Genomic DNA, 57,671 nt, shown 5'->3' on the forward strand with positions numbered 1-57,671 from the left:
GCCTTCGCGCCGCCACAGGAGGCCGCGCCCGTACCGGGATTCGCCCCACCGGCGGCCCCCGCCCCCGCCCCGGCCCCGGCCCCCCCCCCCGCCCCCGCGCACACCCCAGCCCCAGCCCCAGCACCCGCACCCCCGGGCCCCCCCCCCCCCGCCCCCCCCCCCCCCCCCCCCCCCCCCCCCCCCCCCCCCCCCCCCGCCGCGGCGCGGCCCCCCCCCCCCCCCCCCCCCCGTCCGCTGGGTGCGGTGTGTCCGCGCCGGCCTCAGATGGTGCCGAAGCCCACCTTGCGGGCGGTCGGCTCACCGATCTCCACATAGGCCAGGCGGTCGGCCGGAACCAGGACCTTTCGGCCGTGCTCGTCCACCAGGTTCAGCAGCTGTACCTTGCCGCCGAGCGCATCGGCCACCGCGCGCTCGATCTCTTCGGCAGGCTGCCCGCTCTCCAGAGTGATCTCGCGGGGTGCGTGCTGCACGCCGATCTTGACCTCCACGGCTACGTCCCTCCGACGGTTCGGGATTCCCCCTGGCTGTGCTCAGGGAGGGGCGCGGTACGCCGCGCCGTACGCAGCACACATTAGCCCGGTGCGGGGACTGTGAAGCCGCCGTCCGTGCACGCCGGCAGCGAACACGGCTCACTTCTGCGCGGCGGCCCCGTGCATCGGGAAACCGGCGATGCCGCGCCAGGAGAGCGACGACACCAGCTTCGCCGCGGCGTCCCGCGGCAGCTTCTGGCCGGAGCCCAGCCAGTAGCGCGCGGTGATCTGCGCCATGCCGCACAGGCCGACGGCGAGCAGCATCGACTCCTCGGGCGGCAGGTCGGTGTCCTCGGCGATGACCTCGCACACCGCCTTCGCGCAGTCCAGGCTCACCTTGTCGACCCGGTCGCGGACGGCCGGCTCATTGGTGAGGTCGGACTCGAAGACGAGGCGGAAGGCACCGCCCTCGTCGCCGACGTAGGCGAAGTACGCGTCCATGGTGGCCGCGACGCGCTGCTTGTTGTCGTTGGTCGAGGCGATGGCCGCCCGTACCGCGTGCAGCAGCGACTCGCAGTGCTGGTCCAGCAGTGCCAGATAGAGGTCCAGCTTGCCGGGGAAGTGCTGGTAGAGCACCGGCTTGCTGACGCCGGCCCGCTCGGCGATGTCGTCCATCGCCGCCGAGTGGTAGCCCTGTGCGACAAAGACCTCCTGAGCCGCGCCCAGGAGCTGGTTGCGTCGGGCTCGGCGCGGCAGGCGCGTGCCTCGCGGGCGCGCCTCGGTCTGCTCGATGGCTGTCACGCCGCCTCCCATAGGTGGTTGAGTGCGCGGCGACGCAGTGTGCACCGCGCCCGCCATCGTACTTTTGGGTAACCCGGACGCGCGCGGTGCGGGCCGAGAATTTCACGGACCGGACAGTAGGCACGGTCGGTCGAACGGCCGACAAAAGGGACAGGTCACGGACGGTCGTCCTCGTCCTCCCCGGGGTGCACCACCCGGGACTGCTCCAGGGCATCCGCCGGATCGACCTCCAAGTCCGTTTGCGGCAGCGTGTCTTCGGCCGGTGGGACCACGTCGAGGTGCTGGTCGGCGGTGTCGGCGTCGGGGGCCTCGATGGAGAACTCGGACAGATCGTTCCCGGGCTCGAAGTTCTCGGGATCACTGGGATCGGCAGTCATGCCGGCCCCCTTTCCAGGGCGACCGCCCTCTACACGGGCCAGGGGCCCCTCTTCGTGACCGGCCGGGGTCCACGGCCCGGGCGGCGCGCCCCGAGGTGCCGCCGCCGGCCCGCCGGTGTCCGGCATGAGTCCTCCTCGCCTGCGGTGTCGGTGCGGGCGGCCGTCCGGATCCGGCCCGGGCCGGGTGAGGGAACGGCGGTCCGCGATGCCATGCCTTCGTGTGACTGCGAACACACGGGCCGCCGCGTGATCGTCTCGTAACATTGCCGCATGTCGTCGACCGAGCTGCCGGGTACCCGGACCGCCGCGGGGGTAACCCCGGACGACGGCGCGCGAGCCGGCTCCGGGGAGGAGCTGAGATCGGTCACCCTTCCGGGGCTGCAGCTCACCGTCCGCTCCCGCCCACCGGTCCGCCCCGGGCTGCCGCCCGCGCTCTGTGTCCACGGGCTGGGCGGCTCGTCGGTGAACTGGTCCGCGCTGATGGCCGCGACCGAGGCGGACGTCGACGTGGAGGCCCTGGACCTGCCCGGATTCGGCCACTCGCCGCCGCCCGACAACGGTGACTTCTCGATCTCCGGCCACGCCCGGGCCGTCATCCGCCACCTGGAGGCCGCCGGACGCGGCCCCGTCCACCTGATCGGCAACTCCCTCGGCGGCGCCGTGGTGACGCGGGTCGCCGCGGTCCGCCCGGACCTGGTGCGCACCCTCACGCTGGTCTCGCCCGCGCTGCCCGAGCTGCGCCCGCAGCTCTCCGCGCTGCCCACGGCGCTGCTCGCGGTCCCCGGCGTGACCTCGCTGTTCGCCCGGATGACCCGCGACTGGACCCCCGAGCGGCGGACCCGCGAGGTGCTCGCCCTCTGCTACGGGGACCCGGGGCTGGTCGATCCCGCCGGCTTCGCCGCCGCCGTGGCCGAATACGAGCGCCGGCTGGGGCTCCCCTACTTCTGGGACGTGATGACGCGCTCGGCCCGCGGGGTCGTCGACGCGTACACCGTGGGGGGCCAGCATTCCCTCTGGCGGCAGGCCGAACGGGTGCTCGCGCCCACGCTGCTGGTGTACGGCGGCCGGGACCGGCTGGTGTCCTTTCGCATGGCGCGGCGGGCCTCCCTCGCCTTCCGCGACTCCCGGTTGCTGACCCTGCCGGACGCCGGGCACGTCGCGATGATGGAATATCCGGAGGCGGTGGCGCGGGGTTTCCGCGAGCTGCTGAGCGAGAACGCCGCCGAATCGGGCAGGAGCTGAGTCGACGCGTGGGACGTCATAGCCGTCGCGGCCGTACCGAAACGGCCGGTACCACGGGGACAGGTGCGCAGGAGTCCGGCCCGGCCGACGGGCAGGCGGCCGGCCCCGGTCCGGGACGCCGCCGCCGTGTCGCCGAACCGGGCGGCGGGCCGCACACCGCCCCGGTGCGGGGGCACTCCGGCGCCGCCGAGGACACCGGCGGCTTCCCCCGGCCGCAGCCCCTGTCCGGCACCCCGCCGCAGGGCGTTCCGCGGATGCCGCCCACCCGTGGGGGCCACCCCGAGCACCGGGAGCGCGGCGGAGCCTGGGGCACACCGCCCGCCGCCGGAACCCCGCCGCGGGGCACCCCCGTGGCCGGTGCCCGGCGCCCCGGAGCGGACGCACCGTCCGGGCCGAACGCCCGCGGCGGACCGGCCGGGGCGTGGCAGCGCGTGCCGGGCGGCACGACGTCCGGTCCGGCGGCGGGCCGGGCCCAGGGGCCGTCCGGCGGGACCGGCCCGGAGGCGCGGGCCGCGGGTGCCGCGACGGTTCCGCAGGGCCGGGGCACGGCGACCGTCGGCTCCGGAGCCGGGGCGAGCGGCCTCGTCCCGAAGCCGCGCCAGGAGTACCTCGACGCCTTCGAGGAGGACGTCTTCACCGCGGGAGCGCCGTCGGCGGTCACCACGGCCTCCGAGGAGCCGTTCGAGGAGCGGGCGGCGGGCCAGGGCGGGGACGACGAGCCCCCGGCCGAGGTCCGGCGGACCGGGGAGCGCGGCGGGGACGGCCGGGGCGGCAAGGGCCGCACCCTCGCCGGGATCACCGCCGCGGCGGTGACCACCGTGCTCGCCGTGGTGGTGGCCGGACAGGTCGCCGACGGCGGCCGGAACAGCGCCACCCCGCAGGCCGCCAACGACCTGGCGCGCAAGAACGCCGACGAGGCGTCCCGTTCGAAGGACCGCCCCACGCCGGCCCGCAAGCCGGCGGCCGCCGCCTCGTACCAGGACCGGATGGCGGTCCGCTACCCGCTGGACCCCCGGCTCGCCGGATCCGGGGACTTCGCCGCCGTACCGGGGGGTGACACCGCGCCCGGCAAGGGCCAGGTCGTCAAGTACCGGGTGGACGTGGAGAAGGATCTCCCGCTCGACCGGGAGCTCTTCGCGCGGGCCGTGCACCGGACCCTGAACGACGAGCGGAGCTGGGGCCACGGCGACTCCCGCACCTTCGAGCGGGTCTCCGGCAAGGACGCCGACTGGGTGATCACCCTGGCGAGCCCGGGGACCACCGCGACGTGGTGCGCCAAGGCGGGTCTGGACACCACGGTCGACAACGTCTCCTGCGACGCCGCGTCCACCGAACGCATCATGATCAACGCGTACCGGTGGGCCCAGGGTGCCAAGACCTACGGCGACAAGATGTTCTCCTACCGCGAGATGCTGATCAATCACGAGGTGGGCCACCGGCTGGGACGGAACCACGAGTCGTGCGAGAAGCAGGGCGCGCTCGCTCCGGTGATGATGCAGCAGACGAAGTTCCTGGCCACGGACGGCGTGGTCTGCAAGCCGAACGCCTGGCCCTTTCCCGAGGGGTGAGTCCCGAGGGGTGAGTCCCGGGGGCTGACTCGCGGGTCGGTTTCCGGAGGCTGATCTCCGGGGGCCGGTCTCCGGGGGGCCGGCCTCTTGTGGGTGGCCGGGCCCGCGGTGGGGCCGGCCGGGTCATGGCGTGGGCCGGGGCGAGGCCGTGTCCACCACCCCTCGGCCGCGTGGGCAACCGACCGTGCGCGGCGCTTCTCCGGCTCGTCGCTCTTCCCTGCGCATCCGCGCGCTCCCGTGCGCCCGAGGGCGCCTCCGGCAACCGTGTCCGGACTCCCGTTGCCCCCGAGGCGTACGGAACCCCCGCGGCCCCGGAGGCGTGCTCACCGGCGCCGGACGGGCACGGACTTAGCGCGTCCCAACGCCGCCGTGCCGGGAAAGTCACGAGCGTTCACCCCTTCCGGTGGCGCGATGGACAACCGTCCATCGCGCCACCGGCATGCCCGCATACGGTCTTTCCGCTGCCGGTCGGCGGCGACGACAGGGAGAACCGGGGGTGCACACATGCGCGTTGGGCTGCTTACGGAGGGTGGGTACCCGTATGCGACCGGTAAGGCGAGGCTGTGGTGCGACCGGCTCGTACGCGGGCTCGCGCAGCACGAGTTCGAGATCTACGCCCTCAGCCGCAGCGAGCGTCAGGAGTCGGCCGGCTGGGTCGAACTGCCGCCGCAGGTCGACCGGGTGCGGACCGCACCGCTGTGGGGGACGGACGCGGAGTGGCGGCCCGGCGGCGCCTCGGCGCGGGCGGCCGGGCGGGTGTACGGGCGGCGCGAGAGACGGCGGTTCGCCGGACACATGGGCGAACTGGCGGCCGCGGTCTGCGGTGCGGAGGACGGGGCGCAGGGACAGGCGGACCGTTTCGCCGCAGGGCTGTACGGGCTCGCCGAACTCGCCCGGGAGCGCGGCGGGCTGCCGGTGGCGCTCCGCTCCGAGGCCGCCGTCCGGGCCCTGGAGGCCGCCTGCCGGGCCCCCGGTGCGCTGCGCGGCGCCCAGGGGGTGAAGCTGTCCGACCTCCTCACCGTGTCGGAGGTCCTGGAGCGCGCGCTGCGCCCGCTGTCCCTCGACTGGTACGGCGAGGGGGAGCAGGGGCTCGGCGGTGTCGATCTGTGCCACGCCACGTCCGGCGGTGCCGCCGCTCTTCCCGGGCTGCTGGCCAAACGCTTCTTCGGGGTGCCGCTGCTGGTCACCGAGTACGGCGTCCGGCTCCGCGAGTACTACCTCGGCTCCGCGACCGCGCCCCTCACCCTGCCGGTGCGGGCCCTGATCGCCTCCTTCCAGCGGCAGCTGACCGCCGAGGTGTACGGCGGGGCGTCCCTCGTCACCCCCGGCAACACCCACGCCCGGCGCTGGCAGGAGCGGTGCGGAGCCCCCCGGGAGAAGGTGCGGACCGTCCATCCCGGCATGGACGCGGGGCGGTTCGCGGCGGTCGGCGAGGAGACGGGCGGCCCGTCGGCCGGCCTGGCGACCGGCTTCCCGGCGGCCGGTGAGGGCGAGGACGAACCGACGCTCGTCTGGGTGGGGCGGATCGAGCCCGCGAAGGACCTCATCGCGCTGCTGCACGCCTTCGCGCGGATCCGGACGGCGGTCCCGCGGGCGCGGCTGCGGATCGTGGGCGCGCCCGGACGCGGCGCGGAGGCGGAGACGTACGCCGCGCACTGCCGGGTGCTCGCCGCCCAGCTCTTCCCCGACGAGGCCCGGGACGCGCGGAGCGTCGGCGACTGCCCCGTCTCCTTCGAGGAGCCCGGCAGTCCGGAGGTGCCCGAGGTCACGGACGCCTATGCGTCGGCCACCGTGGTGCTGCTGTCGAGTGTCGTCGAGGGCTTCCCCGTCAGCCTGGTCGAGGCGATGTTCTGCGGGCGGGCGACGGTCTCCACCGATGTCGGTGCCGTCTGCGAAGTCATCGGCGGCACCGGCCTGGTGGTGCCGCCGCGCAATCCGCGCGCGCTGGCGGACGCGTGCGTGGCACTGCTGCGCGACCCGGAGCGCCGGGCCCGGCTCGGGGCCGCTGCGCGGGCGCGGGCACTCGAACTCTTCACCGCCGAGCAGAACATCGCGGCATTTCGTGGCATCTACCTGGAGCTGATGTCGCACAGCCCCGTCCGGCGGGAGGAGGCCGGCGGGCCCGGTGCCCCGCAGCCCTTCACCCGGCCCGCGGAGGCCCATGTCCCGGGGCGCTGGGCGGCCACCGGCCGCACACCCCTGCCGCGCTGGGCGGCCCCGGGGACCCTTCCCACCGGTGAACGGGACGCCGCCGCCCGGCCCGAGGACGCCGAAGCCGGAGCGCTCTGCGGTGCCACGCACGGGGCGGGCACGCAGGGCGGCCGGCACGCCGTGGACACCTCCTACGACGGTGCCCCCGCGGATCCGGGCCGGCACGGAAAGGCCGAGTCATGACCGCGCCCGGGACGACGGAGTTCCCGACCGGCCCCGGAACGCCGTACGCCGCGACGCCCGAGGCGGGCGAGGGCGGGACGCCGGAGCCGGTCCCGACGGAGGGGCCGGAACAGGGGGTACGGCGGGAGCCGGTGCCCGGGCCGCGCGCGGGTGGATCGGCCGCGGCCGACGGCGGGGCGGCGGTGACCGGTGGGGCGACCGGAAGCGACGGAGCAAGCGGAAGCGACGGAGCAAGCGGAACCGGCGGGGTGACCGTTGCCGGCGGGGCAAGCGGAATCGGCGGGGTAACCGATGCCGGCGGGGCAACCGGAACGGGTGGAGCAACCGGAACCGGTGGGGAGTCCCGGATCGGCAGCGTGACCGGAGTCGACGGGGCAACCGGTGCTGATGGGGCACCTCGTGACGAAGTCACCCTCGGCTCGTCCCGCGCCCTCCCCGCCCGGGGGGCGGCGCGGCCCGCGGCCCGCCGGGGGCCCGCCGACCCGGTGAAGGCGCTGCTGCACCGGCACCGGGAGCTGTGCGCGCGGGCCGTCGATCCGCTGGAGATCGCCGCCGGTCTGGAGGCCCACGGGGTCACGGACCGGACCGCTGCCCGCTTCCGGCACCGGGACGTGTTCTCGCTCGCCGAGGAGCTGTACGCCCGCGTGCCGCGCACCGCCGCCGACACTTCGGTGGCCGGGGCGCCGGCGGCGGGTACACCGGACCCGGACACCGCCGGGGAGGGCGGGCTCCCCGGCGCGATGCGGGCGCTGTTCCTGCTGCCGGGCGCCGTGTGCGCCGTCGCGGTCGCCGGGGTGCGCCTGCTCGAACCGGTCGGGCCGGTGTCCCGGCTGGGCGCCGGGCTCCTCGGCGCGGTGGCGGTGGCGATCGCGCTGCGGGTGTGTCTGCGCCGCGGTCCGCTGAGCCGCCGCGGCCGGTCCGGGAGCGGCGGCGCGCTGTGGACCTGCTGGCTCGGCGGCCATCTGCTGCTGGGCGAGGCGGTGCTGGGCCGGCTGGCCGGCGACGGCACCGGAGGTCTGTGGCCCGGTACCGCGGCAGCGGCCGCCGCCGTCGCCCTGACCTTCGCCGTCCTCCCCGCGGCCGAGTGCGCGCACGGGTTCGCGGTCCGCGCCCGGCGGAAGCTGGCGGCCAGTCGTGGGCTGGACGACTTCCGGGCCGGCGTCCGCCCGCTGCTGCCCGTCACCGTCGGCCTCTTCCTGGGCGCGCTGCTGGCCCTGCTCCTCCTGGCCCGGGCCGTCCTGGGTGCGGCGGGGCCGGCCGGCGGCCTCGCACCGGCAGCCGCCCTGGGCGTGCTCGTCTTCGTCGCCCGGCTGACGACCGTCCACGGCCGTCCGTCCGCCGGGGCCGCCGGTCTCGCTGCCGCCTGCGCCGTGGAGATCGTGGCGCTCGGCTCCGTGGCGGCGGCCCGGATCCCCGGCTGCGCCGCCCTGTCGGCCCCGGTGGAGGCCGCGGTCCGGGCGTACGGCCCCGGGGTCGTACCGCTCACCGCCTGCTCCCTCGCGGCGGCGGCACTGCTGGTCCACGCCGCCGCCACTCTGACCCGGGCCTCGGCGCACTCCGGCACGCCGGGGGTGCCGCGGTGACCCCCCGCCGCACCACCCCTGGTCCCGGCCCGCGCACCACCGGCCGCCCCACGGCGCTGCACTGCCGCCGCGGGGGCCGTTGTGCCCGCGGCCGGGCCCGCGCGGCAGCGGTACGCCGCCCGGCCCGCGCCGTCCACGGCCCGTGGCCGACGGCCGCCGCCTTCGCGCCGTACGGGCGCACCCCTCGGAGCCCTGTACCGGCACACCCCACAGCTCCGGCCCTTCCCCCTAGGAGAACGAGAATGAGAGCACAGCTCCCCCCGGCGGAGCCCCGATGCCGCCGCCGCACGGCCACCGGCCTCCGCACGCGCCCCGCCGGGGAGCCGTCCCGTCCACAGCGGGAGGCAGCACGATGAGAGTGCTGCTGCTCGGTGCGAACGGGTATCTCGGCAGGCACGTCGCCGACCGGCTCCTCGCCGACCCGGCCGTCCAGCTCACCGCGCTCGGCCGCGGCGACGACGCCGACGTCCGCTTCGACCTCGCCTCGGGGAGCCCCGGAGCGCTGACCCGCTTCCTCAACGCGGTGCACCCCGGCGTGGTGATCAACTGCGCGGGTGCCGTGCGGGGCGGCGCCCGGGAGCTGACCCGGCACAACACGGTCGCCGTCGCCACCGTCTGCGAGTCGCTGCGCCGCAGCAGCTGCGGCGCGCGGCTGGTGCAGATCGGCTGCGCGTCCGAGTACGGGCCGTCGCAGTCCGGCTCGTCCACCGCCGAGGACGCCGTACCGCGCCCCGGCGGCCCGTACGGGGTGAGCAAGCTCGCCGCGACCGAGCTGGTGCTCGGCTCCGACCTGGACGCCGTGGTGCTGCGGGTCTTCTCGCCCGCCGGGCCCGGCACCCCGGCCGGGTCGCCGCTGGGCCGCCTCGCGGAGGCGATGCGCCGCGCGATGCAGGCCGGGGACAGCGAGCTGAAACTCAGCGGGCTGGGTGTGCAGCGCGACTTCGTGGACGTCCGGGACGTCGCGCGGGCCGTGCACGCCGCCTCCCTCTCGGCGGCCCAGGGTGTGGTGAACATCGGCACCGGCCGCGCGGTCCGCCTCCGGGACGCCGCCGCCCTGCTGGGCCGGGTCGCGGGCTACGGCGGTGCGGTGCACGAGCTGGAACCGGGCCATCCGCGCGGCGGCCTGGCCGGGCCCGGCGGGGACCACCTCGGTCTCCAGCCCGCCTTCCCCTATCCGGACGGCTGCGGTTCCTGGCAGCAGGCCGACGTGCGCACCGCCCGGGACCGGCTCGGCTGGCGCCCCCGCATCAACCTGGAGGAGTCCCTCGCCGACATCTGGATGGAGGCGGCATGTCGCATCTGACCTCCACCGGCCGCCGCAGACCGGGCGCGCCGGGCGGGACCGGGCTGGGGTTCGGCGTCCCCGGCTACGCCCATCCGCTGGTGGCGCCGGTCGAATGGGCCGAACTCACCCGGCCCGGGATCCCGCTGCACTGGGCGGTGCTCGACATCGACCGCGGGCCCGGCGTGCTGCCCGATCCGCACTGCCTGGAGGCGGCGGGCCGGCTGACCAACGCCGGTGTGCGGGTCCTCGGCCACCTCGATCTGCGGTACGGCACCCGCCCCTTCGGGGAGCTGGTCTCCGAGGCGCACCGGTTCGTCGACTGGTACAAGGTGGCCGGCTTCTCCCTCCAGCGCTGTCCCTCCGGTGCGGCGGAGCTGCCGGAGACCCGGCGGCTGGTCACCGCGCTCCGGGCGGTCCTGGACGGTGCCCATGTGGTGTCCTGCCACGGCGGCCACCCGCACCGGGGCTACGCCCACTGCGCCGACCAACTGGTGACGTTCTCCGGCCCCTGGTCCGAATACCGCTGGTCACAGGTGGCGGAATGGACGGCGGAGCACCCTCCGGAGCGGTTCTGCCACCTGGTGCACGGTGTGCCGCGGACCCATCTGGAGGAGGCCATGCGCATCGCCCGCTGGCAGGGCGCCGGCACCATCTATTTCACGGACCACACCGACCGGGGGGACGGTGTCGCACCCTGGGAGGCGCTGCCCGGCTACTGGGACGACATCGTCTCGCGTATCGGACCTGGTGTCTCGGAATGAGGCGGAGCGTGGCAGTGTTACGGGAAGACCAACCCGTACTCCTACTGATCCGGAGTCCCCGTGTCGCTGCCACCCCTGGTCGAGCCGGCTGCCGAGCTCACCGTCGACGAGGTCCGCAGGTACTCCCGCCACCTGATCATCCCCGATGTCGGAATGGAAGGTCAGAAGCGGCTCAAGAACGCCAAGGTGCTGTGCGTCGGTGCAGGCGGCCTCGGCTCGCCGGCGCTGATGTACCTCGCCGCGGCCGGCGTGGGCACGCTCGGCATCGTGGAGTTCGACGAGGTGGACGAGTCGAACCTGCAGCGCCAGATCATCCACAGCCAGTCGGACATCGGCCGCCCCAAGTCCGAGTCGGCGCGTGACTCGGTGCTGGGCATCAACCCTTATGTGAACGTCGTGATCCATGAGGGACGCCTCGAGGCGGACAACGTCATGGAGATCTTCTCCCAGTACGACCTGATCGTCGACGGCACCGACAACTTCGCCACCCGGTACCTGGTCAACGACGCCTGCGTGCTGCTGAACAAGCCGTACGTCTGGGGTTCGATCTACCGCTTCGACGGTCAGGCCTCGGTCTTCTGGTCCGAGCACGGCCCCTGCTACCGCTGCCTCTACCCGGAGCCCCCGCCGCCGGGCATGGTGCCGTCCTGCGCCGAGGGCGGCGTGCTGGGCGTGCTGTGCGCGTCGATCGGTTCCATCCAGGTCAACGAGGCCATCAAGCTGCTCGCGGGCATCGGTGACCCGCTGGTGGGCCGCTTGATGATCTACGACGCCCTGGAGATGACCTACCGGCAGGTCAAGGTCCGCAAGGACCCGGAGTGCGCGGTCTGCGGGAAGAACCCGACGGTCACCGAGCTGATCGACTACGAGGCGTTCTGCGGCGTCGTCTCCGACGAGGCCCAGGAGGCCGCGGCCGGTTCGACCATCACTCCGGCGCAGCTCAAGGAGTGGATCGACAGCGGCGAGAGCATCGACATCATCGATGTCCGGGAGCCGAACGAGTACGAGATCGTCTCGATCCCGGGTGCCCGGCTGATCCCGAAGAACGAGTTCCTGATGGGCACCGCCCTGCAGGGCCTGCCGCAGGACAAGAAGATCGTCTTGCACTGCAAGACGGGCGTCCGCTCCGCGGAAGTTCTCGCGGTCCTGAAGAACGCGGGCTTCGCGGACGCCGTCCATGTGGGCGGAGGCGTGATCGGCTGGGTCCACCAGATCGAGCCGACGAAGCCGGTCTACTAGACGAGGCCGGTCCCCACTGGACGACCGGTCCACTCGACGACCGGTCCACCGGACGAGGCTGCCGCACCCGGCTCCGTCGGCCTCGCTGCCGGGGCCGAGCGGCCGGGGTGCGAACGCGGCGACGGGCCGCCCACCGATGGTGGGCGGCCCGTCGTGGCTCCGGGGCGGCAGGTCCGGCGAGCAGCCCGTCACCCCGGGGAGCCTGTCACGTCGGGGAGTCCGTCACGTCGGGCACACGGTGCCGTCCCGGGGGACCTTTCCGTCGAGCAGGTAGGCGTTGATCACCTTCGTCACGCAGCTCCCGTTGCCGTAGGCGCCGTGTCCCTGGCCCTTGTTGGTGACCTCGATGCCGACGCCCTTGCCGAGTCCCTCGGCCATCCGCTTCGCCCCCGCGTAGGGCGTGGCCGGGTCGCCGGTGTTGCCGACGACGAGGATCGGGCCGGCGCCCGGAGCGGAGACGTCCACGCCGTCCGCCTTCCCGGTCACGGGCCAGCCGGTGCATTGCAGCAGTCCCCAGGCGAGGTTGTCGCCGAAGACCGGGGACGCCGCGCGGAACTCCGGCAGCTTCGCCCGGACTTCGTCGGGGGTGTAGCGGCTCTTGTCGTCGGCGCAGACGATCGCGGTGTTCGCGGACTGGATGTTGTTGTAGTGGCCCTGCTGGTCACGGCCCGTCAGTGAGTCGGAGAGGGCGAGGAGCAGGTTCCCGGTCCTGAGGTTCTGCGCCTCCTCCAGACCCTGCTTCAGATACGGCCACAGGTCCTGGGAGTAGAGGGCCTGCACGATGCCGTTGAGGGCGTGGGTCTGGTTCAGCCGGCGGCCGTCCTCCGTGGGCAGCGAGGTGGAGTCGAGCTGCTGCAGCAGATCCTTGATCCGCTGCTCGCCCTGTTCCGGGTCGGTGCCGGTCGGGCAGGACGCCTTCTGCGCACAGTCCTTCAGGAAGCTGTCCAGCGCGAGCTGGAAGCCCTTGGTCTGGGCGAGGGCGCCCTGTTCGGGGTTCTCGGCCGGGTCGACCACGGCGTCCAGGACCATCCGTCCGACCTTCCGGGGGAACAGATGGGCGTAGGCGGCGCCGAGTTCGGTGCCGTAGGAGATGCCGAAGTAGTTCAGCTTGTCGTCGCCCAAAACCTCGCGCAGCAGGTCCAGGTCGCGGGCGGCGCTCTCGGTGCCCACGTGCGGCAGTACCGTGCCGGAGTTCCGCACGCAGGCGGCGACGGACTTCTTGGTGTCGGCGAGCCCGGCCCGTACCTCGGTGGCGTTGTCCGGGGTGCTGTCGGTGGCGTACAGGGCGTCCAGGCCCTTGTCGTCGAGGCAGCGCACCGCTTCGCTCTCGCCGACTCCCCGCGGGTCGAAGCTGACCAGGTCGTAGCGGGAGTGGAGGGTGGTGTAGTCCTCCTTGGCGGCGGACGGCAGCGTGGCCACGCCCGAGGCGCCGGGGCCGCCGAAGTTGAAGACGAGGGAGCCGAGCCGCCGGTCCTGGTCCTTCGCCTTGACGCGGATCAGGGCGACATCGATGCGTTTGCCGTCCGGGTTGGACCAGTCGAGTGGCACCTGGAGGGTGCTGCACTCCCACGCGGCGCCGTCCGGGAGGGGTTCGGGTGCTCCCGCGCCGGCGCCCTGGAGCGTGGAGGGGGCGGGGCAGCTCTCCCACGCGAGCTGCTGCTCGGTGAGCGGGCCGGACCGGGCGCTCGCGTCCCCGCTGCCGCACGCCGCGGTGGCCGTGGCGGCCAGGGCGCCCGCGGCGGCCAGTGCGCCTGCCCGCAGGATCCGGGTGCGCCGGGACCGCCGCCCCGAGGACCGCTGCCCCGACGGGGGCCGCGGGGGCGGGGCACCGGTGGCGCCGTCCGTCACCGGGGCGGGGCGGCCGGGCCCGCCCTCCCGTCCCGGGCGCGGACGTTCCGACGGCGCCCGCACGGAGAGCGCCCGCAGGGACCGCGCCCGTATGGATCGTGCTGCCCGGGACACCGCCCGTATGTGCACATAGGCCATTCAAGAACTCTAGGTCACCGGTCCGGCCGTCGGCCCGGTGACCGAGCCCGGCCCGCGGCTCCGCGGGCCGCCGCACCGGCACCGCCTCAGATGGCTTCCTTGCGGGTCAGGTGCGTGAACGAGAGCCAGCCCGGCAGGACCGGCAGCCAGAACGTCATCAGCCGGAACAGCAGCACCGCGGGGGTGGCGATCTCCTTCGGCACCCCGGCGGCGATCAGCCCCAGCGTCAGCGTGGCCTCGACCGCGCCGACACCGCCCGGCGTCGGCGCCGCCGACCCGAGCGCGTTGCCCGCGAGGAAGACCACGGCGAGGCTCGCGTAGCTCAGCTCGCCGCCGAACGCGCGGATGGAGGCGTCCAGGCACATCACGAAGGCCAGCGTCAGCAGCAGCATGCCGCCGATGCCGGTGACCAGCTTCTGCGGCCGCTGCATGATGTCCAGCATCCGCGGCACCACACCGGCGAACAGGGACCGGACCCGGGTCGAGATGAACTTCCGCAGCGCCGGGACCGCCGTCACGATCAGCGCCAGCACGGCCGCCGTCAGCAGCCCGGCGATCACCGTGCGGGACGGGGAGAGCGACGGGGTGCGTTCCGTCCCGGTGAGATAGCCGAAGATCATCAGCAGCATGATGTGCACCCCGAGCCCGACCAGCTGGGACGCGCCGACACTGGCCACCGCCAGCCCCGGCCGGACGCCCGCGCGCTGCAGGAAGCGGGTGTTGAGCGCGACCCCGCCGACCGCGGCCGGGGCGACGAGCTTCACGAACGAGCCGGCGACCTGGGCCAGTACGGTGCGGACGAACGACACCTTCTCCGGCACGAACCCCAGCAGGTTCAGGGCGGCGGCGACATAGCTGAGCGCCGAGAAGAGCAGCGCGGCCGCCACCCAGCCCCAGTTCGCCTCGGCGATGACGTCCTTGAAGCTCACATGGGTGAGCTGGGACAGCAGGAAGTACGCGGCGAAGGCGCCCGCGATGATGCTGACCAGGGTGCGCGGCCGGATCCGTTCCAGCCGGGCCGGCTCGACCGTGGCCTGCGGCCGGATCAGCAGGATCTGCTGCCGGATCTGGGCCAGCAGATCCTCCTCGCGGGCCTCCTCGATGGCCTCGTCGATCGCCTTCTTCTCGGCGTTCTTCTCGGCCCGCAGGGACTTGCGGTCACCGGCGGCGGCCTCGCCCTCCGCCTCCCGGGCCTCGCGGGACGCCTCCAGCACGGCCTCCCGCTCCCGCTGCGCCCGCTCCTTGGCCTGGTGCCGCAGCGTGGCCCGGGTGCCGCGGCTGAGCGCGATGGGCTGGAGCAGCGGCAGGCTGTCGGCCACCGCGTCGGGCCCGAGGACCTCCACCGCGGCGGCCACCGACCGCTCCGCGCCGACCCGCAGGCCGAGGGTGGTGAGCAGCTGGGCGATGTCCATCCGGAGCACCAGGTCACCGGCGGCGATCTCGCCGCCGCGCAGATCGGTGAGGACGACCGCCCCGTCGTGGTCCACCATGACCGCGTCGCCGACGAGCCGGCGGTGCGCGATGCGCCGCGACTGGAGCGCCTGCACCTGCTGCCAGGTGCCGCGCAGCATCGCGTCGGTCAGTTCCTCGTCGGGGAGGGCGTCCAGGGTGCGGCCGCCGACGTGCTCGTAGACGAGCATCACGGCGTCCGGGCCGAGCTCGGAGGTGGCGATCAGCTTGGGGGCGTTGGCGCCGGCGGCGATCGCCGCGTAGGCCAGCAGCGCCTCCTGCTCCAGGGCCTGCCGGAGCGACTGGAGGCTGCGGCGCTGGGTGATGCCGCGCAGCGCCAGCCGCCGCCAGACCCGGTAGAAGAAGCCCTGGGCCTGCTGTTCCCGGTCGACCACGGTCACGTCGAGCGGCGGGCCGTCCTCCAGGGTGACGAGGTAGCGGCGGCCGCGCTCCTGGCGCTCGGCGTCCGCGTCGGCGTCCTCCTCCGCGCGCAGCGCGCTGACCGGCCGGAAGCCGACCCGGCGCAGCCCGGCGAGGAGGTTCTGGCCGGTAGGCCGCACGTTCGGCGAACCGACCGTGTAGAGCGTCCCGTACGCCACCGTCCAGCCGATGAGCACGGTGAGGATGATCGAGAAGGGCGTGGCGAAGCCGCCGATGAGGACGGCGAACACCTGGAGGGTGAGCACGCCCCAGAGCAGGACGCGCCAGCGCGGCCGGTGCGCCATCCCGACCGCCGTCATATAGGCGATGACGGGGGCGAGATAGCCGTGCACCGGGTCGGTGATCTCACCGTTCGGCGCCTGCTGGGTGAGGGCGTCCTGGATGGAGGCCGGGGCCGCCCGGGCGACCCACAGATCGGTGGCGAGCGCCACGCCGTGGGCCAGGACGGCCGCGAGCACGCCGTCCGCGATCCGCAGTCCGTCGCGTTTGATGAGCCGTTCCAGGGCGAACGCCACGGGGACGATCAGCACGGCGACGCTGGACGCGAAGCCGGTGAAGCTGATGAGCAGCGCGGGAGCCTGGCCGGCGCCCTTTCCGACGTCCTTCTCCAGGCCCTCGGTGGTGCCGTGGGCGAAGGCGGCGATGGCCAGCACGACGGCGACGGCGAGGACGCCGAGCAGCAGCCGGACCAGGTCGGCCGGGCGGTGCACCCGGGCCGGGAGCAGCGGTTCGTCGCCGGAGACCCGGTCGACGTGCGCGCTGTCCCCGTCGCAGCCGTCGGGGCCGGGCGGCGGGGGACCGGCACCGTCGCCGTCCCCGGACGGGGGCGCGCCGCCCGTGCCGGACGGGGGCGGGGTGCCGCCGGCGTCCGACGAGCCGTCGGCCGCCGGGCCGTTCCCGGGCGCCGGGTCGCTTCCGGGCGTTCCGTTCGGTTCCGGGGCGGCGTCGTCCGCGTCGTTCCGTGAGCCGGAGCCGCCGCGTGAGCCGGAGTGGCCCTGCGAACCGGCGTCCTGCTGCGGTGCCTCGTCGTGCGGAAGGCCGCCGTGCGGAAGACCGTCGTGCGGTGCCCGGTCGTCGTGCGGCGCCGGCTCTGCGTCCGGTGCCGGCTCGTCGTGCGATGTCATGGCGTCGTGCGGTGGGGGGTCGGTGGGGGACGGCGTCACCCGGGCGGGCGACCGGTCGTCGTGCGGCCGGGCGGCGTCCGCGGGGGGCGCGGCCGTGTCCGGGCGCGACGGCGCGTCAGAGGTGCGGGCCTCTCCCTGTGGAGGCTCGGCACTCTGCTGCCCGGTCGTCTCTTTTTGATCTCGTATCACCAGTCACCGCCCGGAAGATGGTGGCATGGCCCGACCCCTGAGGAGGTCATCAGGGTGCGTTGCGGGGCCGTGGGGACCGTGCGGCAGGCCCGTGTCCTGCGACGGCAACGGTCCGTGAGCGGCCCGTGCCGATGTCGGCGCGGTGCGGCAGGATGGGCCGGATGAGTCGGGAGAACGTGTCGGCCGGGCTGCCGGAGTACGCGGAGCGGGTCCTGGAGGTCGCCGAGCTGATTCCGCCGGGCAGGGTCATGACGTACGGCGATGTCGCCGAGTGGCTCGGTGCGGGAGGCCCCCGGCAGGTCGGCCGGGTCATGGCGCTCTACGGCGGCGCGGTGCCCTGGTGGCGGGTCGTCCGCGCGGACGGCGCCCTGCTGCCCGGACACGAGCAGCGGGCGCTCGGCCACTACCGGGACGAGGGCACTCCGCTCCGGGCCGCCGGGTCCTCGGCGGCCGGCCGGCTGCCGAGGATCGACATGGCGCGGGCCCGCTGGGACGGCGGCGCCGGTGACGGCGCGGACGAAGGAGCTCATATCTGACAGCTTCCGCCATCGGACGTCCGATGAGGTGACCGAGGACCCCTTCGGAGTATCCCGCGGAGTGTCCCGGCCGCACCGGGGACCCGTGCCGCGCCGCCCGCGCGAGGGCGTAGCCTCGTCAGCTCGCAGCACACCCACCCCCGGGACCGGCGTGACGGCCCCGCGGCCCGTCGCACGGTTCCCGGGCGGGCCTGCCCAGCACCGCAACCAGCACACCCACCAGGACCGGCGATCCACGTGAGCTCCTCCTTCGCGTCCCCCGCGCCGCACGGGCAGGTACGGCCGTCGGTCCACGGCGCGTACCGACTGGTGCGTACCCCGCCGGCGCCGGTCGACCCTCCTGTTCTGGACGCACGTCAGCGGGCGGTGGTTGAGCACCCCGGGGGACCGCTGCTCGTCCTCGCCGGACCGGGCACCGGGAAGACGACGACCCTCGTCGAGGCGGTGGCCCGGCGAGTGGCCGGAGGCACCGCCCCGGAGCGGATCCTGGTGCTCACCTTCAGCCGCAAGGCGGCGGTCGAGCTGCGGGACCGGATGGCCGCCCGGCTCGGCGGGGCGGGCCCGCAGGCGACGACGTTCCACTCGTACTGCTACGCCCTGGTCCGCGCCCACCAGGACGTGGAGCTCTTCGTCGATCCGCTGCGGCTGCTGACCGGCCCCGAACAGGACGTCGTGGTGCGCGACCTGCTCGCCGGACAGATCGAGCTGGCGCGGGAGGGGCGCGGCGGCGGGCGCTGGCCCGACGAGCTGCGGGCCTGTCTGACGACCCGCGGGTTCGCCGACGAGGTGCGGGCGGTGCTGGCCCGCAGCCGGGAGCTGGGGCTCGGCCCCGGCGCGCTGGACGCCTTCGCGGCCCGGCAGGGACGGCCGGACTGGCGGGCGGCCGCCTCGTTCCTGGCGGAGTACCTGGACGTCATGGACATGCAGGGCGTGCTGGACTACGCGGAGCTGGTCCACCGGGCGGTCCTGCTGGCGCGGCGGCCGGAGGTGGCGGCGGACCTGGCGGCGCGGTACGACGCGGTCTTCGTGGACGAGTACCAGGACACCGACGCGGCGCAGGTGCGGCTCCTCCACGCGCTGGCCGGGAACGCGGTACCGGGCGGAGGGCCGCGTTCCGGCACCCGGCCGCCGGGTGCGGCGCGGACCGGCGGCGCGCCGCACCCGGGCCGCACGCTGGTGGCCTTCGGCGACCCCGACCAGTCGATCTACGCGTTCCGCGGCTCCGACATCAACGGGATCCTGGACTTCCCGCAGACCTTCCGGCAGACCGACGGCGCCCCGGCCCGGGTCGCCGTGCTCGGCACCTCGCGCCGCTCCGGCGCCGGGCTGCTCGCCGCGACCCGGCTGCTCACCCGCCGGATGCCGCTCACCCGGCTGCCGGCCGACGCGGTGCGGGCCCACCGGGATCTCGCGGCGGTGCGCGACGGCGGCCGGGTCGAGGTGTTCACCTATCCGACGCCCGGCGCGGAGCTGGACAACGTCGCCGACCTGCTGCGCCGCGCCCACCTGGAGGACGGTGTGCCGTGGCGCGACATGGCGGTCCTGGTCCGCGCCGGGGGGCGCTCGATACCGGCCGTACGCCGTGCGCTCACCTCCGCGGGAGTCCCGCTGGAGATCGACGGCAACGACCTGCCGCTGCGCCATGAGCCGGCCGTGGGGCCGCTGCTCACGGCGCTGAAGACGGCGGCCACGGCCGCGCTGCGGGGCGGTGCCGAGCCGGTGTGGGAGGCCGACGGGGCGGCGGACGGGACGGGCGAGTCCGGGGACGCCGGGGGACCGGTCTCCAGGGGGGTGGACGACCGGGGGCCGGATGACGGGGGCGCGGACGATGCGCCCGCGCCCGAGGATGCGCCCGTGCCCCAGGACGGGCCCGCGCCCGAAGATGCGCCCGCGCCCGAGGATGCCGCCCGCGCCCCGGAGGACGCCGCCCCGGACGTCGAGACCGCCATCGGTCTGCTCACCTCGCCCCTGGGCGGCCTGGACAGCACCGACCTCCGGCGGCTCGGCCGGGCGCTGCGCGAGGAGGAGCGGGTGGCCGGACGGACGGTGCCCCGCCCGTCCGATGTGCTCATCGCCGAGGCACTCGCCGAGCCCGAGCGGCTCACCGCGCACGACCCGGCGTACGCCCGTGCGGCCCAGCGCCTCGGCGGTCTGCTGCGCGACGCCCGCGAGCTGCTGGCGGGCGGCGGGACCGCCGAGGAGGCGCTGTGGGTGCTGTGGAACGGCACCTCCTGGCCGCAGCGGCTGGAGCGGGCGGCGCGCCGCGGCGGCGCGGCCGGGCGCAACGCGGACCGCGACCTCGACGCCGTCTGCGCCCTGTTCGAGACCGCGGCGCGCGCCGAGGAGCGCTCGGGCGGGCGGGGCGCTCTCAACTTCATCGAGGAGCTGGACGCCCAGGACATCGCCGCGGACACCCTCTCCCGCCGCACGGTGCGGCCCGACGCCGTACGGCTGATGACCGCGCACCGCTCCAAGGGGCTGCAGTGGCGGCTCGTCGTGGTCGCGGGCGTCCAGGAGGGGCTCTGGCCCGATCTGCGCCGCCGCGGCTCGCTCCTGGAGGCGGACCGCATCGGCCGCGACGGCCTCGCCGAACCGCTCACCCCCGGCGCGCTGCTCGCCGAGGAGCGCCGGCTGTTCTACGTCGCCGCCACCCGCGCGAAGGAACGGCTGGTGGTCACCGCCGTCAAGGCCCCCGCCGACGACGGCGACCAGCCGTCCCGGTTCCTCACCGAACTCGGCGTCGCCCCGGTCGACATCGCGCACCGGCCCCGGCGTCCGCTCGCCGTCGCCGCGCTCGTCGCGGAGCTGCGGGCCACCACCGTCGACCCCGCCGCCTCCCCGGCCCTGCGCGACGCCGCCGCCCGCCGGCTGGCGCGGCTGGCCGCGCTCCGGGACGACGACGGCACGGCGGACGGAACCGGCCAGCCCCTGGTCCCGGCGGCCGACCCGGACCGCTGGTGGGGCCTGTACGAGCCGACGCACAGCGCGGTACCGCTGCGCGACCCGGACCGCCCCGTGGCCCTCTCCGGCAGCGCTCTCGACCAGCTGGCCAACACCTGCTCGCTCCAGTGGTTCCTGGGCCGCGAGGTGAAGGCCGACACGCCCGCGACCGCGGCCCAGGGCTTCGGCAACGTGGTGCACGTCCTCGCCGACGAGGTCGCCTCCGGCCGCACGCCGGCCGATCTCGCCGTGCTCATGGAGCGGCTGGACTCCGTCTGGGACGCGCTCGCCTTCGACGCGCCCTGGAAGTCGCGGCAGGAGAAGGAGCACGCGCGCGCCGCCCTGGAGCGCTTCCTGCGCTGGCACGTCATGGACCGGGCCGGCCGCTCCGCCGTCGCGACGGAGCACGACTTCGACGTCACGCTGGAGGCCGGCTCCTGCTCGGTCCGCATCCGCGGCAGCATGGACCGGGTCGAGACGGACGACGCGGGGCGCGCCTACGTCGTCGACTTCAAGACCGGCAAGGCCAAGCCGACCGGCCCCGAGGTCGCCCGGCACCCGCAGCTCGCGGTCTACCAGCTCGCCGTGGGCGAGGGCGCGGTGGACGGCGCGTTCGGGGGGCGGACGCCCGAGCAGGGGGGCGCGGAGCTGGTTCATCTGCGCCTCGGTGCTCCGAAGAAGGAGGGCGGCGACGCCCTGCCCGCCGTCCAGGCACAGGAGCCGGTGGCGGGCGACTGGGCCGGGGAGCTCCTCGCCACCGCGGCGGGCCGGGTCCTCGACGAACGCTTCGCCCCCAGCACCGGCCGGCACTGCCAGCACTGCGCGTTCCGCAACGCCTGCACCGCCCAGCCCGAGGGGCGGCACGTCGTGGAGTGACCGGGGGCGGGCGGCGCGGCCGGTCGCCTCCGCTCGCCTCCGCTCGCCTCCGCTCGCCTCCGCTCGCCTCCGGGCGCCGGACCGGTCCGGCGGGCGCGGCTGCGGCTGCGGGGGCCCGGTCGCCGGGCGCAGGCACGCGACACCGCGTGGCCCGGCCCCCGCCCCGCGCCCGATGTCGGTGGCGGCCGTTAGCCTCACTCGGATGGCAGCGCGTATCACCGACCCCGAGGAGCTCAAGGAGCTCCTGGGCATCCCGTTCACCCCGGAGCAGACGGCGTGCATCACCGCGCCGCCCGCCCCGCAGGTGATCGTCGCCGGGGCGGGCTCCGGGAAGACGACGGTGATGGCCGCCCGCGTCGTCTGGCTCGTCGGCACCGGCCAGGTCGCACCCGACCGGGTGCTGGGCCTCACCTTCACCAACAAGGCCGCGGGAGAGCTCGCCGAGCGGGTCCGCAAGGCGCTGCTGGCCGCGGGGGTCACGGATCCGGACGGGCTCCCGCCGGCGCCGTCCCCTCCGGCGGGCGGCCCGGGAACCCTCGGCGTCCCCCCGGAGCACGCCGTTCCGGCCGGGACCGTGCGGAGTGGGAGCGCGTCGGCGGAGGACGCGCCGGGTGGGCACGTTCCGGCCGAGGACGTACCGGGCGAGCCGCGCATCTCGACCTACCACGCCTTCGCCGGGCAGCTCCTCACCGACCACGGCCTGCGCATCGGGCTGGAGCCCAGCGCCCGCCTCCTCGCCGACGCCACCCGCTTCCAGCTCGCCGCCCAGGTGCTGCGCTCCGCCCCCGGGCCCTATCCGGCGCTCACCAAGTCGCTGCCCGCCCTCGTCGAGGACCTGCTCGCCCTCGACGCCGAGATCTCCGAACACCTCGTCCCCGCCGAGCGGCTGCAGGCGTACGACACGGCGCTGCTGCGCACCCTCGACGGCGCGAAGCTCGGCAACGCCGATCTGCGCAAGGCCCCCGAGGCCGCCCGCGCCCGCCTGGAGCTGCTGGACCTCGTCCGCGCCTACCGGGCGGAGAAGCAGCGCCGGGACCTCCTCGACTTCGGCGACCAGATCGCCCTGTCCGCCACGCTCGCGCGCAGCCACCCCGAGGTGGGCCGGATGCTGCGCGAGCAGTTCTCGGTCGTCCTGCTCGACGAGTACCAGGACACCTCCGTCGCCCAGCGGCTGCTGCTCGCAGGCCTCTTCGGCGACGGCACGGGGCACGCCGTGACCGCCGTCGGCGACCCCTGCCAGGCCATCTACGGCTGGCGCGGTGCCTCCGTCGCCAACCTCGACGACTTCCCCGCGCACTTCCCGCGGTCCGACGGCCGCCCCGCGCAGCGCTTCGCGCTCAGCGAGAACCGGCGCAGCGGCGGCCGCCTCCTGGACCTCGCCAACCGGCTCGCGGGCCCGCTGCGTTCGCTCCACGAGGGAGTGGAGGCGCTGCGCCCGGCCCCCGGCGCCGAACGGGACGGCGTCGTACGGTGCGCCCTGCTGCCCACCCACGCCGAGGAGCTGGCGTGGCTCGCCGACTCCGTCGCCCACCTGGTGCGCACGGGCACCCCGCCGGGGGAGATCGCGGTGCTGTGCCGCACCGCCGGGGACTTCCCGCAGATCCAGGGCGCGCTGGTGGAGCGGGACGTCCCGGTGGAGGTGGTCGGACTGTCCGGCCTGCTGCACCTGCCGGAGGTCGCGGACCTCGTCGCGGTGTGCGAGGTGCTCCAGGACCCGACGGCCAACGCCCCCCTGGTCCGGCTGCTGACCGGGCCGCGCTGGCGCATCGGCCCCCGTGACCTCGCCCTGCTGGGCCGCCGCGCCCGGACGCTCGTCCGCACCGCCGCGGACGGCACCGACCCGGACCCGGACGCGCGGCTCGCGGAGGCGGTCGCCGGGGTGGACACGGCCGAGCTCGTCTCGCTCTCCGACGCACTCGACACCTTTCTCCTGGCGGACGGGCCGGACGACGGGCTGCCGTTCTCCGCGCAGGCCCGCATCCGGTTCGCCCGGCTCGCCGCGGAACTGCGTGACCTGCGGCGATGCCTGGCGGACCCGCTCATGGACGTACTGCACCGGGTGCTGGCCACCACCGGTCTGGACGTCGAACTGTCCGCGTCCCCGCACGCCCTGGCCGCCCGGCGCCGGGAGACGCTCGGCAACTTCCTCGACATCGCCGCCTCGTTCGCCGCCCTGGACGGCGAGGCGACGCTGCTCGCCTTCCTCGGCTTCCTTCGCACGGCCGTCCGGCACGAGAAGGGCCTGGACAACGCCCTGCCCGGCGGCGACGACACGGTCAAGGTGCTGACCGCCCACAAGTCCAAGGGGCTGGAGTGGGACGTGGTCGTGGTTCCGGGGCTGGTGGGGCGGCAGTTCCCCAGCGAGCAGGCGCGCGAGTCCTGGACGGCCAACGCCAAGGTGCTGCCGCACGCGCTGCGCGGTGACGCCGACACCCTGCCGGAGATGGGGGAGTGGACCGGAAAGGGCATGGCCGGCTTCAAGACGGCGATGAAGGAGCACCAGGCCACGGAGGAACTCCGGCTGGGCTATGTGACGTTCACCCGGCCCCGCTCCCTGCTGCTCGGATCCGGCCACTGGTGGGGGCCGACGCAGCGGAGGCCACGGGGCCCGTCCGCCTTCCTGGAGGCGTTGCGGGAGCACTGCGAGGCGGGCCACGGCGAGGTCGAGGCCTGGGCCGACGCACCCGAGGAAGGGGCGGAGAACCCGGCCCTGGAGGAGGCGGTGGCGGACCGCGCCTGGCCGCTGCCGCTGGACCCCGAAGCGCTGGCGCTGCGCCGCAGGGCCGCCGAGGCCGTCCGCACCCACCTGGACCGGATCCTGGCCCGCTCGGGGGGCGTGCCCGCGGCGCGCGAGCCCGGAGGGCCGGGGGCGGAGCGGGGCGTCGGCGCGGGTGGGGCCGGGGCTGCGGTCGGTGCGGGCATGGGTGCGGGTGCCGGATCGGGTACGGGTGCCGGTTTCGGAGGCGGTGCCGGCGCCGGGGTCGGGGTCGGGGTCGTGCACGATCCGGAATGGCCCCCGCCGCCCGACGACGATCCGGAGGGCTGGGTGCTCCCGGAGGACGGCCCGTACGACGACCCGTACGACCCCTTCGAGGCCGACCCGCTCGAGGCCGACCCCTTCGGCACCGATCCCTTCGGCCTCGATCCCTTGGGCACCGATGCCTTCGACGCCGGTCCGCTCGGCGCGGGACCCGTCGACGGGGACCCCTTCGCGTTCGACGAGGCGGCCCCCGACACCGGGGCCCCCGACACCGGGGCCCCCGACACCGGGGCCCCCGACACAGGGACCCCCGGGACCGCGGCGGCCGCCGCGCCCACGCGCCACGGCACCGTGCCGCACCAGGTGCGCCGGACCGGGGCCGATCCGGAGCCGGCCCGGGACGGTGGCTCCGGCCCTGAGCACGGCCCCCGCCCCGACGACGGCCCCGGCTTCGAGGACGGCCCCGGCCCCGAGGACCAACATGGCCTCAGCCCCGAGGAGGCGCGGGCCGTCGCCTCCTGGGACCGCGACCTGGAGGCCCTCACCGGCGAGCTGCGGCGCGCCCGCGCAGCCGTGCGGGACGTGCCGGTGCCCCCGGCGCTCAGCACGTCCCAGCTGCTCCGGCTCGCCGCCGACCCGGACGGCTTCGCCCAGGAGCTCGCCCGTCCCATGCCCCGCCCCCCGCAGCCCGCCGCGCGCCGCGGCACGCGCTTCCACGCCTGGGTGGAGTCCCGCTTCGAGGAGCTCCCGCTGCCGATGCTCGGCCCGGACGAGCTCCCCGGCGGCCTCGACGGCCCCGACGACCGTACGGATCCGGACATCAGGGACGAGCACGATCTGACCGCACTCAAGGAGGCCTTCGAGCGGACGCCGTACGCGCACCGCACCCCGTACCGGGTCGAGGAGCCGTTCCAGCTGACGCTCGCCGGGCGGCTGATCCGGGGCCGGATCGACGCCGTGTACCGGGAGCGCGGGCCGGACGGCGACCGCTACGAGATCGTCGACTGGAAGACCGGCCGCGGCCGGACCGCCGACCCGCTCCAGCTGGCCGTCTACCGCCTGGCCTGGGCCGAACGGCACGGCCTGCCGCTGTCCGCGGTGACCGCGTCGTTCCTGCACGTCCGCAGCGGCGAGGTGGTCCGGCCGCCCGGGCTGCCGGACCGCGCCGCGCTGGAGCGCCTGCTCCTGAGCGGGGCGGCGCAGCCCGTGCCCGGGGGCCCGGAATGAGCCGCCGGACCCCGCCGGAACCGTGAGGAGGGCGGTTCACCGGGCCGGATAGGCTCGCAGCCATGACCTTCCCGGACAGCGCCGTCCGCGCGTACATAGAAGAGCACCGCACCGCCTTCCTCGACGACCTCGTGGAGTGGCTGCGCATACCCTCCGTGTCGGCCGACCCGGCCCGCGCGGCGGACGTGCGGCGCAGCGCCGAGTGGCTGGCCGCGAAGCTCCGCGGGACCGGCTTCCCGGTCGCCGAGGTCTGGACGCCGCCGGCCGGTGCGGACGGTCCCGGAGCCCCCGCGGTCTTCGCCGAGTGGCCGTCGGGCGACCCGGACGCCCCGACCGTCCTCGTCTACGGCCACCACGACGTCCAGCCCGCCGCGCGCGAGGACGGCTGGCACACCGAACCGTTCGAGCCCGTCATCCGCGACGGCCGGCTGCACGCCCGGGGGGCCGCGGACGACAAGGGCCAGGTCTTCTTCCACACCCTGGGCGTCCGCGCGCACCTCGCCGCCACCGGCCGCACCGCCCCGGCCGTCAACCTCAAGCTGCTGATCGAGGGCGAGGAGGAGTCCGGGTCGCCGAACTTCCCCGCCCTGATCCGTGAGCACGCCGAACGGCTCGGCTGCGACGCCGTGATCGTCTCCGACACCGGCATGTGGTCCGCGGACACCCCCACCGTGTGCACCGGGATGCGCGGGCTCGCGGACTGCCAGATCGACCTGTACGGGCCCGCCCAGGACATCCACTCGGGCTCCTTCGGCGGCGCGGTCCCGAACCCGGCCACCGAGGCCGCCCGGCTCGCCGCCGCCCTGCACGACGCGGACCGCCGCGTCGCGATCCCCGGCTTCTACGACGGGGTGATCGAGCTGACCGACCGGGAGCGGGAGCTCTTCGCCGAGCTGCCCTTCGACGAGGACCAGTGGCTGCGCACCGCCCACTCCGGCGCGACGCTCGGCGAGGCGGGCCACACCACCCTGGAGCGGATCTGGGCCCGCCCGACGGCCGAGGTCAACGGCATCGGCGGCGGCTACCAGGGCCCCGGCGGCAAGACGATCGTGCCGTCCCACGCGCAGCTGAAGCTGTCCTTCCGGCTGGTGGCCGGCATGGACACGGAGAAGGTCCAGCAGACCGTACGGGAGTGGGTCGCGGCCCGGCTCCCGACCGGTATCCGGCACGAGATCACCTTCTGGGGCGCCACCCGGCCCTGCCTCACCCCGCTGGACCACCCGGCGCTCCAGTCCGTCGTCCGGGCCATGGGCCGCGCCTTCGAACAGAAGATCCGGTTCACCCGTGAGGGCGGTTCCGGACCGGCCGCCGACCTCCAGGACGTGCTCGGGGCGCCGGTGCTCTTCCTGGGCATCTCGGTGCCGTCGGACGGCTGGCACGCCCCCAACGAGAAGGTCGAACTGGACCTCCTGATGAAGGGCGTCGAAACCGCCGCGTACCTCTGGACCGATCTGGCGGAGAATGGGCGCTCGCAGGCTGCGCCCGGCACCTCGCGCCGGTGACGCGCAGTCCCGTCGAACCACATGTCCCGTATGGGGAGTTGGAAGCAGCTGTGACCACCTGGACCGACCGCACCACAGTTCCGCAGATCAGCCTCACCGGCGCGAGCGGCATCGACCGCGCGGCGCACCACCGTCTGGACGAGGCGTGGCTGGCCGCGGCGTGGAGCCATCCCACGACGCGGGTCTTCGTGGTCTCCGGTGGGCAGGCCCTGGTCGACGACACCCCCGACGGCCGCACCGAACTCGTCATGACGCCCGCGTTCGAGGCGCCGCCGACCGAGACGCACCGCTACTTCCTGGGCACGGACGCGGACGGGGTCCGCTACTTCGCGCTGCAGAAGGACGCGCTCCCGGGGCGGATGGACCAGTCGGCGCGCCCGGCCGGGCTGCGCGAGGCGGGGGCCCTGCTGTCGGAGCGGGACGGCGCGCTGATGGCGCACGCCGTCGCGCTGGAGAACTGGCAGCGGCTGCACCGCTTCTGTTCGCGCTGCGGCGAGCGCACGGTGGTCGCGGCGGCGGGCCACGTCCGGCGCTGCCCGGCGTGCTGCGCGGAGCACTACCCCCGCACCGACCCCGCAGTGATCATGCTGGTCACGGACGCCGAGGACCGGGCGCTGCTCGGCCGCCAGATGCACTGGCCGGAGGGCCGCTTCTCGACGCTGGCGGGGTTCGTGGAGCCGGGGGAGTCGATCGAGCACGCGGTGGCGCGGGAGGTCTTCGAGGAGGCGGGTGTCACGGTCGGTGAGGTGGAGTACGTCGCCAGCCAGCCGTGGCCCTTCCCGTCCAGCCTGATGCTCGGCTTCATGGCGCGTGCCACCTCCCCGCGCATCCAGGTCGACGGCGAGGAGATCCACGAGGCGCGGTGGTTCTCCCGCGACGAGCTGACCGCGGCGTTCGAGTCGGGCGAGGTGCTGCCCCCGTCCGGCATCTCGATCGCTGCCCGGCTGGTGGAGCTCTGGTACGGAAAGCCGCTGCCCGCGGGCTGCCCGCGCTGAGCGGGGCCGCCCACGGGCAGCGAGCTGCGGTGGCCTTCGGCCGGGTGGCCGGGTGGCCGGGTGGCCGGGTGGCCGGGTGAGCCGGACGGCCCCGGGTGGTGCCGGCCGGGGCGCTACGGCCCCGGAGGGTGGCTCCGGGGCTTGGCCTGTGGCCGGGCCCCGCATCCGGAGGGGTTCCGGGACGGTCGTACGCGGCCGCATGTCCCGGCCTCGGGATACCCCGGGCCGTCGCCTTCGGGGGCGCGGCCCGCTCCCGGTCAGGCGCCGATCTTCTCCTTGACCTGGGCCAGGGACGGGTTCGGGAGAGCGGAACCATCGGGGAAGAGCACGGTCGGCACGAGCTGGTTGCCGTTGTTGACCTTCTCCACGAAGGAGGCCGACTCGGGGTCCAGCTCGATGTTGATCTCGGTGTACGCAATGCCTTCGCGGTCCATCTGGCTCTTCAGCCGACGGCAGTAGCCGCACCACGTCGTGCTGTACATCGTCACAGTGCCCTGCATCGGTCCTCGCGCTCCTTGTGGTCGGATGTGACGGTCGGTAGTGGAACGCTCAATCATTGCGGGGCATTCCCCTCCGGGGTATCCGCGCGACGCTACACGACGGCGCCGCGAAGGGGCACGAACGCGGCAGAGGCCTGCGGCGGGGCGGCTCCGGGAACACCGGCGGAGCAGCACCGCCCGGGCGGACCGTGAGCAACGGCACATGCGGCGCGGGCCGGGCTGCTGGATGGACCTGGGTGGCCGGGCGCTCTGACAGCGCCCCCGCGCACCGACACGGCCCCCGCACACAGCCACAGCCCCCCGCGCCCGGACAGTGCCCTCACGCGCCTACACAGCACAGCTCCTGCGCCCGGACAGGCCCCTCACGCGCCTACACAGCACAGCCCCTGCGCCCGGACAGGGCCCTCACGCACCGACAACATCGCCACCACGCACCGACAACATCGCCACCGCAGCCCGCCATCGCCACCGGTTCTCCCATCGCCACCGCCAGGCCCGTCCGACGCCGGGAGTGTCCCCGCCCGGGTGGGAGGCCCCTGTCCTCGCTCACCGCAGCATCCCCCGCCCCTCCCCACCCCCGCGTCCCCGCATCCACACCCCTCGGCTGCGGTACGACCGGGCGGCTGCGGCTGTGGACAACCCTCCCGGCCGTTCCGGGCGACCTGGCAGCATGGCGGGGTGACAGCAAGCAACGGTCCTCTCGCCTCCGCCACGCCCGGCACGGGAAGCCCCACCCCCCTCTTCCCGGCGGTTCCCGACTCGGCCGACGCGGTGCTCGACGGACTCGACCCCGAGCAGCGCGAGGTCGCCACCGCCCTGCACGGACCGGTCTGCGTGCTGGCCGGCGCGGGCACCGGCAAGACCCGGGCGATCACCCATCGCATCGCCTACGGCGTCCGCTCCGGAGTGCTCCAGCCGTCCAGTGTGCTCGCCGTCACCTTCACCAACCGGGCGGCCGGGGAGATGCGCGGCCGGCTCCGCCAGCTCGGGGCGGCCGGGGTTCAGGCCCGCACGTTCCACTCGGCCGCACTGCGTCAGCTCCAGTACTTCTGGCCGCGTGCGGTCGGCGGGGACCTGCCCCGGCTGCTGGAGCGCAAGGTCCAGCTGGTCGCGGAGGCGGCCGCCCGCTGCCGGATCCGCCTCGACCGCAACGAGCTGCGGGACGTCACCGGCGAGGTCGAGTGGGCGAAGGTCACCCAGACGGTGCCCGAGGACTACCCCGCCGCCGTCACCAAGTCCGGCCGGGAGGCCCCGCGCGATCCCGCCGAGATCGCCGGGATCTACGGCACGTACGAGCAGCTGAAGCGGGACCGCGGTGTCATCGACTTCGAGGACGTGCTGCTGCTGACCGTCGGCGTGCTGCAGGACCGGCACGACATCGCGGACACCGTGCGCAGCCAGTACCAGCACTTCGTCGTCGACGAGTACCAGGACGTCAGCCCGCTCCAGCAGCGGCTGCTCGACCTGTGGCTCGGCGACCGGGACAGCCTCTGCGTGGTCGGCGACGCCGGCCAGACCATCTACTCGTTCACCGGCGCCACCCCCGACCATCTGCTCAACTTCCGCACCCGGCACCCGCACGCCACCGTCGTCAGGCTCGTCCGCGATTACCGCTCCACCCCCCAGGTCGTGCACCTCGCCAACAACCTGATGGGCCGCGCCAAGGGGCGCGCTGCCGAACACCGCCTGGAGCTGGTCTCGCAGCGCGGACCGGGCCCCGAGCCGGTCCACACCGAGTACACCGACGAACCGGCCGAGGCGGAAGGCATCGCACGCCGCATCCGGGAGCTGATGACGCCGCACGAGCAGGGAGGCGGCGGCGTCCCGGCGAGCGAGATCGCGGTGCTCTACCGCATCAACGCCCAGTCGGAGGTCTACGAGCAGGCCCTCGCCGATCACGGCATCCCCTATCAGCTGCGGGGCGCCGAGCGGTTCTTCGAGCGCCCGGAGGTCCGTGAGGCGGGCGTCGCCCTGCGGGGGGCCGCGCGGGCGGGTGGCAACGACCCCCTCCTGGAGGACGCGGCCGATCTGCCCTCCCAGGTGCGCGCCGTGCTGGGCACCAAGGGCTGGACACCCCAGCCACCGGCCGGCTCCGGCGCGGTACGGGACCGCTGGGAGTCCCTGGCGGCGCTGGTCCGGCTGGCCGAGCAGTTCTCCGCCGCCCGTGCCGCCGCCGGCGCCGGGCCCCCGACCCTCGCCGACCTCGTCACGGAGCTCGACGAACGGGCCGCTGCCCAGCACGCCCCGACGGTCGAGGGCGTCACCCTCGCCTCGCTGCACGCGGCGAAGGGCCTGGAGTGGGATGCCGTGTTCCTGGCCGGTCTCACCGAGGGCATCGTGCCGATCACCTACGCGAAGACCGACGAGCAGATCGAGGAGGAACGCCGTCTCCTCTATGTAGGGGTCACCCGGGCGCGGATCCACCTCGGCCTCTCCTGGTCGCTCTCGCGGTCGCCGGGCGGGCGCGCGAACCGTCGGCCCAGCCGCTTCGTCCAGGAGCTCCGGGGCCCCGTCGCACGGGGCGCGGCGTCCCGCGGCGGCAGCGCCGGCGGCGTGGTGCGGGGCGGCACCGGCGCGTCGAGGCGGGTGAAACGCGGACCGGTCCGCTGCCGGGTGTGCGGGCGCACGCTCACCGACGCGGGTGAGATGAAGCTGATGCGCTGCGAGGGCTGCCCCTCCGAACTCGACGAGGGGCTGTACGAGCGGCTGCGCGAGTGGCGCTCGGAGCGGGCGGTGGAGCTCGGGCAGCCCGCCTACTGCGTCTTCACCGACAAGACGCTGTTGGCCATCGCCGAAGCAGTGCCGGACGAGGCGTCGGAACTCGTCATCATCGCCGGAGTGGGCCGGCGCAAGCTCGACCGGTTCGGTGCGGATGTCCTGGCCCTGTGCGCGGGGGACGATCCGGCGCACTCCCCTGTCGCGGACGCCGGAACCGACGTCGGCGACGCGCCGGACGACCGTCTCCGGCACAGCTCCGAGGACGTCGCGGACGACTGATACGAACTCGTCGAAAAAATAGTTTGCGCGGGCCACAGGAATCCCCATAGCCTTCCGAACACGGAGGCAAGGGCTTCTCCAAGCCCTTGCAGCCGTGTTGTCCTGAGCCCCGACGGACTGGTCCCGACCAGTCCCCGAGACGCCGAGAGGAGGCGATTCCAAATGATCAGCATCACCAGCATGGCCGGTCGTAAGGTCGTCGCCTCCTGCCTGTCGAGCGTCTCCGCGCTTCGGTCCGTCTCGCCCCTCGCTGGTATCCCCCAGGGCTACCAGGAGCTGAGCATCTCCGGCCTGTCCGGTGGCGCCGAAGCGCGTCTCGATGAGCGTCGTATTGCTGTGCGCAATGAGCGACCGACCCAGGCACCGGCGGCAGTAGAGGCACAGGCATCGGCCTATGCCTTTGCGGCCAAGGGTGCCGACCTCCAGCAGACGTGGGCCGACGGCGGTTTCGCCGGCGGCACGACCTCTGCGGCCGAGCACCACAAGATGCGGGCCTTCCGTGGCCTCGAACCCTGGAGAGATCCAGCCTGATCGCAAGATCAGGTCGGCACCTTCCAGGGCCGCGGAACCCGAACCGGGATCCGCGGCCCTTTCCGTTGCCGGAGAACACAACGTCTCCGCGTCGGATGCGGAAGTCACCCGGTACCGACCGAACACCCCGGCCCACCAGGCCGGGCCGACAGACGAGGAAGACACCGCCCGTGCCCAGCCCCGCGCACGCCCCGTCCGTACCGCACGACCCTGTGATCCCGCCGCCCGGCCCTTCGGAGGTCCCCTTGACTCAGCTGACCCAGCTCACCGCGCTCGACGACGAGATCGAGCGCCTCGGTGAGCTCATTCCCTGCCGCTCGTACGACCCGGAGGTCTTCTTCGCCGAGTCCCCGGCCGACGTCGAATACGCCAAGTCGCTCTGCCAGACCTGTCCGCTGCGTGAGGCCTGCCTCGCGGGCGCCAAGGACCGGCGTGAGCCGTGGGGCGTCTGGGGCGGTGAGCTCTTCGTCCAGGGCGTGGTCGTACCGAGGAAGCGGCCGCGTGGTCGCCCGCGGAAGAACCCGGTCGCAGCATGACCACCCTCGGAACGATCGACCGTCCCCGTAAGCACGAACCCACGAAGCAGGTCCCGACGATGAAGCCGTCCGCCCACGAGCCGTCCGTCACCGAAAGCCCAGCCCGTACCACCGCCGGGGTGAAGACCTCGCGCCAGAACAGGACCCGAGACATGCAACTCATCCCAGAAGCCCTGGCCCGTGCCCATATGCAAGACCGGCTGCACGAGGCCGAGTCCGAACGCCCGGCCCTGCGCCTGGTCGCCGCCCGTCGCATGCAGCGCCGGGCCGAGCGCGCCTCGCTGCGGGCCCGGCGTGCCCTGGCCATGGCCGTCATGAACTGATCACGGCGGCGTCATGCCACTGAGCGGGGCCGGTTCGCCGAACCGGCCCCGCGGTGCGTTGCGCCCGCCGTGCGCTATTCCTGCCGCGCCGTGTGCGTGCCGTGTGCCTGCCGTGCGGTGGGCGTCGGGTCGGTCCGGCGGTGCGTTGCGCCTGCCCCGGACCTTCCACGGAGATATCGTCGAAAGGTGAACCAGCAGACTCATCACGCTGCGCAGCAGGGTGCCGAGAAGCAGACCATGGTGTGTTCCCGGTGCGGCACCGAGGCGGCCGGGCCTCAGCCCCCGGTGACGTGGACCTGCTCCGTGGAGAACGGCAGCCGGCACTACTTCTGCGACGACTGCGCCCGGGACAACCTCCGCGCCATCGAAGGACGCCTCGACTCGTCCTGGTGGTGACCGCGGCGTGCCGGGCCGTTGGCCCGGCCGGGCGCCCGCCGTACGGGTGAGAAGCCGCCGCGGACGGTGGCGATGACAGCAGCAGCCCGAGACCGGCTGGAGCCGTCCCGGCATCCCCCAGGCTGCCTGCCCTTCGGGTGCCATCCCGCCGAGCTTGCCGCTCACCAGTCGTCCGCCGCATCGGCCCGGTTGACCTACCCGGTCCGTTCGCTCGGATCAGGCGGTCAGATGGCCGGCCCGTCGGCTTGGGTCGTGCTGCCGCTGTTCCCTTTTGCCCGGCCCTTCTCGGGCCCGCCTTCGGAGGTTCCGTTCCCCTCGGGTTCGCCCTCTGCGGCGCCGACGCGGTCCGCTGCCTCGGTCGTGCCCTCCTCCGCCTGGCTCTCCGGCTGCGCATCCTGCGAGTCGGCCTGCTCCAGCCCGTCTCCGTCCAGCCCGTCTGCGTCCAGTCCGTCGCTCTCCAGCCCTGGCTCCTCCGCCGTCTCTTCCCCGGCATCGAATCCGGGCACCCAGGCGATCAGCTCATCCCGCAGCCGTACGGCAGCACCCAGCTGACAGAGCACGCCGATGGTGCTCAGGGTCACTCGGTGGATCAGCAGGTAGGCCGGCGGCAGATTGATCTGGCGGCCCAACTGGTAGGCGGGTGACCTGGGGTCGGCGATCCGTGCGGCCTGCGTCCGCATCCAGCTGCGGGTGAAGGTGAATTCCTCCACCCGGGCGGGCTCGATGATCGGCAGCAGATAGTCCAGTACGGCGTCCGGCTGCAGGTCGATCGTGGGTTTGACGAAGCCCTCGTCGCAGAGCATGGCGTAGACCGACTCGGCGTCGCCCTCCAGGGTCATCCGCAGCGCGGTACCGATGGTCGGTGGCAAGCCGTCCGGCAGCCGGTCGACAGTGCCGAAGTCCATCACGCCCAGCCGCCACTTCTCGGGCGGACCGTCGGGGGCGTCGCCGACCAGCAGGCGGAAGTTGCCCGGGTGCGGATCCGCGTGCAGCAGACCCGTGCGCGCCGTTCCGGAGAAGAGGAAACGAGCCAGCAACTGGCCGGCGCGGTCCCGCTCCGCCTGGCCGCCGCCGGCTATGACCTCGGAGAGCGGTACCCCGTCCATCCACTCGGTGATGAGTACCTCGTCCCCCTGGAACACCACATCGGGTACGACCACATCCGGGTCGTCGGCGAATTCGGCCGCGTGTGCCCGCTGGGCCTCTGCCTCCAGCGCGTAGTCCAGCTCCTCCGACACCCGGTCACGCAGCTCGGTGATGAGCGGCTTGATGTCCATGCCCGGAATCAGCGGCCCCAGCATCCGGGCGAACCGCCCCAACTGGTTGAGATCCGACAGCAGGGCCTCGCCCGCGCCCGGGTACTGCACCTTGACGGCGACCTCCCGTCCGTCGTGCCATACGGCGCGGTGCACCTGCCCGATGGACGCTGCGGCTGCCGGCTTGTCCTCGAACTCCTCGAAGAGCTCACGCCAGTCCTCGCCGAGCCGCTCCTGGAGAACCGAGTGGACCGTCCGGACCGGCATCGGGGGCGCCGCTTCCTGGAGCTTGGTCAGCGCTGCCCGGTAGGGGCCGGCCACTTCCTCCGGCAACGCGGACTCGAAGACCGAGAGCGCCTGCCCGAACTTCATGGCGCCGCCCTTGAGCTCGCCCAGGACCTTGAACAGCTGCTCGGCAGTGCGCTGTTGCAGCTCCCGTCCGACGATCTCCGCCGAACGTCCACCGATCCGCTTGCCCAGCCCCCAGGTGGCACGTCCGGCGAAACCCAGGGGCAGTGCGGCCAACTTGGCGGTACGGGTGACCGCCTTGCGGGGAAGATCAGACATGCGCCCCTCCAACTCCACTGCACTCTCCCGGAGAGTTACCCCCGGGGCCACGCCGCGCACCGCGGTACGTGGTCATTGTCCCGTGCGGTGCGGGCTCCGCGGAGGCGCCTTCACCTGATCCGGCTGCCGCGGCCGGCACCGGGGCAGCCGGGCGGGCGCCGCAGCCGCAGCTCGGATGCGGGTCCACCGGCCGTGGCTCCCAGGCCAGATCGGGCAGGGCGAACTCCAGCCGCGCCCCCGCGCACACCGGGAGTCTCCCGTCGAGAAACGTCAGGGCATGGGAGGCGGCCAGGCCGGCGACCAGCGTGGCGAGTCCGGTGTCGCAGGCCACCGCGGCCGCGCCGGTGCGCCCCGACCGCCACTGGGCGAGCATGCGGGGCCATACGGGCTCCTGTTCGGCCCGGCCCAGAGCCAGGCACTGGGCACACGGCGAGTCACCCGGCAGCACCAGCGGACCGACGACACCGGTTCCCTCGATCACGCCCGAATACAGATGGGGCGTGCCCGACGCCATCAGCTCCTCGGCGGAGGCCGGGTCGGGTGCGTAGGCGGCGAGCCCGTCGCGTGGGGCGAGGACGACGAGTGCGGCCCCCGCATCCGTTCCTCCCGCGGAGGCCGAGCCGGACCGTCGTGGCCGGGGACCGGGCGCACAGGCCCGTACGACCCGTCGTGCGGCGATGCTGCGCCGCTCACCGATGGCTTCGGCGGGCATTCCGGACGGCCCCACGTCCCACGGCTCGACACAGCCGCCGTCCGTGACCTCGACCTCGCCCACTCCGGAGGCGGACAGCGCCGCGGCGATCGCGGTCCCCACCCGGCCCGCTCCCCGGACGTGCACGCGTATGGCCGCTCGCGCCCGCATACGGCGTACCGCTGCGCCCGGCTCAGGGTGCACCACCGACAGCGACGCCAGATCCGGACGTAAGCGGTCCCGGACCGAGGCCCGGTCGAGGCGGGCAGCCGGGCCGGAGGAGGGAGCGCCTTCCGAACCGGCCCGTCGCCTCACGGCGCCGGCCCTGCGGGCGGATGCGGTCCGATGAGCGGCTCCGGCCCAGGCATCTCCGGGAGTTGAGCCCGTCGGCCCCGGGGGCGGACCAGAGCCGGCCCGTCCGGGCCAGGGTGCCGAGCCGACGGGGCCGCTTCCGGTGGCTGAGTGGGCCGACTGCCCTGGAGGCGGGGCCATCGGGGCACACCACCGATCCGTCGCACCGGAGGCACCCGTTCGGCTCGCGGAGCCGGCACCGCCCGCACGTTCCGCACGGTCCGCGCATGCCGTGGAGCGTGCTGTCTCCGGATGGTCCGCAGTGGCCACGGAGTCCGTGGAGCCGCCCCGATCCGTCGCCTCCCCGCGGCCCGTGGAACCCACTGCGTGTGTGAGGTCCGCAGGGGCGGAAGGGTCCGTTCCGCCGATGAAGCCGGTGGTCCCCTCCGCGTCCGCCGTGGGGTCGTCCAACAGGCCGGCGGCGCACAGTCGGCGCACCACTTCGTCCGCCCGCTGTGCCGTCAGGCCCATGGCCTCGGCTTGCTGCCGCAGCAGCGGCAGCCCCCGTGTGCCGTCGAGCAGATTCAGGAAGCTGCCCGTCGCCGTGTCCACCGGCCCCAGCAGCACCGCATGCGCCGGCGTCACACCGAACTGGACGCTCTCCCGGTTGCGCCAGCCGCGCCGCAGCGCGGGCTTGAGCATCGGATGCATCACTCGCCCCCCGTCGGGTCGCTCGGCCGAAGCCCGGCCGACCGCACTCAGCATGCCGTGACCGGCCGAACGCCGCGCAAAGTTATCCACAGGCAGTGGGTGTTAGTCGTTCAAACGGTGCACGCCGTGGGGTGATCCTTCGTGAACCGTTCCGGGGGAGGGACGCCGTCCCACTCCAGCCGGTACCGTTCGGCACGTGCCCGCCGATCCACTGCACCGCTCCGGAAGCGCCCCGCGCCTCCCCTCCGGCCGGACCGACCCCGCTTCGGGGACGGGCCCGGTCGAGGTCCGCAGAAGTGCCCGCCGGCGGCGTACGGTCTCCGCCTATCGCGAGGGCGACCGCACCATCGTCCTGATTCCGGCCCGCATGTCCGAGGCCGAGGAGCGGCGCTGGGTGACCGTCATGCTGGACAAACTGGCGGCGCAGGAGAGCAAGCGGATGCTGAGCGACAGCGAGCTCGCGGACCGGGCCGACCAGCTGTCGAATCAGTATCTGGACGGCCGGGCCCGGCCCGTGAGCGTCCGCTGGGTCACCAATCAGAACACCCGCTGGGGATCCTGTACCCCGGCCGAGGGCAGCATCCGGCTGTCGCACCGGCTCAAGGGAATGCCCGGATACGTCATCGACTACGTCCTCCTCCACGAACTGGCCCATCTGCTGGTGCCGGGCCACGGAGCCCGCTTCTGGGAACTGCTGAAGGCCTATCCGCGCACCGAGCGGGCCCGCGGCTATCTCGAAGGCGTGGCCGCGGCCGGCCGGCTGCCGCAACTGGACGCGGACGGGAACGAGTAGGGCCCGGGCGCCCGTCGTTGTCCACAGGGATCGTCGCCTCTCGGTGCGAGCCGTTAGCCTGACGCAACGCACTTCACAGCTCGGATGGGGGACGGTCGTTACGTATGGCCAGGGAATTCCAACGCGGCCACAAGGCCAGGGTCAGTGATCTGACAGCGGGGACGGATCTGTACATCGGTGTTCAGATATCCGGTCCCGGGCTGTCCTTCGACATCAGCTGCTTCGGCATCGACGCCGATGAACGGCTGTCGGACGACCGGTACTTCGTCTTCTTCAACCAGCCGAAGTCGCCCGAGGAGTCGATTCAGCTGCTCGGGGCGCAGGCCGGGGACACGGAGTCCTTCCGGGTCACCCTCGACGCCGTCCCGGAGGGCATCCACAAGCTCTCCTTCACCGCCACGCTCGACGGCGCCGGGCAGATGTCGCAGACCGGTCCGGGCTACATCCGCATCGTGGCAGGTGGCGAGGAAGTCGTCCGCTACTCCTTCACCGGCGCGGAGTTCAGCACCGAACGCGCGGTGATGCTGGGCGACTTCTACCGGAAGGACGGCTGGCGGTTCGCGGCGGTCGGCCAGGGCTTCGACGGTGGCCTGGAGGCGCTGCTGAAGCACTTCGGCGGCGAAGTGCTGGAGGAGGAATCCCCCGAGCAGCCGCCCGCGGCCGCACCGGCCTTCGCGCCGCCACAGGAGGCCGCGCCCGTACCGGGATTCGCCCCACCGGCGGCCCCCGCCCCGGCCCCGGCTCCTGCGCCCGCCCCGGCCCCGGCTCAGACCCCTGCACCTGCACCTGCTCCGGCACCCGCGGTCCCCACCCAGCCCGATCCGGCCCCCGCCACTCCGCCGTCCCCGCCGGTGCACGCGGCCCCCACCGTGGCCGCTCCGCTGGCACCGCCGCCGGACCGGACCGCACCCGGCGACCAGGTCCCGCCGCCCGCTCAGCCGGGGCCGTACCCGGGGCAGCAGCAGCCGTACGGCCAGGCGCCGGGCGTCACCCAGGCCCCGCAGGCTCCCCAGGTCCCGCAGCATCCCCAGGCCCCGCAACCTCCCCAGACTCCGATGGCTCCCCAGGGCCCGCACGGCGTGCCGGGCCAGTTCCCCGCTCAGCCGGGCCCGTACGGTCACCCCGGCGCTCCCGCTCCGGCCCCCTACGGGCAGCAGGGTGCCCCCGCTCCGGCTCCCTATGGGCAGCCCGCCCAGCCCATGGCGTCGGGCCTGCCCGGCCAGGCGCCCGGCATGCCGCCGGCCGGCGGCGGCCCCGGTCTCGGTGCTGGGCTCCAGAAGTTCCGTGAGGCACCCACCGGACAGCGCTGGGCCCTGCAGAACCAGCAGCTCATCAGGGTCGACCTCGGCGCCGACGCGCAGCCCGTCCTCGCCCGCCAGGGCAGCATGGTGCTGTACCAGGGCAAGGTCGACTTCGGCTACAAGGGCGCGGGCTTCCGCGGCCGGGTCATCGGCAGTGCCACCGGCCAGGAGATGCAGCTCATGCGCTGCTCCGGCCGGGGCCAGGTGTTCTTCGCGGAGAACGGCGCGCACATCCACCCGATCGAGCTCCAGGGAGACTCGATCTGCGTCTCCGCCGAGAACGTCCTCGCCTTCGACGAGACCCTGCAGCACGAGGTGCGGCGGATCGAGGGCCACGGCATCCCCGGCGGTGCGCTGTTCACGATGCAGTTCCATGGCACCGGCACCGTCGTGGTGAAGACCCAGGGGGTTCCGGTGGTCCTGCCGGTCACCCCCACCACCTTCGCCGACAGCAACGCGATCGTCGCCTGGTCCGCGGCCGCGCAGGTGATCATCTCCAGCCAGGTGCGGATCAGCCGGCACGCCTACCCGGGCCACAGCGGTGAGACCGTGAACCTCCAGTTCCGCGGCGCCCCCGGCAATTTCATCGTCGTCCAGCCCTACGAGGTCTGAAGGAGCCCGTCATGGACCAGCAACTGATCGCGGGCTGCGCCCCGGCCCCGATGGCAGCCCGGATGGAGAACCACGGGCGCAGCATGCTCAAGGTCGCCATGCAGAGCGGCCAGGACCTCTTCGCACGCACCGGCTCGATGGTCGCGTACGAAGGCTTCGTCCAGTACGAGCCGAACCCGCCCGCCGTCCGTCAGATGGCCTCGCAGTGGCTCACCGGCGAGGGTGCCCCGCTGATGAAGTGCAGCGGTGACGGCCTGCTCTTTCTCGCCGACTACGGCGCCGACGTCGTCTGCCTCAACCTCGACAACGACGCCCTCTCGGTGAACGGCACCAACCTGCTCGCCTTCGACGCCCACCTCCAGTGGGGCGTCCAGCGGGTCAAGGGCATGGCCAAATTCGCAGGTCAGGGACTGTTCAACGTCGGTGTCTCCGGCACCGGATGGGTCGCCCTGACCTCCCGCGGCACCCCGATCGTGGTCGACTGCGGCAGCGGCGAGGACGAGACCTATGTCGACCCGGACGCGCTCGTCGCCTGGTCCACCGGTCTCAAGATGAAGGGGAAGCGCAGCTTCAAGGCCTCCTCCATGATCGGGCGGGGCAGCGGCGAGGCGTACCAGATCGGGTTCTCCGGCCAGGGATTCGTCGTCGTCCAGCCGAGCGAGGACAGCACCGACCGGCTCCGGGCCCGGGGCTGAGGGGGAGAGCGAACACACCATGCAGAGTCCACTTTTCGGCTTCACCGAGACCGAGGCCCAGGACCGCTACGCCCTGCAGAACCCGCAGTTGCTGCGGGTCGCCCTGAGCGGTCACGAGGACGTCCTCGCCCGGAAGGGCACGATGGTCGCCTACCAGGGGATCATCGAGTTCGACGCCGAGTACCGGACCCCGGGGCAGCAGCGTGCCCGGGCGCACACCGGTGAAGGCCTCGACCTGATGCGCTGCTCGGGGCAGGGCACCGTCTACCTGGCCAACCTCGCCCAGTACGTGCATGTGGTCGATGTCGACCACACCGGACTGACCGTGGACAGCAGTTATGTCCTGGCGCTGGACTCCGCGCTGAACAGCGAGGTGATCGCGGTGGACAGCCAGTTCGGCATATCCGGGTCCGGCAAGTACAACCTGCAGATCACCGGCCGGGGCAAGGTCGCGCTGATGACCTCCGGCCAGCCGCTGATGCTCCAGGTCACCCCGGACAAGTATGTCAACGCCGACGCGGACGCCATCGTCGCCTGGTCGAGCTCGCTGCGGGTGCAGATGCAGGCACAGACCCACTCCGCGGGTGTCTTCCGGCGCCGGGGCAACACCGGGGAGGGCTGGGAGCTCAACTTCCTCGGTCAGGGGTACGCCCTGGTCCAGCCCAGCGAGCTGCTGCCGCCGCAGAACGCGGTGATCGGTCAGGGGATGCGCGCCCAGTACGGCATGGGCCAGCACGGTGCCCACGGGCAGAACCAGGGCAACGTCTGGACCAACCGCTGACGGCGGCCGACGAACGGACGGACCGCGAACGGACGGGCCGCGCCCGCGCACCTCGTATCGGGGCGCGGGCGCGGCCCGTCCGGGCGGGGCAGCGGCGCGCCCCATAAGGCCGCCGCGCGCCCCATACGGTTGCGGCGCGGATGCCCTGGCCGGGCGTGGACGCCGCCCGGTCAGAGCAGGGCGCGGGTGCGCTCCACCAGCCGCACGACCGAGGCGTCCGCGACACCGGGCACCTCGTCGTAGCCGAACCAGCGCAGGTCCAACGACTCGTCACTGATCGCCGCGACCGCGCCGCCCGGCGCGAGCGCGGCGTACTGCACGTCGAGATGCCAGGCGCACGGGGTGTGGTGGCGGTCCAGGCGCACCGGACCGCCGGGCAGCAGCGTGAGCCCGGTGATCCCGGACTCCTCGGTGGCCTCCCGCAGGGCGGCCCCCGCCAGGGTCGCGTCCTGCGGCTCGCAGTGCCCGCCCATCTGGAGCCACATCCGCAGCTTGCGGTGCAGGGTCAGCAGCACCCGCCCGGCGTCCGGGTCGATCACCAGGGCACTCGCCGTGAGATGACCGTCCCGGCAGGCCTTCCACATGCCGTCCGGGTACGTGTCCAGGTGGTCCAGGTACGCCTGCCGCAGCTCCTCCTGCTCCCGGGCGTGGGACTCCTCCCGGGCCTTGGCGTCATGACGGGCGTGGGACTCATGACAGGCGTGGGACTCATGACGGGCATGGGACTCCGCCGGCCGCAGCTCGGCGGAGGAACCCGCCGACGGGCCCTCGGCGGAAGCCCCCGCTCCCCGCGGGTCACCGGAGGTGCCGCCACCGGGCGGGCCGCCGGGAGCCGTCACCGCCGACGGGACGTCGCCGGCCCCCCGCCGCGGGCTCCAGTTCGTCAGGACCCGGGCCGCGTTCCTGTGCAGGCTCACTTCTCGCTGTCGCCCTCGCCGTCCCGGCCCGTTCCGTCGCCCTTGTCCGACTCGCCCCGCGCGTCCTCGCCCGGTGCGCTGCCGTCCTGGGCACCGTCCTTGTCGAGCCGCGGCTTCCCGCCGCTCGCGGCCTCCCCGAGCATCTTGTCGATCTCCGAGAAGTCCATCTGCTCGCCGTGCACGAACCCGTCGGGGTCGTCCAGGTCCTGGGCCGTCGGCAGCATGTCCGGGTGGGCCCACAGACCGTCCCGGCCGTCGACACCGCGGGCGTCCGTCAGCGACGCCCACAGCCGGGAGGCGTCCCGCAGCCGGCGCGGCCGCAGCTCCAGCCCGATCAGCGTGGCGAAGGTCTGCTCCGCCGGGCCGCCGCTGGCGCGCCGCCGCCGCAGAGTCTCCCGCAGCCGGTCCGCGGACGGCAGATGCGGTGCCGCCGCGGCGTGCACCACTGCGTCGACCCAGCCCTCGACCAGGGCGAGAGCCGTCTCCAGCCGGGCGAGGGCGGCCTTCTGCTCCGGGGTGTCCTCCGGCTGGAACATGCCCTGCTGCAGCGCCTCCTGCAGCTGCTCCGGGTGGGTCGGGTCCAGCTGACCCACCGCGTCCTCCAGCTTCGCGGTGTCGACCTTGATCCCCCGCGCATAGCCCTCGACGGCGCCGAACAGATGCGACCGCAGCCACGGGACATGGGCGAAGAGCCGCTGGTGGGCGGCCTCGCGCAGCGCGAGGTACAGCCGCACCTCCTCCTGCGGGACGCCCAGGCCCTTGCCGAACGCCTCGATGTTCACCGGCAGCAGCGCGGCCTTGCCCGCAGGGCCCAGCGGCAGCCCGATGTCGCTGGAGCCGACCACTTCGCCCGCCAGCATGCCGACGGCCTGCCCGATCTGGGTGCCGAACATCGCGCCGCCCATGGAGCGCATCATCCCGAGCAGCGGGCCCGCCATGGCCTGCATCTCCTCGGGGAGCACATCGCCCATCGCCGCGCCGACCCGCTCGGCGACCGGATCCACCAGGTCCTTCCAGACCGGGAGCGTCGCCTCGACCCACTCGGCCCGGCTCCACGCCACGGCGGTGCCCGAACCCGACGGCAGCGAGGTGACACCGTCCAGCCAGAGATCGGCCAGCCGCACGGACTCCTCCACGGCCCCTCGCTCGTGCGGCCCGACGCTGGAGTCCTTGGTGCCGTCGGCGGTGCCCTGGGCGACGGTCTGGCGCGCGATGTCCTTGGCCATGTCCCAGTTCACCGGGCCGCCCTCGTACGAGAGCATCTGCCCGAGCTGCTGGAAGGCCGCCCCCAGGTCGTTCGGGTTCAGCGAGCCGAACATCGCCGCGAGGGGGTTGTCCCCGGCGTTGCCACCGAGCCCGCCGCCGAACCCGAAGGGATTCGCGGGGCCCTGATGGCCGCCCTGGCCCCCCTTCTTCTTGCCGTCGTCGCCGTCTTCCGGCTCCTCCGGCGGAAGGCCGAATCCGAATGGGTTGTCACTCACGGGTTTCCTCGGCTCGTAGGGGCCGCCGGCCCGGGACCGGCGGAGACTGCCCGACAACACCCAGCGTAGACACTCCGTCCACCTCTAGGCTCGGTGCTTGGCTGCCCCGATGCCTGCGGCAGGATGGAAGCACCTGGTACGTACGCGTCACTTCCGGTACGTACTGAAGACAACCGCTGGAGACGCCCGGTGAGTTCCCCAGATCGAGAAGTTCGCGCAGCGCGAAACGATGCTGCGGCGCCCTCGCGGCGCCCCGTTGTCGCGGTCACCGGAGCCGCGACCGGTGTCGGCGCCCTCCTCACGGAGCGGCTCGCGACATCCGAGGAGATCAAGCAGGTCGTGGCGATCGACGAGCGCCGCGGCGAGGTGTCGGAAGCCCAGTGGCACCTGCTGGACGTCCGGGATCCGGCCATTGCCGAGAAGCTGCGGGGCGCCGATGTCGTGGTGCACCTCGCCCTGGACCTCGACCTCGAGACCGACCCCGCGGCCCGTACGGCGTACAACGTGCGGGGAGCCCAGACCGTGCTCACCGCCGCCGCGGCGGCCGGGGTGCACCGGGTCGTCCTCTGCACATCGGCGATGGTCTACGGGGCGCTGCCCGACAACGACGTACCGCTCGCCGAGGACGCGGAGCTCCGCGCGACCGCCGAGGCCACCGGCGTCGGCGACCTGCTGGAGATCGAGCACCTCGCCCGCCGCGCGCCCCGCGCGCACCCCGGCCTCAACGTCACGGTGGTCCGGCCGGCCATCCTGGTCGGCGGCACCGACACCGCCCTCACCCGCTACTTCGAGTCCCCGCGCCTGCTGGTCGTCGCCGGGTCCCGCCCGACCTGGCAGTTCTGCCACATCGAGGACCTGGTGAGCGCCCTGGAGTACGCGGCGCTGGAGAAGGTCGAGGGCGAGTTCACGGTCGGCTGCGACGGCTGGCTGGAGCAGGAGGAGGTCGAGGAACTGACCGGAATCCGGCGCATGGAGCTGCCGTCCGCGGTGGCCCTGGGTGCCGCCTCGAGGCTCCACCGCCTCGGCCTCACCCCTTCTCCGGCGGGCGACCTCGCGTACACCATGCACCCCTGGGTGGTGAGCGGCAGCCGGCTGCACGACGCGGGGTGGCGGCCCGGCTGGACGAACGAGGAAGTCCTCGCGGAGCTGCTGGAGGAGGTCGCCGGACGCCACACCGTCGCCGGGCGGCGGCTCGGCCGCAAGGACGCGACGACGCTCGGCGCGGCCGGTGCGACGGTGGCCCTGGTGGGCACGGCGGCCCTGGTCAGGCGGGCCCGCAAGGCGCGCCGCCGGTAGCGCCCACCGGCTCCCCGCGAGCGGAAACATTCTTTCTGCATACGGATTCCCTGATCCAGACAGGTGCGACACGATGGACGGTATGGCAGGCACGCACGACCACCCCGGCGAGGCGGGAGCGCCGGACCCGGTCCGTCTCGTCGAGATCCGGGAGACCCCGCTCTCCGTCGACGAGGTGTTCGCGGCCGTCGGGGACGACTCCGCGGGCGGCACGGCGCTCTTCGTCGGCACCGTCCGGGACCACGACGGCGGAGCGGACGTCTCCGCTCTCGGCTACTCCTGCCACCCGACCGCCGAGGCGGAGATGCGCCGCCTCGCGGAGCGGGTCGCGGCGGACTTCCCCGTTCGGGCGCTGGCCGCCGTCCATCGGGTGGGTGACCTCTCGGTGGGTGACCTCGCCGTGGTCGTCGCGGTCTCCTGCCCGCACCGGCAGGAGGCGTTCGCCGCCTGCCGCCGCCTGATCGACGACCTCAAGCGTGAGGTGCCGATCTGGAAGCACCAGGAATTCGCGGATGGAACGGCGGACTGGGTGGGTGTCTAGGGGGCGTCCGGCCGCCCGCTGAATGGTCGATTCCGCTTGCGTAACCGGCCCCCTGACGTAAGCGTTGTTCGGGCGGACGGTTAATCTGCTCATCGGTCAGTTGCGGTTGTGTATGGGGTCGGGAGGCCGGTATGGCGGCGCTTGCATGGTTGCTGATTCCGGTCGTCGCGGCTCTCGTCGCCGCGGTCTGGGCGCGTTGGGCGGCCCGGAACCGCAAGGTCGAGGATGTCGCGGAGCTGGACGGCTATGCGCGCTTCCGCGAGGCGATGGAACGTTCCCGCTCCGGCTCCGACGCGGCCTGACGGCTCCGACGCGGCCTGACGGCACCGGACGGGCCCTGCCGGCCCATGATCCGGTAGCCCGCGGCCCGGCGAGCCCCGCGGCCCGTGGACAGGGCCCCGGCAGGCAGCACGCATCCGGACCGGCCGCGGGCCGCCGCCGCGGCCGTCCCCGGTCCCGGCGCTCCGGCCGCACCCGCCCCGCCCGTGCCGTTCCGCCCCAGGCGCGCCGTCCCGGCCGTGACCCCCTTCCGCGGCGCCCCATGGCCGTCCGACCGGAAGCAGCGGCCCCGGAATTGCACTGTCGGACCCGTCCCGTACTGTCGTTCCATGCCACGCCGCACCGCGACGATGCTCGCTTCGATCCTGACGCTGATCGCGCTGCTGTGCGCCGGGGTGCTGATCCCCGTCCCGTACTCCGAGATGTCTCCCGGCCCGACGGTGAACACCCTCGGCGAGCACGGCGGTGAGCCGGTGCTGCAGGTGTCCGGGCACAAGACCTATCCCGCCTCCGGCAATCTCAACATGACGACGGTCCGGGTGACCGGCGCCGACTACCGGATGAACCTCTTCGAGGCGGTCTACGGCTGGCTCTCCCACGACAACGCCGTGGTGCCGCACAACACGCTCTACCCCGACGGCCAGACCGCGGAGCAGGCCAACCAGGAGAACGCCGAGGAGTTCAGCCAGTCCCAGGAGAGCGCCAAGGTCGCGGCCCTCCGGCAGCTCGACATCCCGGTCTCGGCCCGCGTGGTCGTCGCCTCCGTGGTCAAGGGCAGCCCGGCCCAGGGCCGGCTGCACGCCGGCGATGTGATCAAGGCCGTGGACGGCAAGCGGATCGATCAGCCCGGGGGCGTCGCGAAGGTGGTGACGCGCCACCAGCCGGGCGAGAAGGTCGAGTTCACCATCGTCCCGGCCAAGGCCGCGGCCGCCGCCGAGAAGGCGGGCAAGCCCGAGCCGCGGAGCGCCCGGAAGGTGACCGTGCCGACGAAGAAGGCGCCGGGCGACAACCGGGCGATCGTCGGGATCCAGGCCGGCACCGACCACACGTTCCCGTTCGAGGTGGACATCAAGCTCGCCGACGTGGGCGGCCCGAGCGCGGGGCTGATGTTCGCCCTGGGCATCGTGGACAAGCTGACCCCGGGCAATCTCACCGGCGGGAAGTTCGTGGCCGGCACCGGCACCATCGAGGACGACGGCACGGTCGGCCCGATCGGCGGCATCGAGATGAAGACCGTCGGGGCCCGCAGCAAGGGCGCCCGCTACTTCCTCACGCCCAAGGACAACTGTGCCGCCGCGGCCAGGGACGTGCCGGCCGGTCTCACCCTGGTGAAGGTCGACACGATCCGGGACGCCGTGAAGTCCCTGGAGGAGATCCGCAAGGGCGACACCGGGCAGCTGCCGGAGTGCGCCAAGGGCTGACCGGGCGGCCCGCCCGCGCGCGGCGGCGCGGACGCACGCCGCTCGGGACCGGTTCCGGACGCGGCCGGGTCACCGGGCCGGGGCCGGACCGCTGCCGCGGTGCGCTGCCCGGCAGTACGACGGCCGGAGGCCGGAGGCTTTCGTTCCGGACCGCACGGACCGCACGGACCGCACGGACCGCACGGACCGCACGGGTCCCGCGGGCCCGGGGCAGGAACCGGACGAGGCGCCCCGGGCTCCGCTGCGACGTGCTCCTCCGCGACGTACTACTCGGCGAACGTCGCCGCCAGCGCCTCGGCCAGCCCCGGCACCAGGTCGGAACCGGTGAGCACCTCGGTCGGCGAGTCCTTCTCCTTCAGCCGCAGCGCCGTCTCGCGGGACCCGTCCCGCAGCACGGCGACCGTCATCCGGACCTCCTGCCGGTCCGGGTGGGCCGCCACCCACTCCGCCAGCCGTGCGTCGTCCAGGCCCTCGGGCACGGACGCCTCGGCGGACGGCGGGAGCATCAGCCGCTCCACGGTCATGGCGCAGCCGGCGACCGCGCCGGGCCAGGCGATGGTGCCGAGGAACTCGTCGAGCGGTGCCCCGGCGGGCAGCTCGTCCTGTTCCACGGGGGTGAGCGAGGCGGCCTCGGCGGAGTCGTCGATCCCGAGCTGGGCGGCAAGACCCGGTTCCTCGGCGCGCAGCCGTTCGGTGTCGACGAGGGCGAAGAGCCGGGCGGGCTGGTCCCAGCCGAGCCCCGCCGCGTACTGGTCGATCTCGAGGACGGCGCGGGTCAGCGGGTTGGCGGCCATGGGCGTGCTACCGGGGGAGTGGTTGGACATGCTCGATATCTTGCCCCCTTCGTGACCCGGAACGGGAACTGGGTAAAGCCTGAGTAAGTTGCAGGAGTGGGCCCCTACTATCGCGGGGGCCCGCTCATACGACAGCGAAACATCGAGGTGCGCACCTTGGCTTTCCAGATGCCGGACCGCGGCGGAGGCCCGACAGGGCCGCGGATCAGAGTCGGCCGACCGTCCCGGCGCGTCCGGACCCTGTTCATGACACTGGGCGTGCTGGCCGTGCTGGCCATGCTCTTCGTCATGTTCGCCGGGTTCTGGACGGACTGGCTCTGGTACCGCTCGGTCGACTACTCGTCGGTCTTCACGACGACCCTGTGGACCAAGATCGGCCTCTTCCTCGTCTTCGGCCTGCTGATGGCGGCGGCCGTGGGCGTCAACATCTGGCTCGCCCACCGGCTGCGGCCGCCGCTCAGCGCCATGTCGGTCGAGCAGCAGAGCCTCGACCGCTACCGCATGAGCATCGCCCCGTACAAGAAGTGGGTGCTGCTCGCGGTCACCGCCCTCATCGGGCTGATCGCGGGGGCCTCGGCCTCCGGCCAGTGGCGCACCTGGCTGCTGTGGGTCAACGGCGTTCCGTTCGGCACGAAGGACCCGCAGTTCGACAAGGACGTCTCCTTCTACTCCTTCGATCTGCCCTGGTACCGCTTCCTGCTGGGCTTCGGCTTCGCCGCGGCGGTGCTGAGCCTGATCGCCGCCGCTCTGGTCCACTACCTCTACGGCGGGCTGCGGATCACCAGCCCGGGGGCCCGTGCCACCGCCGCGGCGACGGGCCATCTGTCCGTGCTGCTGGGTGTCTTCGTCTCGCTCAAGGCGGTCGCCTACTGGCTCGACCGGTACGGCCTCGCGGTCAAGTCGAGCGACCTGAAGTCCACCAACGGCTGGACCGGCCTGCGGTACGTCGACGCCAACGCCTATCTCCCGGCGAAGACCATCCTCTTCTGCATCGCGGTCATCTGCGCCCTGCTCTTCTTCGCCACGCTGTGGCGGCGCACCTGGCAGCTCCCGGTCATCGGGTTCGGTCTGATGGTGCTGTCCGCGATCCTCATCGGCGGGCTGTACCCGGCGATCGTGCAGAAGTTCCAGGTCCAGCCGAACGAGCAGGCGAAGGAAGCGCAGTACATCCAGAAGAACATCGATGCCACGCGCAAGGCGTACGACATCGACGACTCGCAGGTCAGCGACTACTCCGGCAAGGCCACGCAGACCGATGACCGGAAGCTGCGCAGCGACGCCGAGAGCACCGCGAGCATGCGGCTGCTGGACCCCAACATCGTCTCGCCGACGTACCAGCAGCTCCAGCAGGTCCGGGGCTACTACGGCTTCCCCGCCACGCTCGACGTCGACCGCTACCCGGGCAAGGACGGCAAGGAGCAGGACACCGTCATCGGCCTGCGCGAGCTGAACATCAACGGGATCCCCGAGCGGAACTGGATCAACGACCACTTCAAGTACACCCACGGCTACGGCGCGGTGGCGGCCAAGGGCACCTCGGTGACGCCGGGCGGCGCCCCGGACTTCACCGAGTACGACCTGCCGACCAAGGGCCAGCTGGGCACCTACCAGCAGCGGGTCTACTACGGCGAGAAGACCTCGCAGTACTCGATCGTCGGCGGTCCGCAGAAGGAGCTCGACTACTCCGACGCCGAGGGCGAGAAGCTCTACCGGTACACCGGCAAGAGCGGCGTCAACCTGGCGAATCCGGTGAACCGGGCCGCCTACGCGGTGGCCTTCGGCGAGCCGCAGATCCTCTACTCCGGTGCCATCGGTGACGGTTCGCGGATCCTGTACAACCGCACGCCCAAGGAGCGCGTCGAGTCGGTGGCGCCCTGGCTCACCATCGACGGTGACGCCTATCCCGCGGTCGTGAACGGCCGGATCCAGTGGATCGTCGACGCCTACACGACGTCCAACGGCTACCCGTACTCCTCGCGCACCACGCTGGGCGACACCACGGCCGACTCGCTCACCAACGGTCAGCGCGCGGTGGTGGCCCAGCAGAACCAGGTCAACTACATCCGCAACTCGGTCAAGGCGACCGTCGACGCCTTCACGGGCAAGGTGGAGCTCTACGAGTGGGACACCAAGGACCCGGTCCTCAAGACCTGGAAGAAGGCGTTCCCGGGCACGGTGAAGGCCAAGTCCTCCATCGACAAGGACCTGATGCGGCATCTGCGGTACCCGCAGGACCTGTTCAAGGTGCAGCGCCAGCTGCTGACCCGCTACCACGTCACCAAGGCCGTGCAGTTCTACAGCGGCAGTGAGGTCTGGCAGGTGCCGAACGACCCGACGAACAAGTCGGGGAACGCGGTGCCGCCGTACTACCTCAGCATGAAGATGCCGGACCAGAAGGCGCAGTCGTTCTCGCTCACGACGACGTTCACGCCCCGTGGCCGGGAGAACCTCGGTGCCTTCATGGCCGTGGACGCCGACGCCGAGAGCGACGAGTTCGGCAAGATCAGAATCCTGAAGCTGCCGTCCAACACCACGGTGTCGGGTCCGCAGCAGGTGCAGAGCAAGTTCAACTCCGAGACGGCCATCGCCAACGAGATCAACATCCTCAAGAGAGGTGACTCGGAGGTCGAGTACGGCAATCTCCTGACCGTCCCGCTCGACGGCGGCCTGCTCTACGTCGAACCGGTCTACGTGCGCGGCGCCGGCACCAACTACCCGCTGCTGAAGAAGGTTCTGGTCTCGTACAACGACCAGACCGCCTTCCGTAACACCCTGGGCGAGGCGCTCGACGAGGTCTTCGGCAAGCAGGGCGGCACGACGAAGCCGCCGGGCGAGGGCACCCGTCCGCCCTCCGCCGATCCGACGGTGCGCGCGGCGCTCGACGACGCCCAGAAGGCGTTCGAGGCGGGCCAGAAGGCGCTGGCCGACCAGGACTGGACCGCCTACGGGAAGGCCCAGGAAGACCTGGAGGCAGCGCTGAAGCGGGCTGCCGACGCGGAGGCGAAGGCGGACCGGAAGCCGGCCGACCAGAAGCCCGGGAACAACTGAGCAGGGCTCCACCCCGCAGCGTGGTACTGTTACGTACACAACGACGCGGGGTGGAGCAGCTCGGTAGCTCGCTGGGCTCATAACCCAGAGGTCGCAGGTTCAAATCCTGTCCCCGCTACGAAAGAAGGGCCCGGAGTCAATGACTCCGGGCCCTTCGCTTGTGTGGGGGACAGTTGGGAGTCAGGCGTTTGGCACAACGTCGTGTCGGGAAGTCGACAAAACGCCGAAGTGACTTCACGGGCTGCGGTATACGAGGTGTACGCGGGTTGCGGGTGGTGCGACGATGGCCCTTATGGGGGACAAGGCAAATCTGTTGGAAACAGGTCGGTTTGTGAGCCCACCCGACGACGGGCAGGGCCCGCTCGCACCAGCAGCCGGACCGGGCTGCACCGAGACCTCGACACTCACCGCCGACACGGACGAGGAGACGACCCGGCACCGGCACGCCGCCGAGGTCGGCGACACCGAATCGATGAGCGTCCTCGGCGCTCTGCTGCTGCGCCGGGGCGATCTCGACGGCGCGGAGCCCTATCTGCGGGCCGCCACCGCCACGGGGGACCGGGCGGCGGCCAACAACCTCGGCGTCCTGCTGCACCAGCGCGGCTACGCGGACGAGGCCGCGGGCTGGTGGCGGATCGCCGCCGTGGCCGGCTCCGCCGCGGCCGCGCACGCCCTCGGCCGCCACTACCGGGAGCGCGGTGACGAGCCCGCCGCCGAGTACTGGCTGCGCCAGTCCGCCGAATCGGGCCACGCCCTCGGCGGGTACGCCCTGGCGGACCTGCTGGAGCACCGCGGCGACGCCGGTGCCGAGCGCTGGTTCCGGGCGGCCGCCGAGCAGGGGCACCGCGAGGCCGCGTACCGGCTCGCCCGCATCCTGGACCGCCACCACCCCGGCCACGAGCCGGACGACCCCCACCGCCCGGACCCGTTCGGTACGTCCACGGGCCGCCGGGCGGTCCCGGAACCGTCCGGCGAGGACACGGCGGGCGAGGCCGAGCAGTGGTACCGGCAGGCCGCGGCGCGCGGCCACCGCCGTGCCGCGCTGCACCTGGGCACCCTGCTCGAGGAGCGGGGCGACACCCAGGAGGCCGGCCGCTGGTATCTCACCGCGGCCAAGGACGGGGAGCCCCGCGCCGCCTGCGCGCTCGGCTTCCTGCTGCGCGACGCCGGGGACACCGACAGCGCCGCGGTCTGGTGGCGGCGCGCGGCCCAGGACGGCGACGGCAACGCGGCCAACGCGCTGGGCGCGCTGCACGCCGACCGCGGGGAGCCGCAGACCGCCGAGCGCTGGTACCGCGCCGCGCTCGAAGCCGGGGACCACAACGGCGCGTTCAACCTCGGGCTGCTCTGCGCCGAGCAGGACCGCACCGCCCAGGCCGAGCAGTGGTACCGCCGCGCCGCCTACACCGGGCACCGCGAGGCCGCCAACGCGCTCGCGGTCCTGCTGCTCCAGCAGGGCGACGCCGCGGGGGCCGAGCCGTGGTTCTCCAAGGCCGCGGAGGCGGGCAGCGTGGACGCGGCCTTCAACCTCGGCATCCTGCACGCCGGGCGGAACGAGACGGCCGCCGCGCGCCAGTGGTACGAGCGCGCCGCCGCGGCCGGGCACACCGAAGCAGCCCTGCAGGTCGCCATCGCGCTGCTCCGCGACGGCGACGAGCGCACGGCGGAGCGCCATCTGCGCTGCGCGGCCGGTGGCGGCAGTGCGGAGGCGGCCTTCCGCCTGGGCACCCTGCTGGAGCGGCGGCAGCGGCCGGAGGAAGGGGACGGCACGGCCACCGAGTGCGAGGAGTGGTACGAGCGGGCGGCCGAGCAGGGCCACCGGAGTGCCCAGGTCCGGTGCGGGATGATCGCCGCCTTCCGCGGCGACGTCGCCGGGGCCTCGCGCTGGTACCGCACCGCCGCCGAGGCGGGCAGCCGCAGCGGCGCCTTCAACCTGGGGCTGCTGCTGGCCCGTGAGGGCAGCGAGCCGGAGGCCGCCCTCTGGTGGACCCGCGCGGCCAACGCCGGCCACGGCCGCGCCGCGCTGCGCCTCGCGCTGCTGGCCGCCCGCCGGGGCGACCTCGCCGAGGGGCAGCGCTGGTGCACGCGGGCGGTCCAGCTGGGGCCGGCGGAGGTCGCCGAGCGCGCGGCGCGGCTCCGCGACGCCCTCCAGCAGGAGCTGACGGCCTGACGCCGGCGGGACGAGCCGGTGCCGGCCGGGGCGCGGCCCCGGCCGGGCGGCCGTCGGTGCGCCCGGCGCGCCCGGTGCGCACGGGCCGCCGTGGCGGCCGGAGCCCGCGGGGGTTCCGGATACCTGGCCCGGTGGAGTCCGCCCCGTGCGCGGTGGCCGGTGACCGGTGCGCCCGGTGGCTGCGGTCACCCGGCGGGCCCAGGGCGCCTGCGGGTCGTGGTCACCCGGAGGGCGCGGGGCACCCGCGGGGCGTGGTCGCCCGGTGTGCACGGCACTCCCGGGGGCGCACCGCGCCCCGCGCGAGGGCACGGGTGGAGGCCGCCTCCTCAACGGATTTGCGCTGGTCGTCGGCCTGAGGCTAGAGTAAAGGCACACCGACGCGGGGTGGAGCAGCTCGGTAGCTCGCTGGGCTCATAACCCAGAGGTCGCAGGTTCAAATCCTGTCCCCGCTACGAGAGCGAAGGCCCGGATCCTCAGGATCCGGGCCTTCGTCATGCGCGCGTAGGGGTGCGCGGTGTGCTCCCCCTGCCGTCCGCTGCGTGTCGGGCCCGCGCTTGCCGACGGTCTGCCGACGCTGTGCGTTCCGACGGCGAGGACGGGTCTCGGGCGGGGCTGCCGGCGCTGTCTCAGGCGGAGGTGCAGGACGGGCAGAGCCCGCGGTAGGTGACCTCGACGTCGGAGACCGTGAAGCCGAAGCGCTCGGCGTCCGGCAGGTCCGCGAGCGGATTGCCGCCGGGATGGACGTCGCGCACCGTGCCGCACTTCGCGCACACCAGGTGCTGATGCGGGCGGTGGGCGTTCGGGTCGTACCGCATCGCGCGGCGGTCCGTGCTGACCTCGATCACCTCGCCGAGCGAGACCAGCTCGCCCAGCGTGTTGTACACGGTCGCGCGGGAGATCTCGGGCAGTCGCTCGACGGCCCGCGCATGGACTTCATCCGCGGTGAGGTGGACGTGGTCCCCGTCGAGAACCTCGGCGACGACCCGCCGCTGCGCGGTCAGGCGCCAGCCGCGTCCTCGAAGTCGCTCCAGCAGGTCACTCATGACTATCAGCCTAACAGCGGGCGACCGTTGTTCCGAATCGGTACGGTCTTCGTTTCCATCTTGACTTGGACAAAGTCCAATGTAGGATCGCGTTCAGCGAATGCCAGGAGCAGGACGACACGCAGGAGGAGCACGTGACGGTTCGGGACGAGGCGGCCGGGACCACCGGCCCGCTGACGACGGAGTCCGGCGCTCCGGTCGCGGACAACCAGAACAGCGAGACCGCGGGCACCGGCGGCCCGGTCCTGGTCCAGGACCAGCACCTGCTGGAGAAGCTCGCGCGCTTCAACCGGGAGCGGATCCCGGAGCGGGTCGTGCACGCGCGGGGCGCCGGCGCGTACGGCACCTTCACCGTCACCGCCGATGTGACCCGGTACACCCGGGCGAAGTTCCTGTCCGAGGTGGGCAAGCGGACCGAGACCTTCCTGCGGTTCTCCACCGTCGCGGGCAGCCTCGGTTCGGCCGACGCGGTGCGGGACCCGCGCGGCTTCGCGCTGAAGTTCTACACCGAGGAGGGCAACTACGACCTCGTCGGCAACAACACCCCGGTGTTCTTCATCAAGGACGCCATCAAGTTCCCGGACTTCATCCACACCCAGAAGCGCGACCCGTACACCGGGTCGCAGGAGGCGGACAACGTCTGGGACTTCTGGGGGCTCTCGCCCGAGTCGACCCACCAGGTGACCTGGCTCTTCGGCGACCGCGGCATCCCCGCCTCGTACCGCCACATGAACGGCTACGGCTCGCACACCTTCCAGTGGAACAACGAGGCCGGTGAGGTCTTCTGGGTCAAGTACCACTTCAAGACCGACCAGGGCATCCGGAACCTCGCCCAGGGCGACGCCGACCGGCTCGCGGGTGAGGACCCCGACTCCCACCAGCGCGATCTGCGCCAGGCCATCGAGCGGGGCGAGTTCCCGACCTGGACCGTGCAGGTGCAGATCATGCCCGCGGCCGACGCGGCGGGCTACCGCTTCAACCCGTTCGACCTGACCAAGGTCTGGCCGCACGAGGACTACCCGCCGATCGAGATCGGGAAGCTGGAGCTCAACCGCAACCCGGAGAACATCTTCGCCGAGGTCGAGCAGTCGGTCTTCTCGCCGGCGCACTTCGTGCCGGGTATCGGCCCGTCCCCGGACAAGATGCTCCAGGGCCGGCTCTTCGGGTACGGCGACGCCCACCGGCACCGCGTCGGGATCAACGCCGACCAGCTGCCGGTGAACCGCCCGCGCGCCACCGAGGCGCGCACCCACGGCCGGGACGGCGCGCTGTACGACGGCCGGCACGGCCGCGCCCGGAACTACGAGCCGAACAGCTTCGGCGGTCCGGAGCAGACCGGGCGTCCGCTGTGGCAGCCGCTCGCGGTCGACGGTGCCACCGGCAACGCCGCCGCCCCGTCGCACGCCGAGGACGACGACTTCGTCCAGGCGGGCAACCTTTACCGGCTGATGTCCGAGGCCGAGCGGGAGCGGCTGATCGCCAACCTCGCGGGCTTCATCGCCGAGGTGTCGCGCGACGACATCGCCGAGCGGGCGATCGGCAACTTCCGCCGGGCGGACGAGGACTACGGCAAGCGTCTGGAGGCCGCGGTCCGGGCCCTGCGCGGCTGACCGGAGGCTCGTCGTCACGAAGGGGCCGGATCCCGCCCGGGATCCGGCCCCTTCGGGTGCTCGGTGGTGTGCGACCCGCCTGGTGCCCGGGTGCGGGCGGGGCGGGGATGTGCTCGGGCCCGTTCGCTCGTGGCGCCGGTCCGGGGGCCGCGGGGTGTGCGGTCCGCCGGTGTGCGGCTGTGTCCGTCAGCCTGCGAGTGCCGTGGTCCGCCGGCGTTCCGGGGCCCAGCAGCGGATGATGTCGCGCACCGACACCACGCCGACGGGCTCCAGGTCGTCGAGGACGACCAGGTGCCGGAAGCCGCCGTGGGCCATGGCCTCCGCCGCTTCCTGGAGCGTCCAGGAGGGGGCCGCGAAGACGACGTCGGTCGTGGTGTGGGCGTGGGCGCTCTCCCGGTCGGGGTCCTGACCGGCGCCCAGGGAGTTGAGGATGTCACGTTCGGTGAGGATGCCGATCCCGCAGTCGGCCGGATCGAGGACGACGGCAGCGCCGACCCGGCGTGCGGACATCAGCTGCGCGGCCTGGCGGAGGGTGTGGGCGGGACCGATGGTGAGGACTACCGAGCTCATGGCGTCACGGACGAGCATGGAACAGGGCCACCTCTCTTCGTGTGTCCCCCACGAGGCGTGAATCCTCCGAGCGGCGTGAACCCCTCAGGGAGGCGTGAATCCTTCATGAGAAGAAATTCACAAATTCACAAGCAGGGGGATTCTCATGTTCACATGCGGCTTCGGAGGCGGCAAGGGGGCGGGCGGAGCCGGGGCGGGGCGCGGTGGCGCCCGGTGCCCGCGCCCGCCCGTCGTCAGTAGCGCTGGTTCAGGTAGCCCAGCAGGTCCTCGTGGAGCAGCCCGTTGGAGGCGGCGGCGTTCGCGCCGCCCGGCCCCGGCACGCCGTCCAGGCTGGTGAAGCTGCCGCCGGCCTCCTGCACGACGATGGCGTTGGCCGCCATGTCCCAGAGGGAGAGCTCCGGCTCGGCGCACATGTCCACCGAGCCCTCGGCCACCATCATGTACGGCCAGAAGTCGCCGTAGGCGCGGGTCCGCCAGCAGTCGCGGCTCAGGTCGAGGAAGCCGTCGAGCCGCCCCTGGTCCTCCCAGCCGGTCAGGGACGAGTAGGCGAAGGAGGCGTCCGAGACCTTGCCGACCTGGGAGACCCGGAGCCGGGTCGCCGAGGACAGGCTGCGGCCGGTGTAGGCGCCCGAGCCCTGCGCCGCCCACCAGCGGCGGCCGAGCGCCGGAGCGGAGACCACGCCGACGACCGGCTGGTAGCCGCCCTCGCCCTGCACCATCAGCGCGATCAGGGTCGCCCAGACGGGGACGCCTCGCACATAGTTCTTGGTGCCGTCGATCGGGTCGATGATCCAGCGCCGCGGTCCGCTGCCCTCGCTGCCGTACTCCTCGCCCAGCACGGCGTCGCGCGGCCGGGCACGGGCCAGCTGGGAGCGGATCAGCTCCTCGGCGGCCTTGTCGGCCTCGCTCACCGGCGTCATGTCGGGTTTGGTCTCGACCTTGAGGTCGAGCGCCTTGAACCGCTCCATGGTCGCGGCGTCCGCGGAGTCCGCCAGCACGTGGGCCAGACGCAGATCATCGTGATAGTCGGGCATGAGCGAACAGTATCGACCGCTCCGCGGACCGGCCACATGACCATGTCCGTCCGGGGCGGGGGAGTGCGCCGTCGGAGCTATTGACACTCCATGGCGGCGCGTCAATTGTGTGCGGACGTCAGCCCTGTGAACCCCCAGTGCCGGGAGGCAACGATGCCTACTGCACGTGAATCCTTGCTGGACGCCGCCTTCGCGGCGCTGACGTACCGCCCCTGGTCGGGCGTTCGGATGGTCGAGGTCGCGGCCGCCGCCGGGGTGTCCCGGCAGACCCTCTACAACGAGTTCGGGAGCAAGGACGGACTGGCGAGAGCCCTGGTGCGGCGGGAGGCGGACGCCTATCTCGCCGGCGTCGAGGGGGCGCTCGGGCGGCCGGACGGGAGCGGCGCGGAACCGGACCCGGGCCGGCGCCTCGCGGCGGTCGCGGACTGGACGGTGCGCACCGCCCGGACGAATCCCCTGGTCAGAGCGGTGCTCACCGGGTTCTGGGGTGAGCGGCTGCCGACGCCCCCGCGCGCCGGGGG

42 protein-coding genes, 2 tRNA genes and 1 pseudogene (1 of these 45 running past the window's edge) are annotated in these 57,671 nt (G+C 73.6%); 31 read left to right on the forward strand and 14 right to left on the reverse strand.

Annotated elements, in window-relative coordinates; genetic code table 11:
- Positions 1–260: 260 nt before the first annotated feature.
- The 3 genes from ACFYYR_RS29955 to ACFYYR_RS29965 form a co-directional block, all read right to left on the reverse strand.
- Positions 261–488 (reverse strand): DUF3107 domain-containing protein, encoded by a 228-nt coding sequence (locus ACFYYR_RS29955; protein WP_388860475.1) that lies wholly within the window; start codon positions 486–488, stop codon positions 261–263.
- Positions 489–629: 141 nt separating this feature from the next.
- The gene (locus ACFYYR_RS29960; protein WP_388860478.1) at positions 630–1,271 is read right to left on the reverse strand and encodes a TetR/AcrR family transcriptional regulator; all 642 of its coding nucleotides are present in this window, start codon (positions 1,269–1,271) and stop codon (positions 630–632) included.
- 155 nt (positions 1,272–1,426) lie between these two features.
- On the reverse strand, positions 1,427–1,648 hold the full coding sequence (locus tag ACFYYR_RS29965; RefSeq protein ID WP_388860481.1) for a hypothetical protein: 222 nt from the start codon (positions 1,646–1,648) through the stop codon (positions 1,427–1,429).
- A gap of 270 nt (positions 1,649–1,918) precedes the next feature.
- Here ACFYYR_RS29965 and ACFYYR_RS29970 point away from each other — a divergent pair, with 270 nt between their 5' ends.
- The 7 genes from ACFYYR_RS29970 (at position 1,919) to moeZ (ending at position 11,720) form a co-directional block, all read left to right on the forward strand.
- Positions 1,919–2,890 carry an alpha/beta fold hydrolase gene (locus ACFYYR_RS29970; protein ID WP_388860484.1) on the forward strand — a complete coding sequence of 324 codons (972 nt, stop codon included), beginning with the start codon at positions 1,919–1,921 and terminating at the stop codon, positions 2,888–2,890.
- 8 nt (positions 2,891–2,898) lie between these two features.
- On the forward strand, positions 2,899–4,458 hold the full coding sequence (locus ACFYYR_RS29975; RefSeq protein ID WP_388860487.1) for a DUF3152 domain-containing protein: 1,560 nt from the start codon (positions 2,899–2,901) through the stop codon (positions 4,456–4,458).
- Between the two features lie 504 nt (positions 4,459–4,962).
- Positions 4,963–6,852, forward strand: a complete 1,890-nt coding sequence (locus ACFYYR_RS29980) for a DUF3492 domain-containing protein (protein WP_388860490.1) — start codon at positions 4,963–4,965, stop codon at positions 6,850–6,852.
- A 356-nt stretch (positions 6,853–7,208) separates the two neighbouring features.
- Positions 7,209–8,435: a hypothetical protein gene (locus ACFYYR_RS29985; RefSeq protein WP_388860493.1), complete on the forward strand. Its 1,227-nt coding sequence runs from the start codon at positions 7,209–7,211 to the stop codon at positions 8,433–8,435.
- A gap of 352 nt (positions 8,436–8,787) precedes the next feature.
- A complete protein-coding gene (locus tag ACFYYR_RS29990; protein WP_388860496.1) occupies positions 8,788–9,738 on the forward strand; it encodes an NAD-dependent epimerase/dehydratase family protein in 951 nt (316 codons plus the stop codon).
- On the forward strand, positions 9,726–10,481 hold the full coding sequence (locus tag ACFYYR_RS29995; protein ID WP_388860499.1) for a spherulation-specific family 4 protein: 756 nt from the start codon (positions 9,726–9,728) through the stop codon (positions 10,479–10,481). Before ACFYYR_RS29990 ends, ACFYYR_RS29995 begins: the two co-directional genes overlap by 13 nt.
- A 60-nt stretch (positions 10,482–10,541) precedes the next feature.
- Positions 10,542–11,720: an adenylyltransferase/sulfurtransferase MoeZ gene (moeZ, locus tag ACFYYR_RS30000; protein ID WP_388860502.1), complete on the forward strand. Its 1,179-nt coding sequence runs from the start codon at positions 10,542–10,544 to the stop codon at positions 11,718–11,720.
- A 222-nt stretch (positions 11,721–11,942) separates the two neighbouring features.
- Here the strand turns inward: moeZ and ACFYYR_RS30005 are convergent, their stop codons facing one another.
- Both ACFYYR_RS30005 and ACFYYR_RS30010 read right to left on the reverse strand, forming a co-directional pair.
- On the reverse strand, positions 11,943–13,706 hold the full coding sequence (locus ACFYYR_RS30005) for an alpha/beta fold hydrolase (protein ID WP_388860505.1): 1,764 nt from the start codon (positions 13,704–13,706) through the stop codon (positions 11,943–11,945).
- 86 nt (positions 13,707–13,792) lie between these two features.
- Positions 13,793–16,720, reverse strand: coding sequence for a flippase-like domain-containing protein (locus ACFYYR_RS30010; RefSeq protein ID WP_388860508.1), 2,928 nt, complete (start codon positions 16,718–16,720; stop codon positions 13,793–13,795).
- A 341-nt stretch (positions 16,721–17,061) separates the two neighbouring features.
- Here ACFYYR_RS30010 and ACFYYR_RS30015 point away from each other — a divergent pair, with 341 nt between their 5' ends.
- The 5 genes from ACFYYR_RS30015 (at position 17,062) to nudC (ending at position 27,965) form a co-directional block, all read left to right on the forward strand.
- Positions 17,062–17,445 (forward strand): MGMT family protein, encoded by a 384-nt coding sequence (locus tag ACFYYR_RS30015; protein WP_388860511.1) that lies wholly within the window; start codon positions 17,062–17,064, stop codon positions 17,443–17,445.
- Positions 17,446–17,682: 237 nt separating this feature from the next.
- A complete protein-coding gene (locus ACFYYR_RS30020; protein ID WP_388860514.1) occupies positions 17,683–21,261 on the forward strand; it encodes a UvrD-helicase domain-containing protein in 3,579 nt (1,192 codons plus the stop codon).
- 202 nt (positions 21,262–21,463) lie between these two features.
- Positions 21,464–25,468 carry a UvrD-helicase domain-containing protein gene (locus ACFYYR_RS30025; protein WP_388860517.1) on the forward strand — a complete coding sequence of 1,335 codons (4,005 nt, stop codon included), beginning with the start codon at positions 21,464–21,466 and terminating at the stop codon, positions 25,466–25,468.
- A gap of 62 nt (positions 25,469–25,530) precedes the next feature.
- Positions 25,531–26,970, forward strand: a complete 1,440-nt coding sequence (locus tag ACFYYR_RS30030) for a dipeptidase (protein ID WP_388860520.1) — start codon at positions 25,531–25,533, stop codon at positions 26,968–26,970.
- Between the two features lie 50 nt (positions 26,971–27,020).
- Positions 27,021–27,965: an NAD(+) diphosphatase gene (gene nudC, locus ACFYYR_RS30035; RefSeq protein ID WP_388860523.1), complete on the forward strand. Its 945-nt coding sequence runs from the start codon at positions 27,021–27,023 to the stop codon at positions 27,963–27,965.
- A 257-nt stretch (positions 27,966–28,222) separates the two neighbouring features.
- Here the strand turns inward: nudC and ACFYYR_RS30040 are convergent, their stop codons facing one another.
- Positions 28,223–28,465 carry a mycoredoxin gene (locus ACFYYR_RS30040; protein WP_351514773.1) on the reverse strand — a complete coding sequence of 81 codons (243 nt, stop codon included), beginning with the start codon at positions 28,463–28,465 and terminating at the stop codon, positions 28,223–28,225.
- Between the two features lie 678 nt (positions 28,466–29,143).
- Between ACFYYR_RS30040 and ACFYYR_RS30045 the strand changes: the two genes are divergently transcribed.
- The 5 genes from ACFYYR_RS30045 to ACFYYR_RS30065 all read left to right on the forward strand — a co-directional run bounded on the left by ACFYYR_RS30045 (position 29,144) and on the right by ACFYYR_RS30065 (position 33,248).
- The gene (locus tag ACFYYR_RS30045) at positions 29,144–31,462 is read left to right on the forward strand and encodes an ATP-dependent DNA helicase UvrD2 (RefSeq protein ID WP_388860526.1); all 2,319 of its coding nucleotides are present in this window, start codon (positions 29,144–29,146) and stop codon (positions 31,460–31,462) included.
- Positions 31,463–31,624: 162 nt separating this feature from the next.
- Positions 31,625–31,993 (forward strand): hypothetical protein, encoded by a 369-nt coding sequence (locus tag ACFYYR_RS30050; RefSeq protein ID WP_388860529.1) that lies wholly within the window; start codon positions 31,625–31,627, stop codon positions 31,991–31,993.
- 170 nt (positions 31,994–32,163) lie between these two features.
- The gene (locus ACFYYR_RS30055) at positions 32,164–32,529 is read left to right on the forward strand and encodes a WhiB family transcriptional regulator (RefSeq protein WP_351514777.1); all 366 of its coding nucleotides are present in this window, start codon (positions 32,164–32,166) and stop codon (positions 32,527–32,529) included.
- Positions 32,526–32,852, forward strand: a complete 327-nt coding sequence (locus ACFYYR_RS30060; RefSeq protein ID WP_388860533.1) for a hypothetical protein — start codon at positions 32,526–32,528, stop codon at positions 32,850–32,852. The genes ACFYYR_RS30055 and ACFYYR_RS30060 overlap by 4 nt, the downstream gene beginning before the upstream one ends.
- Before the next feature lie 186 nt (positions 32,853–33,038).
- The gene (locus tag ACFYYR_RS30065) at positions 33,039–33,248 is read left to right on the forward strand and encodes a hypothetical protein (protein WP_388860737.1); all 210 of its coding nucleotides are present in this window, start codon (positions 33,039–33,041) and stop codon (positions 33,246–33,248) included.
- 224 nt (positions 33,249–33,472) lie between these two features.
- Here ACFYYR_RS30065 and ACFYYR_RS30070 read toward each other — a convergent pair whose 3' ends face one another.
- Both ACFYYR_RS30070 and ACFYYR_RS30075 read right to left on the reverse strand, forming a co-directional pair.
- Positions 33,473–35,071, reverse strand: coding sequence for an ABC1 kinase family protein (locus ACFYYR_RS30070; protein WP_388860536.1), 1,599 nt, complete (start codon positions 35,069–35,071; stop codon positions 33,473–33,475).
- 112 nt (positions 35,072–35,183) lie between these two features.
- A pseudogene (locus tag ACFYYR_RS30075) lies at positions 35,184–36,254 on the reverse strand (ThiF family adenylyltransferase); the annotation flags it as partial.
- A gap of 706 nt (positions 36,255–36,960) precedes the next feature.
- On the opposite strand from ACFYYR_RS30075, the gene ACFYYR_RS30080 reads away from it, so the two are divergent.
- The 4 genes from ACFYYR_RS30080 to ACFYYR_RS30095 all read left to right on the forward strand — a co-directional run bounded on the left by ACFYYR_RS30080 (position 36,961) and on the right by ACFYYR_RS30095 (position 40,946).
- On the forward strand, positions 36,961–37,557 hold the full coding sequence (locus tag ACFYYR_RS30080) for a M48 family metallopeptidase (RefSeq protein ID WP_388860539.1): 597 nt from the start codon (positions 36,961–36,963) through the stop codon (positions 37,555–37,557).
- 104 nt (positions 37,558–37,661) lie between these two features.
- Complete coding sequence (locus tag ACFYYR_RS30085; protein WP_388860542.1) at positions 37,662–39,470, forward strand: TerD family protein; 1,809 nt, start codon at positions 37,662–37,664, stop codon at positions 39,468–39,470.
- 11 nt (positions 39,471–39,481) lie between these two features.
- The gene (locus tag ACFYYR_RS30090; RefSeq protein WP_388860545.1) at positions 39,482–40,165 is read left to right on the forward strand and encodes an AIM24 family protein; all 684 of its coding nucleotides are present in this window, start codon (positions 39,482–39,484) and stop codon (positions 40,163–40,165) included.
- 19 nt (positions 40,166–40,184) lie between these two features.
- Positions 40,185–40,946 (forward strand): AIM24 family protein, encoded by a 762-nt coding sequence (locus tag ACFYYR_RS30095; protein ID WP_388860548.1) that lies wholly within the window; start codon positions 40,185–40,187, stop codon positions 40,944–40,946.
- Between the two features lie 170 nt (positions 40,947–41,116).
- Here ACFYYR_RS30095 and ACFYYR_RS30100 read toward each other — a convergent pair whose 3' ends face one another.
- Together ACFYYR_RS30100 and ACFYYR_RS30105 are read right to left on the reverse strand one after the other, a co-directional pair.
- A complete protein-coding gene (locus ACFYYR_RS30100) occupies positions 41,117–41,575 on the reverse strand; it encodes an NUDIX hydrolase (RefSeq protein ID WP_388860724.1) in 459 nt (152 codons plus the stop codon).
- A gap of 284 nt (positions 41,576–41,859) precedes the next feature.
- Complete coding sequence (locus ACFYYR_RS30105) at positions 41,860–43,344, reverse strand: zinc-dependent metalloprotease (protein WP_388860550.1); 1,485 nt, start codon at positions 43,342–43,344, stop codon at positions 41,860–41,862.
- 189 nt (positions 43,345–43,533) lie between these two features.
- Here ACFYYR_RS30105 and ACFYYR_RS30110 point away from each other — a divergent pair, with 189 nt between their 5' ends.
- From ACFYYR_RS30110 to ACFYYR_RS30125, 4 genes are all read left to right on the forward strand, one after another.
- Positions 43,534–44,640, forward strand: coding sequence for an SDR family oxidoreductase (locus ACFYYR_RS30110; RefSeq protein ID WP_388860553.1), 1,107 nt, complete (start codon positions 43,534–43,536; stop codon positions 44,638–44,640).
- 82 nt (positions 44,641–44,722) lie between these two features.
- Positions 44,723–45,181 carry a molybdenum cofactor biosynthesis protein MoaE gene (locus ACFYYR_RS30115; protein ID WP_388860556.1) on the forward strand — a complete coding sequence of 153 codons (459 nt, stop codon included), beginning with the start codon at positions 44,723–44,725 and terminating at the stop codon, positions 45,179–45,181.
- 131 nt (positions 45,182–45,312) lie between these two features.
- On the forward strand, positions 45,313–45,483 hold the full coding sequence (locus tag ACFYYR_RS30120) for a hypothetical protein (protein ID WP_351514592.1): 171 nt from the start codon (positions 45,313–45,315) through the stop codon (positions 45,481–45,483).
- 306 nt (positions 45,484–45,789) lie between these two features.
- Positions 45,790–46,881: a PDZ domain-containing protein gene (locus ACFYYR_RS30125; RefSeq protein WP_388860559.1), complete on the forward strand. Its 1,092-nt coding sequence runs from the start codon at positions 45,790–45,792 to the stop codon at positions 46,879–46,881.
- Between the two features lie 266 nt (positions 46,882–47,147).
- Here ACFYYR_RS30125 and ACFYYR_RS30130 read toward each other — a convergent pair whose 3' ends face one another.
- A complete protein-coding gene (locus ACFYYR_RS30130; RefSeq protein ID WP_388860562.1) occupies positions 47,148–47,705 on the reverse strand; it encodes a PPA1309 family protein in 558 nt (185 codons plus the stop codon).
- A gap of 138 nt (positions 47,706–47,843) precedes the next feature.
- On the opposite strand from ACFYYR_RS30130, the gene ACFYYR_RS30135 reads away from it, so the two are divergent.
- The 4 genes from ACFYYR_RS30135 to ACFYYR_RS30150 all read left to right on the forward strand — a co-directional run bounded on the left by ACFYYR_RS30135 (position 47,844) and on the right by ACFYYR_RS30150 (position 53,345).
- Complete coding sequence (locus ACFYYR_RS30135; RefSeq protein ID WP_388860727.1) at positions 47,844–50,723, forward strand: UPF0182 family protein; 2,880 nt, start codon at positions 47,844–47,846, stop codon at positions 50,721–50,723.
- 44 nt (positions 50,724–50,767) lie between these two features.
- Positions 50,768–50,841, forward strand: a tRNA-Met gene (locus ACFYYR_RS30140).
- 165 nt (positions 50,842–51,006) lie between these two features.
- Positions 51,007–52,893, forward strand: coding sequence for a tetratricopeptide repeat protein (locus tag ACFYYR_RS30145; protein ID WP_388860565.1), 1,887 nt, complete (start codon positions 51,007–51,009; stop codon positions 52,891–52,893).
- 378 nt (positions 52,894–53,271) lie between these two features.
- Positions 53,272–53,345, forward strand: a tRNA-Met gene (locus tag ACFYYR_RS30150).
- Positions 53,346–53,519: 174 nt separating this feature from the next.
- Here the strand turns inward: ACFYYR_RS30150 and ACFYYR_RS30155 are convergent.
- A complete protein-coding gene (locus tag ACFYYR_RS30155) occupies positions 53,520–53,936 on the reverse strand; it encodes a Fur family transcriptional regulator (protein WP_388860568.1) in 417 nt (138 codons plus the stop codon).
- 134 nt (positions 53,937–54,070) lie between these two features.
- Here ACFYYR_RS30155 and ACFYYR_RS30160 point away from each other — a divergent pair, with 134 nt between their 5' ends.
- Complete coding sequence (locus ACFYYR_RS30160; protein WP_388860571.1) at positions 54,071–55,546, forward strand: catalase; 1,476 nt, start codon at positions 54,071–54,073, stop codon at positions 55,544–55,546.
- Between the two features lie 186 nt (positions 55,547–55,732).
- Here ACFYYR_RS30160 and ACFYYR_RS30165 read toward each other — a convergent pair whose 3' ends face one another.
- Together ACFYYR_RS30165 and hisN are read right to left on the reverse strand one after the other, a co-directional pair.
- Positions 55,733–56,134: a cyclic nucleotide-binding/CBS domain-containing protein gene (locus ACFYYR_RS30165; RefSeq protein ID WP_388860574.1), complete on the reverse strand. Its 402-nt coding sequence runs from the start codon at positions 56,132–56,134 to the stop codon at positions 55,733–55,735.
- Positions 56,135–56,349: 215 nt separating this feature from the next.
- Positions 56,350–57,150 carry a histidinol-phosphatase gene (gene hisN / locus ACFYYR_RS30170; protein ID WP_388860577.1) on the reverse strand — a complete coding sequence of 267 codons (801 nt, stop codon included), beginning with the start codon at positions 57,148–57,150 and terminating at the stop codon, positions 56,350–56,352.
- Positions 57,151–57,303: 153 nt separating this feature from the next.
- Between hisN and ACFYYR_RS30175 the strand changes: the two genes are divergently transcribed.
- Positions 57,304–57,671, forward strand: partial view of a TetR/AcrR family transcriptional regulator gene (locus tag ACFYYR_RS30175; RefSeq protein WP_388860580.1) — the 5' portion only. The gene runs 277 nt beyond the window's last position; 368 of the gene's 645 nt are visible here — the first part of the coding sequence; the start codon lies at positions 57,304–57,306; its stop codon lies off the right edge, out of view.

The organism is Streptomyces sp. NPDC001922 (assembly GCF_042891165.1).
In the GTDB taxonomy this organism is placed as follows: Bacteria; Actinomycetota; Actinomycetes; order Streptomycetales; family Streptomycetaceae; genus Streptomyces.

What these genes read in the sequence shown, in the direction of transcription:
- ACFYYR_RS29965 (WP_388860481.1), bottom strand. Translation starts at nt 1,648, where the DNA reads ATGACTGCCGATCCCAGTGATCCCGAGAACTTCGAGCCCGGGAACGAT.
- ACFYYR_RS29970 (WP_388860484.1), top strand. Translation starts at nt 1,919, where the DNA reads ATGTCGTCGACCGAGCTGCCGGGTACCCGGACCGCCGCGGGGGTAACC.
- ACFYYR_RS29980 (WP_388860490.1), top strand. Translation starts at nt 4,963, where the DNA reads ATGCGCGTTGGGCTGCTTACGGAGGGTGGGTACCCGTATGCGACCGGT.
- ACFYYR_RS29990 (WP_388860496.1), top strand. Translation starts at nt 8,788, where the DNA reads ATGAGAGTGCTGCTGCTCGGTGCGAACGGGTATCTCGGCAGGCACGTC.
- ACFYYR_RS29995 (WP_388860499.1), top strand. Translation starts at nt 9,726, where the DNA reads ATGTCGCATCTGACCTCCACCGGCCGCCGCAGACCGGGCGCGCCGGGC.
- ACFYYR_RS30005 (WP_388860505.1), bottom strand. Translation starts at nt 13,706, where the DNA reads ATGGCCTATGTGCACATACGGGCGGTGTCCCGGGCAGCACGATCCATA.
- ACFYYR_RS30010 (WP_388860508.1), bottom strand. Translation starts at nt 16,720, where the DNA reads ATGACATCGCACGACGAGCCGGCACCGGACGCAGAGCCGGCGCCGCAC.
- ACFYYR_RS30015 (WP_388860511.1), top strand. Translation starts at nt 17,062, where the DNA reads ATGGGCCGGATGAGTCGGGAGAACGTGTCGGCCGGGCTGCCGGAGTAC.
- ACFYYR_RS30025 (WP_388860517.1), top strand. Translation starts at nt 21,464, where the DNA reads ATGGCAGCGCGTATCACCGACCCCGAGGAGCTCAAGGAGCTCCTGGGC.
- ACFYYR_RS30030 (WP_388860520.1), top strand. Translation starts at nt 25,531, where the DNA reads ATGACCTTCCCGGACAGCGCCGTCCGCGCGTACATAGAAGAGCACCGC.
- ACFYYR_RS30040 (WP_351514773.1), bottom strand. Translation starts at nt 28,465, where the DNA reads ATGCAGGGCACTGTGACGATGTACAGCACGACGTGGTGCGGCTACTGC.
- ACFYYR_RS30050 (WP_388860529.1), top strand. Translation starts at nt 31,625, where the DNA reads ATGATCAGCATCACCAGCATGGCCGGTCGTAAGGTCGTCGCCTCCTGC.
- ACFYYR_RS30060 (WP_388860533.1), top strand. Translation starts at nt 32,526, where the DNA reads ATGACCACCCTCGGAACGATCGACCGTCCCCGTAAGCACGAACCCACG.
- ACFYYR_RS30070 (WP_388860536.1), bottom strand. Translation starts at nt 35,071, where the DNA reads ATGTCTGATCTTCCCCGCAAGGCGGTCACCCGTACCGCCAAGTTGGCC.
- ACFYYR_RS30085 (WP_388860542.1), top strand. Translation starts at nt 37,662, where the DNA reads ATGGCCAGGGAATTCCAACGCGGCCACAAGGCCAGGGTCAGTGATCTG.
- ACFYYR_RS30090 (WP_388860545.1), top strand. Translation starts at nt 39,482, where the DNA reads ATGGACCAGCAACTGATCGCGGGCTGCGCCCCGGCCCCGATGGCAGCC.
- ACFYYR_RS30095 (WP_388860548.1), top strand. Translation starts at nt 40,185, where the DNA reads ATGCAGAGTCCACTTTTCGGCTTCACCGAGACCGAGGCCCAGGACCGC.
- ACFYYR_RS30115 (WP_388860556.1), top strand. Translation starts at nt 44,723, where the DNA reads ATGGCAGGCACGCACGACCACCCCGGCGAGGCGGGAGCGCCGGACCCG.
- ACFYYR_RS30120 (WP_351514592.1), top strand. Translation starts at nt 45,313, where the DNA reads ATGGCGGCGCTTGCATGGTTGCTGATTCCGGTCGTCGCGGCTCTCGTC.
- ACFYYR_RS30125 (WP_388860559.1), top strand. Translation starts at nt 45,790, where the DNA reads ATGCCACGCCGCACCGCGACGATGCTCGCTTCGATCCTGACGCTGATC.
- ACFYYR_RS30130 (WP_388860562.1), bottom strand. Translation starts at nt 47,705, where the DNA reads ATGTCCAACCACTCCCCCGGTAGCACGCCCATGGCCGCCAACCCGCTG.
- ACFYYR_RS30135 (WP_388860727.1), top strand. Translation starts at nt 47,844, where the DNA reads ATGCCGGACCGCGGCGGAGGCCCGACAGGGCCGCGGATCAGAGTCGGC.
- ACFYYR_RS30145 (WP_388860565.1), top strand. Translation starts at nt 51,007, where the DNA reads ATGGCCCTTATGGGGGACAAGGCAAATCTGTTGGAAACAGGTCGGTTT.
- ACFYYR_RS30155 (WP_388860568.1), bottom strand. Translation starts at nt 53,936, where the DNA reads ATGAGTGACCTGCTGGAGCGACTTCGAGGACGCGGCTGGCGCCTGACC.
- ACFYYR_RS30165 (WP_388860574.1), bottom strand. Translation starts at nt 56,134, where the DNA reads ATGCTCGTCCGTGACGCCATGAGCTCGGTAGTCCTCACCATCGGTCCC.
- hisN (WP_388860577.1), bottom strand. Translation starts at nt 57,150, where the DNA reads ATGCCCGACTATCACGATGATCTGCGTCTGGCCCACGTGCTGGCGGAC.